This window comes from Dysgonomonas sp. GY75 (assembly GCF_015234155.1).
Lineage (GTDB): Bacteria > Bacteroidota > Bacteroidia > Bacteroidales > Dysgonomonadaceae > Dysgonomonas > Dysgonomonas gadei.
On sequence record NZ_JADCLQ010000010.1, the window covers coordinates 1 to 57,671 of the forward strand.

Sequence of the window (57,671 nt, forward strand, 5' to 3'; positions counted from 1 at the left end):
TTTTAGTTTTTATGGTTATAGTTTTTGCTAAACCACATTGTCTAAATCTAAACTCTTAAGCGGGATTACCTTTGAAAAGTATCACCAATTATTTTACCTTCTGTGGTTTAAGCCATGCTGTTCATGGGGTTCGAAACACCATTGTAAACTTCGGCCTGGGCTGCAAAAACTCACGCAAGGTAAGCATCCAGGACGTTTCTTCATTATTTTAATCCGGAGCGCCGGATTGGTATGCTGTTCACTGAAACAAGTGTTACCTTTGTTACCTTTTAACGAGTAATCAGTCCTAAGCTGTGGTAAAAAATGTTTGTAAATCTGCTAATATCGAAGTTTGCTGATCGAATTGACACATTAAAATAAAGGTATATGTTTTTTCTTTTCGAAAAAGGTCGTACTTTTGCACACTAACTAAAAAAGTTACAATTAATAAACTAATTCGATGAATTTTGTTGAAGAACTAAGATGGAGAGGTATGATACAAGAGATCATGCCGGGTACGGAAGAACAACTGCAAAAGGAACTGACTTCGGGCTATGTGGGTATTGACCCTACTGCCGATTCGTTGCATATCGGACACCTTGTGAGTGTGATGATATTGAAGCACTTCCAGCGTGCAGGACACCGTCCCATCGCTCTTGTAGGCGGAGCAACAGGTATGATCGGAGACCCCTCTATGAAGTCTGCCGAACGTAATCTGCTGGACGAAGCTACTCTTCGCCACAATCAGGAATCGATTAAGAAACAGTTAGCTAAGTTTCTCGATTTCGAGTCTGACAAGCCGAATGCGGCATTGTTGGTAAACAACTATGACTGGATGAAAGACTTCTCATTTTTGAATTTTATCCGCGACATAGGAAAACACATTACTGTAAACTATATGATGGCCAAGGATTCTGTAAAGAAACGTCTGAGCGGGGAAGCTTCGGAAGGCATGTCGTTTACAGAGTTTTCATATCAACTGATGCAGGCATACGATTATCTCCACTTATATGAAACATTAGGCTGTCGCATTCAGATGGGAGGTTCCGACCAATGGGGAAACATCACCACCGGAACAGAACTTATACGCCGCAAGGCTTCAGGCGAGGCTTTTGCCCTTGTTTGCCCGTTGATAACAAAAGCAGACGGAACTAAGTTCGGCAAAACCGAATCGGGTAACGTATGGCTGGAAAGAAAATACACTTCTCCTTACAAATTCTACCAGTTCTGGCTGAATGTAAGTGATGATGATGCAGAAAAATATATCAAAATATTCACGGCTCTCAGCAAAGAGGAGATAGAAGCATTGGTTATGGAACAAAGATCAGCACCACATCTTCGTCCGTTACAGAAACGTCTGGCAAAGGAAGTTACTGTTATGGTTCACTCCGATGAAGATTATGATCAGGCTGTTGAAGCGTCTAATATTCTGTTTGGCAACGCGACTGCTGATGCTCTGAAAAAGCTGGACGAAGAAACATTCCTACAGGTATTTGAGGGTGTACCCACATTCGACATATCCAAAGATGAGTTGGCTGCCGGAATCAAAGCTGTAGATTTACTGACCGAAAGTGCAACTGTATTTCCATCGAAAGGAGAAATGCGTAAGACAGTACAGGCAGGGGGAGTAATGGTAAATAAAGTGAAAGTAGAGAACTTCGATGATATGATAGATTCATCATTTCTTATCGCCGGAAAATATATTATTGCACAAAAAGGAAAGAAAAACTACTTCCTATTGGTAGCTAAATAAAATTATTATTACTTTTGTACTCGCAAAAGTAATATTGTCTCATGGTGTAATGGTAGCACTGCAGATTCTGGTTCTGCCTGTCTAGGTTCGAGTCCTGGTGAGACAACGATCAATTCGACTAATCAGCTGATTATCAATAATGATTTTCAGCTTTTTTTATTTTAGGTCATGAATATAGGCATAAAAAAAGTATATCCATTTTATTGACGTTTGATTTAAAACAATAAACTGCATTTCATGCAGGGGTATATCCTATCGATGCCACTGCACAAATAACTGCATGGACAATCATCATTCCTATAGTCGTGGGTAAAATTCCCCATCATTTTATGTGCAAAGGGAGGATAAAGGTATTAAGAGACAAACATTGTCTATTTCATTGTTTAATTAGTCATTTCATATTTAGCATTACTCGCAACTATTATTCTCTATTTTTTAAGCATAAAAGAAAAGCCTCCCCGTTAGAAAAGAGAAAAGAAAGTGAACCGCCTTTCTTAGAATATAGGTGGTTCAACTATTGGAAGCTATTCTTCACTATTTTATTCTCATCACTTTCTCACGCGTCACATTACCTTCTTCGTCAGTTTTTCCAGAATATAGATACCTGCATTAAGGGTTGTATTCTGAATGTCGAAATTGATCGCTTTATTCTCTTTGTAAACAAGCGACCCTGTAGGGAAAGGGTAGATGCGGATGGCGGCAATCAAGGCTGTTATGACTCAAAACGAGCTTTTGCATCGAATGACATCCATAATCAGATCAAATAAGAACTTGACTTGAATAGTGATCGAAAGCATATCCTGGCATTTGTTCCGTCGATAGATGAAGCGATCCAATTTGCGCAAGAATATCCGAATTCGGCAGCCATCTACTCAGGCATGCACGATTCGGAACGTGAACGGGTGATCTCCGAATTCAGGAAAGGAAATATCCGTGTCATATTCAATGTGCGTGTTCTCTCTACAGGGTTTGACTACACTAAGATAGATTGTATTATTCTAGGTATCTCAACAGCTTCTATCGCTCTGTATTATCAGATATTAGGACGTGGTACTCGTATCGATGATGAGAAAGAGAACTGCTAAATCACAGACCTTGCCGGCAACGTAGATCGCTTCGGAAAAGTTGAAGATATAACATTCGAGAAAGAGAGAATATGGAAAATGTACGGTACTGACGGAAGGCTTCTCTCCGACATTCCTATACACGAGATCAGAACAGTTAAGAAAGGTGACGCTGAAAAAGAAGTACCGAAAAGTAATTCAAATGTCGGTAAACCTCTTGAAACAATGCCTTTCGGAAAGCATAAGGGGCAAAGCTTTAAGGATATCCCTAAAGAGTATAGAGTATGGATGCTCAAATCATTCGATTGGCATGCTGCGAATATGAATTTGAAACAGGCTATTGAGGGGAGCTTGTAAGAGAAAGAGGCTTTTGTTGAACGTTATTATATTTTAAATATAAAATGGTACGCATCGATATTAAGCCTCTGTCTGTTAACGAAGCATGGAAAGGTAAACGATTCAAAACAGAAAAATATAAGCAGTACGAAAATACCTTGCTCTGGCTATTGCCTAAAATAAAAATACCCGAACCACCCTATGAGATTCACTTCAAATTCGGTTTTAGCAACTCCCTTTCGGATTGGGATAATCCGGTAAAACCAACTCAAGATATCTTAAGCAAGAAATATGGTTTCAACGACAAACTTATAAGAAAGGCTATCGTTGAAACCGAAATTGTAAAGAAAGGAAAAGAGTATATTGAGTTTGAAATAAGAAGAATTGGGTAGGTATATTATAGATAAACAATCCTGCCGATGATGATACCGGCAGGATTTTAATTATTGCTGCGCAGGACACAGTTTATAAACCTACTTGAACAAGAGGGATTATTCATCATCTTTCTTATTCAAGCCTGAGCCTTTATTTTAGTCTGACAGAGGCAACGAGCCTATACCGAACAGGGAGTATTTATAACATCTTCATCAAGTTTACCAGCAATAATCCCTTTAATTAAGTCATTAATAGTGAGTGTTTTTTTTATAATTTTCTTTTTCAATTTTAGAAACTCTAATATAGGTGTTATAAAATCAAATCCTTCAGCTTTAAAATAATCTGCGGCCATAAAATTTGAAACATCTACATTAAAAGACTTTCCATATTCAATTAAAAACTCCCAAGCTTCATCCCCTGTTATTCCCAGATCTTCCTCAATTCGGCTATTCTCGTCTATGGTTTCGTTGGAGCCATATTTTTTAGTGATAAAATATGATATTTTTGTTAATAGTATTTTTTTTTCATTCATAAGATAAATTTTCAAATCGATTTACCATGCTAATCCCCAAGGACCGGAGGGGATTGAAATTAATACTAGGCGAAGCAGATAATCCTCTGTACAAGTAAAAGATATAATTATTTTACTTTTCTATATTCTACATCTTTCCATATTATACCTCCTTTTATTATACGGGCATAATCACCTTTTATATAGTATTTATCAAAAAAGGAATTATCTATTGCCGTTAATTTAATGATAACATGGTTCATTCCTTCAGTAATTTGATGTTCAGTAGAAGAATAAAATAGAATACCATAATATAAACCTTCTGGATTATGAGGGGTTAAATATTTGCCTGGAGAAATAGAAAACAGAATGGTTTTCGTATCTAATGGTAACATAATACTATTTCTATTACAATCATAATCCAAATTATAATTTTTAAAAGTATTTGTTAAAATAGATATTTCCAAATTCGTTTTGTTATATGGGATTAAAAATGATACATTTAGACTATCTATTAGTGATGAAATATTTTGCTGTGTTATTTTCAGTTCTTTGTTAACTGTAATATAAGGTGATACTGAATTTAATTCAATAAACTCAGAATCAATCCTTTTTACATTACATTCAGCTAATAACTTTCCAGGAACTCCTGGACTATCTGGAGTTGTTAGCTTTAACACCTCTCCCTTAATTTCCAATTGATTACCAAGCTCATCATTAAAGATTCCTGATATATTATTCTGCCCATAAATAGGCATAATAGAAATAAACGAAAATATAATAAATAGTGTTCTCATTTTAGCGATTAATTAATTTCTGTTGCTTCTTTAAAAAGTTAGAATACTCTTTAGCGAAAGGATATACTAACTTTCCATTATCACGTATATCCCCCACGGAATGAACATCAATACCTTGTAAACCATTATTAGTTTTTCCTGGATAAGATTTATCATAAGAATACTGCATTTGGTATGCTTCAACTTCCATACCACTCATTCGTGCATACCTACTACTAGCCGGAGACTTTATACCTGCATTTAATAGTTCTCCATTTGGTGAAAATTGTAATCCCCCTGTATCGAGAGATTGTCTTACATGGGTAACTTCATGAATAGATAGACCATCGGAGGAGGTCTCAATGTATACTTTATTGTCACTGCCTAATCTGACTTTATGTTGTCCACCTGATATTGAACTTAGAGCATAAGTATTATTCTGATCATTACCTAACAGATCTATATCATTTTTCGCTTGATCTAAATTCTTGAAACGATCTAAGCCTTCTTGAATATTTCCAGCTAATTTGGTTATACTTTTTTTATCTAATCCGCCCTTAAAGATTTTAGCTAAATCCTCTCCCACTCGTTTACTTATGCTATTTTGAACTTTACTAATATTATCTTTTAATTTTTGAGCCTCTTTAGGATCATCCCATATCATCCCTGTCGGATCTGTCCTTCTCAATGGATTATTACCACAATATACATACGGACTCCAACTATAATACTTCTCCGCCAACGGATCTACACTAATAAACCTTCCTAACGCACTCTCATAATACCTTGCACTATAATCATACAGGTTCAACCCATGCATCATATCCAGCTCTTTATTATTGTACTTGTACGGCTGCTTTCCCTGCTCGGCCAGAGGCGTATCGGCAAAGGACATACCGAAAGGATAGTAGTGGTTCCTTTGTATAACAGTACCACCGGCATTGGCTACAACCCTGTTGTTTCCCAAATGGTCGGTCAGGTAGTAGTAATATACTCCACCCTCAATGTATCCTCCGTCAACCAGTATCCGGGTTTTATTCGTTATTGTAGAACCGCTCTTTACCGTTTCATAGATGATATTACCAACATAATCCGTATTCTTATAGTCAGCCAATCCATCGTTGGTCGGATTGGTCGCATTAGACGGCGTTACCGTATAATTAGGATCGTATCGCTGCTCTGTCCTCAGCTTCACGCCTGAAGCCGAATAGGTGTAATAGTTCTTGGCCTTTACCGAAGAACTATTGATTATCATTTGCCTTGGTAAATTTAACGAATTATATTGAATTTCGGTTATCCCCTTATTCAAATCTTTATTCATCGCTCCATTGGCATTGTAGGTGTATTCGTTGGCTACATTACTGCCATTCTTAAAGTCCATCGATTCGGCAATGCTGATGGCTGCTGCCGCCTCATCTACTCTTGTCATCTGATTGCCGGCATAAGTCATTGTCAGGTTATCAATCAATCCGTATTTCGCGGCATCGATATTACCGTAACGTTGCAGGGTTTTCATATTCCCATGCTTATCATAGCTGTAGGCTGTCTGATAGATCGGTTTGGTTGGGGTGCTTGCATTATAAGTCTGTACGGTACCGTTGATCAGGTAAGTGGCTTTTGTCAGCCGCGACAGGTTGTCATAAACAAAGGCGTAACCGCGTGGATTGGTCTCGGTATTATGTTTCCAGCTCATTGCCGAGATATTACCATTGTACTGCTTGGCGCTGCCTCCGTAGGATTCATTATAATACAGCGTTTCGGTAAACAGCGGACTGGTGATTGATTTCGTCCACGACCTGATATTATAGGCATAAGTTGAATTCAGGTTCGCCTGTCCTCCTTTCTTATTTGTCTTTAGTCTTCCCAGTTCGTCATATGTATTTTCCGCGAGTGTTACCTGTGGTTTTACCGTTGTGCCGTCCGTTAACTGGTGAGTGGTGGTCAGCAACCTGCCTGCATGGTCGTAGGTGTAAGTATAGACTTCGGTCTGGGTGGTCTTGCCTGTGGCCGAGTGTATATACATCCTCTTGGTTGGTTGCCCGGTGAAGTTGTAAGCGATATGCTCTTCGTCAATACCGCCCAGATGGTTCGTCGAATTAATCTGAATGATGCGTCCGCGATTATCATAATACATTTTGGAAGCTATTTCCCCCAGGCTACCATCTGCCTTAAAGGTCTTGATACGGGTGCCGATAAGCAACCCTTTGGGGGTTCCTTCTCCCAGAGAAGGATGGATATACCGGTCTGAAAAACCGTCCTTCTTTACAAATTTCAACTTTTCCCTTAATGTTGCATTAAAATAATCATAATAGTTATCATAGTAATTCAGGGAGAGTGTCCCGGTATATGAAATCTCCGGAAGTGAGTTCCAGGTATATTCAAAGTTGCCGCCGGGCTTTTCTGTTACTACAATATTTTGACATTTGGCGATCAGCGCCTCGTGCGATTCTGTAGTTTTGTGTATTCCGGAGATTATTACCCTGCCAAATGCATCGTATTTATTAAACGTCCATTCATTAGGCAATTTTTTACGCTGTTCCCCATCCTGCGAGAAGATCAGACGGTCGGCCTTGTCATAGACATAGCGGACCCAATCGCAGCCGGGGAGCTTCTTTGATGTACAGCGGTTGCGGTTGTCATACATATAAAGATAGGCCAGGTTGCTCCGCATATAGCTGTTGTTGTTCAACTGGGCACTATTGGCTTTGACTGTGTCGGATGCCAGAGGTGGCAGGACGGCTTTCAGATTACCGTAATCGTCATAAATATAATAGGTGTCGTATTGTTTGGCGGATTCTATCTGTCGGGTAAGGATTACCTGTCCCAGTTTATCTTTAAACTCATAGCTGATATTCTGGTCTTCATCTGTTATTTTTGTAACATATAGCTGGCCTACACCATAATTGCCAGTCTGGGTCAGTGTGAGGGAAGCATCCGTGTCGGCTCGAAATAAAGCACATGACAATTCTCCGCCGGCTGTATTGGTCTGGTATTCTGTCTTGACTGCTCTTTTACCGGCATACCACTCTTTCCCCGGGCTGTATTGTTCAAGTACACGGTTCAGGGGAGAAGCTTCATAGACAGGCCTGCTGTAGGCGGAATCATTAGTGTAGGTAGTCATAGCTTTTGCTTTGTAAGTAGCAAAAGGCATATAGGATCCGTTATTACCTGATGCTACAGCCGGAAGCCAACTGTTTGATTCACGTCCGAAAGCATCGTATTCCTGGTAGGTGACAAGGTCGGCAGCATTGGGGGTAATGCCTCGCTGTACGGTTTGCATGGGACGTCCCAGGCCGTCGAAATATTGTATCTCGTCGAGATATGTAGTTCCGGCATCATTGGTATAAGTACGTGTCTGGAGGTAGTTCTGAGTAGAACTTTGAGAGTGTATGCCGCCTGATAAAAGCAGAACTATTATTATAGTAAGATAACATTTTATTTTCATAATCTTTTCTTATTTGTTTACATAGTTGTAATCATAATTCTGAATCGTTTTTTCAACTTCCACTCCGCTTGCATTTTTCTCCTTGATATATATGCGTTTTAGCCTGTTGAAAGTATCGTACTCATAATAGGTAGTAATGCCTGACGGATCTGTAGATTCCAGCATCCCTACTAAAGGTTCGTATATATAGGTAGTAACAAGAGAACTCATTAAATTCGAATGACCTCTCAGACTGTTTAATTTTGTTTTATCTATTTTTGTTAATGCAGATAAGGAATCTATTCCTGCTATTCCAAATACAGATGCAACAGCTGTGTTAACAGTCTCATAGCTGAAAGCGTTTTCAATTTTAGCAACAGGATATTGTCCTCCATATGACCAAAGATATACAACTTGAGCTCCTTCATTCTGAACTATATGTGTAGGATTTCCAAAAGAATCATACTCATCGTAAACTAAATTCTGATAAGGATAAATATTTTTGTTAATATTCGGGCAATTAAATGTTATAGGGTCTGCCTGATCTCCTTTATATTCTGATAAATATATTCTAAAGGGGAGAATTTTTTTATCTGTTTTGAAATAGTTATATTCAGTAAACCTACCTCCCAAGTACTTATTATCTATGAATACTTTCTCTTCTATAACATTAGAAATCATATTTTTATTTGACATATTTGAATATATATCACAATTAAAATCATTCGTATACATATATTTATGGAGTAAATTTCTTCCTGTAGACTCTATTATCCTTTTTTCTTTTAACTGGTACTTATCGCTATAGTTATATTCTTCTTTTGTTGTCAGGCCATCAATTGTTATGGTTTTATCTTTTAAGTAAACAAAATATGAATTTATTGGATATTTAACCATTTGAAGCCGATCATATCTCATAAACCAGTATTCTTGTATTGAGTCGTTTACTGTCATATCACAAGGGGTATGTATTAGATTTTCAGTCATCTGTTTCACGGTCTATCCGGAATTTTTATAAATTAAAGGTAAAGTGTTTATTCTATCATAAAAATCGAGACCAAAATGATAATGTTCTATTTTCTTTAAATAATTATAAGACTCTTTACGCAACAATTCTTCCTTGGAGTTATAATATTGTATCTCGGATTCTTTTCCGTTAAGAGGACTATCTAATCTTATAGAATATTCAGTGTATTCAGGTTCTTGGTTATTGAACCTATGAAGAATCTGCCCTATGGACGTATCTTTATTTATTTCTTTGACAAATGTATATCCAACATTAGGCATCGAACCATAAGGATTGGACAATAGATTATCTCCGGATATTTCAATTTTATCAGATTGGATACTAAATGATTCTGTCGCAGGAGGGCTATAATTTGGGTAGCATTTCCCAAGAAAATCATATGTGTCTCGATAATGTTTTATAAACTGAAGTTTGTTGTGTAAAATTCCACTACTTTTTCCTGTTAATGGGTCAGCATAAGTATAATGAGTATATTTTAACCTTTCGGTTTTACTCGGGGAGTTATAAAAGTTAATCTCTTTTATCCTTAAGCCTGCTCCAGGAGATTCTACTTTATCTTTCATCGGATAAGCATATTCTGCTCCAAGTTGGATCTTAGCCTCTCCTCCATGCTGTTCTCCAAATCGATCTGGCAAATCAACAATAATGTATCCTCCTTTATTTAAGGTTATTCTCTTTTCAAATTTCAGTTCGTCTTTTTTTATTGCACCATAATTTGTTTCTTGTATATGTTGTGAATAACATAGATTTTTTAGCTCCTCAGATAAATCAATTTTAGAAGGACCCTGATTAATATAAGCTTTGAATTCGGCCATGTCAGCCCATGTCAGCTTAGATCTATTGGGATATCCTCTGGTTAATAATAAACTGATAGTCATAGTTACTTCTTTATCCAGAGTGAAAAATTTATTTTTATTGGATGGGTATAGATCATCTGGAGCAAAAAAAGAATTATCATCATATATCGACATCTTAGTTGAAGGAAAACCGTTCTTCACTTCTTCTAAAGTTGGTATTTTGTAGTCTATAAACGTATTTGGTTCATAAATGAACTCTGTATATCCACCTGTCGGATATTGAATACCTTCCAGAATTCCAGATTTACTACTTTCAAAATCAGTTGCTCTTAATGCATAATTAAAGGTTCCACTATAAATAGCCGGTTTCTGTATTTTTTTATAGCGATTATGATTATCAAGGCCATATTCATGCCACATAAGGTTTTCCATATCTGGTATTAATGTGGCATTTTGATTCTGATTATTACTATATCCCCAATAATCTTTCGCATATGAATCTTTCCTGGGTAATTTATTGTTATTATAAAAAAAACGATAAGTCTGCACAGGTTGGGAATTTTTATCTAGAAAAGAAAAGGATAATAGCCGTAATCTCTTAAGAAAAATATCTGATGTATGATGATTAGGTATTTGATTCGAAAAATCTTTGGCCCAATAATAGCTATCCGTGCCTCCTGCATCAGCCTGAAGATAATCATAGTTGAATTTATATTCAAAAACCGGAGTTGCAGGAGCATTTTTTGATAGTATTTTTATTTTATCGAGCTTTTTCCCATTGAGTTGATCTAACCTCTGACTCGTCTCAAAAGTTACCAAGTTATTGGTTGTTTCTATTTTTGTTAAATAAAACTCTTCGTTAGATGATATGCTTAATGTCTTCGATAACTCAGACTTACTCGGATTCATTTCTTCATTAATGTGTTTTGTGGTTTCTGGTTCAGTTGTCTGAATAACATGACTTGCATTATAGCGATTACATACAATCGAATCATAGTAATAATTTACTTTCTGTCCATTTGGATATATACTTTTGGTCAAGGTATATGTCTCGGATGTTACACCCCGGTATACGACAGGGTCATGCAACAAAGTTGAACTGAAAAAATCAAAATAATGAATGATTCCATTAGGAGTAGTGATTTTAAATTGATATAATCTATTACTCGCATCTGTATAAATCTCAATCTTGGTATTATCATTTCGATCAAGTATATATGCATTATTATCTCTATAATCTATAATAAATTTACCTGCACCTCCCGGATAAGAATAATAGAATATATCAGGTTTATATCTACCTTCATCAATGACTTTTCTAAATTGAGGTTCACGAAGATACCAGCTAAATGCTTTTCTGGTATCTAAAGACCAAGGCCCTTCTACTATGTAGTCCACTTTATAAAGATCATCATTAAAAACATTCATTACATTGGTATAATATTTTTCTAAATCGGGACTTTTTTCTTTGTCAAATAATCCAATAGAATTACGTGTTATAACTCCTCCTACATTTAAATTCCAACCTAAACCTATCCAGCTGGCTTCTTCGTCAACCTTAATACCCGAAGAGTTGTATCTGATATTAATAGGAATTTCGATCATTCCCTCATGTAATGTATATATTGGAATATTAATGTCCGGAGTTCCGCTATATATGCTTACTGGATTATCAATAAATTTATTGAAAGATGCTTCGTTGGGGGTTTCTATCTTCAACAAGTCGATAGATCTATTAACAATGGCTGTTTCTGCATCTTGACTATAGTTTTCTAAAACAAACAGCATTAATATAAAGGACAGAATTATTTTTCTCATGGTTTGCTATTTTACTTTTTAATCACGACTTCATTAACACTCACTCCATTTACCATAATCCTCAATACATAATTCCTCGAATACAACCCCGAACAATCAATTGTTTCATAATAACTACCTACAGACTTTTTTTGTGTCTTTATCTTCTTTACCGGCATACCATCGATCGAGTATAGCTCGAAAGACACATTAGCGTCCGTCTTTAACTCATACTCCAGGTTCAGAATGGAGATTACCGGATTCGGATATATCCTGCAACTCATAATATCTTCCAGGGAAACTGTTTTCGAATCTGCTTGCAGTTCCTCCTGTTTCTTATCCATATCCCATACCTCTTCCTGCAAAGCAAGATTTTCAGGATCAGTATCCAGATAAAGATGATCTTGTGGCGGATAGAAAAATGCAGTAGAAAAGATTTCCGTACTGTCATTCAGGTTAATATTCCTCACTGTCTCAAATACCGGATAGCGATAGCCTTTGCTGTACCAGCGGCAGGCCTCGAGCTGTTTGCCCTGATCGCCCGCCTCTATGCCAGATGAACCTTTTACAGGGCTATCAAGGATGGTCTGTATTGTCTTTACCCGGAGTACCGGACTTAAGGTATCTCCGGATGGCAGTATCATCTTACCATAAGCATCGGCCGCGGTAACCATTGTCCCATGGGTATGGATAGCCACTGTGCCAGAATACAAACCTTTAGAGGTATAATCCGAGCTAATCGACTGACTGTAATTCAGCGGATATTGCATCAGTACCATCGGGTTGGTATATTTCAGTTCGACAACGGGGTTTTCATGCCCGGTCTGTAACAGGGAATCATGTATCATCCGGTAATAATACATTGTATTATGTTCTGTACCCACAATCAGCTCATTGTCCGAAATATCCTTTTTAGGATAGCGGGTATCTCCCAGTATATAGACACTATCCCCTTCCAGAGGTGGTAACGAATATGTCAGGGTATAGGCGTCATTCAGAGTCTTGAGATTACTGAAATCCCACAGCTGATCTTTGCCAGCATTGCCGGGATCTCTATATTCTACCTGTTGTTTTATTAACACATCGCCGGGACGAAGATGGTTGTGAGAACTGTTCAATTGACTAAAACCGGGTAATGCCATCCACAGGGACAGCAAAAAGAGAATTTGGGCAAGATTCATAGTTAAGATATTAATTATTAGTCTTTAAATTACGATTTCAGGTACTTTATATAAAGAGAAATGTTTCTCTTTTTATCATATAGATAAATGTCTCCTTCATATTTCACAAACAAAATATAAAAATAACATAACATAATTTAATTAATATTTAATATTTGATAACAGGTTTTAAAACATAAAAATTGTGTAAAGAAATGATCCGATCCGGTTATGCATGCAATTACAAATACTCAAAAGGTAAATATTACATCAAGCTTCAGGAGAAAGCCAAAGCTGATAAAAGAGGTCTTTGGAAAGATAATAATGCTGTCGATCCGTGGCAGTGGAGAAAGGAGAAAAGAATTTTAGATTTAAAAATATACTCAAAACTCAGGTTGAAAGAATTTCTAAATATATTAATGATTATCAATCACTCTTAGCTTCGTGTTAATGCACCATCATTTTACATAAAAAAAAGAGAAGTGAAAACTTCTCTTTTTTATTTCTATAAAGCTGCTCCATCTACCTAGATAACCGTTCTAAAATTATCCATAATTATAATACCATGAAAAACTTAAAACTTATATTTTAATCCGAACAGATGTCCGTTATTTTGATTTCCTAAACTCTTTTGACATTGATACATTCCTGCTGTTTCACTGATAGTTATAGCTCCTTCGTCTTCATTTATCACAAAGCTGCTGCTTGAATATGACTCACCATCGAGGGTAACTTTGAATATTTCAAAACCAGAAGGCTTACCTCCAATATATGAAGGGGTACTAATTACTCCAGTCATGGATGGACCTATATCCGTCATGCCTGTGTAGTAAAGGGCGAAATCTGTTTCATCGGTAGTTTCCGTATCATCACATGCCGCAAAAAAGATAAGTGATAATACTATCGACAAGATGAGTAATAGTTTGGATTTAGAAATAATTATGTTCATAGTATACATATTTAAATTAACATGTTATAGTTCGCATTTATATCATTTTTTCATTAATTGTGACTTTGGTTAACATCCGTCTTGTATAATTAGGAGTGAAAACTAATATAGGGAAGAAAAATTACGGCCGTTATGATAAAGCTCGAAAGCATTATTGTCGGACTGAATGTGGCTCCATCTATATGAAGAATCATCATTGAACAAACAAAAAGAAAATTACAAATAGAGTAGATATAATACCGCATATTTTCTTAGCTTAGACTTTAAGTATTGTATTATCAAAGATACATCCCTAATCTGCAGGTGTGAGTTAAAATCATCCAGACTTATATTGATTTTACTTATTTGATATCATTTTTATTGAATGTAATATCACTTTTATCCAAAACCCCACTTGGAGTGATGAAAAGACATCGTATTAAGTGGTTGAAAAGGGTATAGTTCCTTTTTACTAATAGAGAAAGAACTAAAGTGCATTCAGGACAATTTATAAAATCCGTAAAGTTTTTTTAGTACAAGTCAAACCATAGCACCATTTAACCATTCAATCACTCAACCGTACAACCCGTGCATGCAAAAAAAGCTGTATTTTAAGAAAAAATACAGCTTTTTTGTTTTGTGAGTTATGATCCGGTCTGTTATTTATCAGTTTTTTTATCCATTAGTCTCATAACCCATTTCTCAGCCTCCACTATAATGAAGATAATAAACCCAAAAACGAATGGATATATCCAGAAATGTAATGGTAGTTTAACCGTTCCGAAAACTTGATTCATAAACGGGATATATGTTATCACTAGTTGTAACAAGATAAGCAATCCCGAAACAACAAATACGGCCTTGTTGCCGAAAAAGTCTCCAGAGAAGGCAGATTTGCGGATGCTGCGGCTATTATACAAGTGAAACATCTGGGTGATTACAATAGTCTGTATTGTTACGGTTCTGACAATATCTTCACTTACACCATTACTCAACAAGTATAGGTTCAATAACAAAGTTCCTCCTCCTATAAGAACAGAAACGAACAAAATACGCCATATAAAGTATCCGTCTAATAATGGTGTTTGTGGAGAACGCGGCGGTTGCTTCATTGTATCCGGTTCTAGTTTCTCGAACGCGAGAGCCAGAGAGATAGTTACTGATGTTACCATATTAACCCAAAGTATTTGTATAGGAGTAAGCGGCATAAGCGTTCCGAACAATATACTGGCTATGATCAGAAAACTTTCAGCCCCATTAGTAGGCAATATGAACAAGATAGTTTTCTTAAGATTATCATACACTCTTCTTCCTTCTTCTACCGCAGCAGCAATAGTAGAGAAGTTGTCATCTGCCAATACCATCTCCGCTGCATCTTTAGTTACCTCAGTACCTTTTATGCCCATTGCTATACCTACATCCGCTTTTTTTAGCGCCGGGGCATCATTTACTCCGTCCCCTGTCATAGCACATATTATATTACGGGCCTGTAAAGCTTTCACCAAACGGAGTTTGTGTTCGGGGCTGGTACGTGCGAAAATGTTATACTCGACTGCTGCCGATTCTAATTCTTCATCTGTCATCTGTTCAATGGCTTTCCCTTCCAAAGCCTTGATTCCATCGCCAATTCCCATTTCCAGTCCTATCGATTTTGCTGTCTCGATATGATCTCCGGTTATCATTTTTACGGTTATACCCGCTTCAGAACACTGTTTTATTGCTTCAATAGCCTCTTCTCTTGGAGGATCAATGATCCCTGCCAGACCGAGAAACGTAACGTCCTCGTGTAAATCTTCATGCGAGAGGTTTTTTTTGTCTTTGGTTACTATTTTATATGCCCCCCCGATTACACGTTGGCCTTTGCCGGCCAATCCGGTAATTGCATTCTCCCAGTTCTGTCGATCGAATGGTTTCTCTCCGCTCAGTGATAGTTCTTTGCCTGCCATATCCAGCAGACGGTCGGGCGCACCTTTTATATATATAATATTTTTATCTTCTGCTTCAACCAGGGTAGCCATGTACTTATATTCCGAATCGAATGGAATGGTTGCAATTCTATCTGTTTCGTGATGATCTACAGAAGCCTTCTCATATAAAGTTATGAGTGCACCTTCAGTGGGATCACCTTTTATGTACCAGTTATCCTCTTCATCTTTTCCAAGAGAGGCTTCGTTACATATGTAAAAACAGCCTATGAGGCTATCCAGCACCGATTCGGCATTGAAGTCAACAATCTCATTATCTTTAACAACATCTCCAACGGGAGAATATCCTGTACCTGTTATACTAAACTGATCGTCACTTGTAACAAGAGTCTTGACTGTCATTTCATTTTTAGTCAGAGTCCCGGTCTTATCAGAACAGATGACTGCTACCGAACCCAGCGTCTCTACCGATGGTAAAGTGCGGACTATAGCCTTTCGTTTTGCCATATTCTGTACGCCGATAGCCAATATTATTGATAGAATGGCAGGAAGCCCTTCGGGAATAGCAGCAATAGCAAGTCCGATTACGGACATTAATAACTCGCCTGTATCGTAGTGACGATAAAAATATCCGAAAATGAAAACCAATACAGCGATGGCAATTATTACGAAAGATACGGTTTTGCCAAACTTAGCTGTCTGTCGCAGCAAGGGTGTAGTAATAAGTTTTACTTCCGACATCATACGGTTTATCTTTCCGATTTCCGTATTTTGTCCCGTAGCAACAACTATGCCCATTCCTGTTCCTGCACTAACTGTGGTTGTAGAAAAGGCCATATTGTCCCTGTCTCCTAAAGGGGTATCCACGGCTATTGCTCCTACATTCTTTTGCGATGGGATGGATTCTCCGGTTAAAGCGGATTCTTCTATTCTCAGATTATCTGATTTTATCAGCCTGAGGTCGGCCGGAATCTTATCTCCGGGATGAAGGATAACCAAATCTCCCACAGCCAGATGCGAGGCCCCTATTTCCAGCCTTTTTCCGTCCCTTACGATTTGGGCTGTATGAGACAACATCTTCTTTATATCTTCCAATGCCTTTTCAGCCTTATTTTCCTGAAAGTATCCGATGCACGCGTTCACTACGGCTACAATTACAATTACGACAGTATCAGCCCAATGTCCCAGGAATGCCGTAACTATAGCAGCTATAAGCAGGATATAAATAAGAATATCGTTGAAGTGCTTGAAAAAACGTAACAATCGGCTTTCTTTTTTCTTTTCCGGAAGGATATTTTCTCCGAATTGAGCAAGCCGTTCATTAGCATCTTTTTCAGGTAAGCCTTTTGTCGCATTAGTTGTTAGTAACTCTATAACTTCACCGACTTCGAGAGAATGCCAGTTGTTATTACATAATGTTTTTTCTTTTCCCATATTATTTTTGATTTTATTTATCAGGATTGATAATCTATCATTTCATCCTAAAAAATGGACGTTAGCTTTGTGCAATTCTTTATTTTAACAATTGAACAAGTGAAAAAGTTTCATTTTTTTAGCAATAGAATCCCAGAATGCTTTCTGATAAATAAATACGGGATTATGGGATTTCTTTGTGAAATATCAAATTATAAAGTATAACCTCGGATTCGAAGATGCTTTTTGAAGGTTAAAGTTCTTAGTCTATAATAAGAAAAAGCCACCTATCCAGTGACTTTTTCAATGCTTCATTTTTATGAATTTCGTTGTCTCACCAGGACTCGAACCTAGACAGGCAGTACCAAAAACTGCAGTGCTACCATTACACCATGAGACAAACATTTGCTTTTCTTAAAGCGATACAAAAGTATATGTTTTTTTGTAAAAAACAAAAAAAATATCTCATTTTTCAACTTTCACATGTTAATCGACCGATTCAAAAGGAGTTGTGACCTGATATTTATATTTTTTGAACAATAAGTTTCACCTATTTCGGGTACATCAGAGTACATTTGTAATATCCGGCAAAATAAAAAACACATAAAACTTAAGGAGTAGTAAATGCCTGCATATATGAGAAAACATGAGAAATATCGCAAGTATAAAAAATTTGAAATTCAAAAATAAAATTATATTGTATAATACCTAAAAATAAACACTTTATTTAAATGAAGAAGATTCTTATTTTAGCTTTGGTCTTATCGAGCACCAGTTTATTCGCTCAATGGAAGCCCGTAGGGGATAAACTCAAAACCAGGTGGGCGGAAACCCTTAATCCAAACAATGTATTACCTGAATATCCGCGTCCGATTATGGAACGTTCGGACTGGACAAACCTGAACGGACTCTGGGAATACGCTATTTTGCCTGTAGGAAAACAAGAACCTCAGAAATTTGACGGACAAATATTGGTCCCTTTTGCAGTGGAGTCAAGTTTGTCCGGAGTACAAAAAGAACTGGGTAAAGAAAAAGAACTATGGTATAAACGAACTTTTACGGTTCCTTCAAATTGGAAGGGCAAGAAAATTCTATTGCATTTTGGAGCCGTAGACTGGAAAACCGAGGTGTTTATAAATGACATTAAGATTGGTTCCCATACCGGAGGATATACTCCGTTCAGTTTCGATATCACACCCTATCTGACTTCCGGAAATCAAAAGCTGGTAGTCAAAGTCTGGGACCCTACAGATGATGGCGACCAGGCCAGGGGAAAACAAATCAAGAATCCGCATGGAATCTGGTATACTCCTGTATCGGGCATCTGGCAGACTGTATGGATGGAACCTGTGGCAGAAAAGCATATTGCAGCCATCAAAACAATTCCCAATATAGACAAAAACCAGTTATCTATTGATATCTGTACAGAAGGTACTACTCCCGGAGATATAATAGAAGTGACAGTAAAAGACGGAGTGAAAACTGTAGCAACAAGCAAATTTGCCGCAGGACAATCTTCCGACATAAACATTCCGGACCTAAAACTCTGGTCTCCTGAAACTCCATTCCTATACGACCTGGAAGTTACCCTATACAATAATGGCAAGGCAGCCGATAAAGTGAAAAGCTATGCTGCCATGCGCAAAATCTCCTCGAAAAGAGATGCCAACGGCATCTACCGTTTTCAGTTGAATAACAAGGATTATTTCCAGTTCGGCCCGTTAGATCAGGGTTGGTGGCCTGACGGGCTATATACTGCCCCTACCGATGAAGCGCTGGCGTATGATATTCAGAAAACAAAGGATTTCGGGTTCAATATGATCCGCAAACATGTAAAGGTTGAGCCTGCTCGCTGGTACACACATTGCGACCGTCTTGGAATCCTCGTTTGGCAGGATATGCCCAATGGCGGGCCATCGCCTCAGTGGCAAATGCATAATCATTTCAACGGTGTGGAAGTGCAACGTTCTATCGAATCTGAAAATGTATACCGCAAAGAATGGAGAGAAATTATGGATTATCTGATTTCATATCCTTCAATTGTAGTATGGGTTCCGTTCAATGAAGCATGGGGACAATTCAAAACACCTGAAATTGTAGCGTGGACCAAGAATCACGACCCTTCCCGCCTGGTAAATCCGGCCAGTGGCGGCAATCATTACCATGTAGGGGATATGATAGACTTGCACAACTATCCGGGACCGGATATGTTCCTTTTCGATGCCAAAAGAGCGAATGTACTGGGAGAATATGGCGGCATTGGCTTACCTCTCGAAAATCACCTTTGGCAGACCGACAAAAACTGGGGATATGTTCAATTTAAAAATGCAAAAGAAGTTACAGATGAATATATCAAATACGCAGAAATATTAAAAGGTTTTATCAAAAGAGGATTCACAGCTGCAGTTTATACCCAGACAACTGACGTAGAAGGCGAAATAAACGGATTGATGACATATGACCGCAAAGTTATCAAACTGGAAGAACCCCGACTAAGACAAATTAACCTGGAAATATGTAATTCTTTGAAATAAATATATTAAATGAAAAATTTACTTTATCTCTTATGCCTCACCGGGCTATTCAGTTGCGGCGGCACAAAAGAACCGGCACAGATTATTAAGAACGATTTACGGGCGCCCGCTTACCCATTGGTAACAATTGACCCTTACACCTCAGCGTGGTCGGCAACCGATAATTTGTATGATGAACCGGTGAAACACTGGACAGGCAAGGAATTTCCTCTATTAGGGGTGATACGTGTCGATGGAGAACCATATCGTTTTATGGGCGTAGAACAAACTCCTATAAAAGCTGTAGCGGGCATGTCTGTAACAACAGCCTGGGCAGGCAAATATACATTCAATACTCCGGCTAAAGGCTGGGAAAAAGCCGAATTTAACGATAATGCATGGAAAGAAGGACAAGCCGCATTCGGAACGCCGGAGGAAACCAATGTAAACACACTATGGGAAACCAAAGACATATGGGTACGCCGGAATATAAATCTGGATAAAGACCTGTCGGATAAAAAGGTATTCCTTATATATTCACATGACGACATCTTCGAGCTGTACATCAACGGCATACAGGTGGTAAAGACAGGATATGAATGGAAAAAAGATGTACAGATCACGCTCAGTGATGAAGTAAAAAGTACACTGAAAGCAGGCAAAAATGTCATTGCAGCACATTGTCACAACAAAATGGGAGGAGCTCTCGTGGATTTTGGCATCTATGTGGAAGATGATATCGAAACATTCCTGAGTACAACAGCAGTACAGAAATCCGCTGATGTACAGGCAACCCAGACCCATTATACTTTCGAGTGTGGAAATGTGGAACTGAAACTCTCTTTCCTTGCACCACTACTCATGGACGACCTGAATCTCGTGTCACGTCCGGTGAACTATATTTCGTATGACATCAACTCATTGGATGGCAAGGAACATGATGTTCAGATCTATTTCGAAGCCGCGCCAAACTGGGCATTGAATATTCCATCCCAGGAAAGTAAAGCCGAAGGATTTGAAAAAGACGGGCTGCTGTTCCTTAAAACAGGAAGCACCAACCAGAAAATCCTGGGAAAAAGAGGTGACGATATCCGTATCGACTGGGGTTATTTCTATCTGAGTGGAGAGAAAAACAACTCTACATATAATGTAGGTGACCCTTATCAGATGAGAAACGATTTTGTAAAGAACGGAAAACTTGCAGGGGATGTAAGTTCTAAAGACAATGCCAGCCTGGCTATATCGCAAACTCTGGGTAGCGGTAAATCCGCCTCGGGAAAAGTGCTTATCGGATATGATGATATCTATTCCATCCAGTATTTTGAAGAGAATCTTCGCCCATACTGGAATAAGAAAGGCGACAAATCAATAGAACAGACTTTTGTTGAAGCCAATAAAGAGTTTATCAGTCTAAGCAACAAATGTAGCGACTTCGACTTCAAACTGATGAATGAAGCAGCTCAGGCCGGGGGAAAAGAATATGCCGAATTGTGTGCGCTGGCTTATCGTCAGGCCATATCCGCACACAAGCTTGTAGAAGCGCCGAACGGAGACCTGTTATTCTTATCCAAAGAAAACAATAGTAACGGATCTATCGGGACAGTAGACGTAACCTATCCTTCCGCTCCATTATTCTTGTACTACAATCCGGAACTGGCGAAAGGCTTGCTCAATCATATCTTCTACTACAGCGAGAGTGGCAAATGGGTAAAACCGTTTCCTGCGCACGATGTCGGTACATATCCTTGGGCTAACGGACAAACATACGGTGGCGACATGCCTGTGGAAGAAGGCGGAAACATGCTGGCTCTGACCGCCGCTATAGCCGCTGTGGAAGGAAATGCAAAATACGCGGAAAAACATTGGGATGTACTGACCACATGGACAGATTACCTTGTAGAAAAAGGACTCGATCCGGAAAATCAGCTTTGTACCGACGACTTTGCAGGTCACTTCGCCCACAATGTAAACCTTTCGGTGAAAGCAATTATGGGTATCGCATCTTACGGATATCTGGCAGATATGCTCGAAAAAAAAGACATCGCTGAAAAATATACAGCCAAAGCTAAGGAGATGGCGCAGGAATGGATGAAGATGGCTGATGATGGCGACCACTACCGCCTGACATTCGACCAGCCAGGAACATGGAGCCAGAAATACAATTTGATATGGAACAAGATTCTTAAATTGAATATATTCCCTGAATCTGTGGCTCAGAAAGAGCTCCCTTATTATCTGACCAAACAGAATGAGTACGGATTACCACTCGATAGCAGGAAGAACTATACGAAAGCCGACTGGATTATCTGGACAGCGACACTGGCTGATGATAATGCCACATTCCTGAAATTCATTACTCCGGTGCATAAGTTCATGAATGAAACGACTGACCGTGTACCTATGAGCGATTGGTACAATACGGACAGTAAAACGCATGTCGGATTCAAGGCCCGTTCGGTAGTAGGCGGATATTATATCAAGATGCTGAACGACAGAATGATGAAATGATTTTCTATAGTAATTAAATAAATACTTTTACATTGTACTGGGCTGTGATAGTCCGGTACAATTATTTTTCTTACTCAGAATATCACCGGTTATACGTTCAGAAAACAGAATAAATTTTAAATAATACATATGAAAAAAGGTCTTTTAAACAGCTTAATCGCAGTCACACTCTTTTTATGCAGCAATAGTATTTCTGCATCGGGAGGCGACATTGATGTTACAATCGTGAACCGACCGTCAGTAAAGGCCCTCAACAATCACTATACAAGTAACAAGGCTCCTTTATTGCCCAATAATTTTATAAAATTGCCAGTAGGTAAAGTGCAGCCTAAAGGCTGGACAAAACGGATGCTCGAGCTTCAGCGGGACGGACTGGCCGGACAACTGGGCGAAATCAGCGCATGGCTCAACAAAAAGAACAATGCGTGGCTTAATGCCGGAGGAGAGTACGGGTGGGAAGAAGTTCCCTACTGGCTGAAAGGGTATGGCAATATGGCCTACATACTTAATGATCCGAAAATGCTTGCCGAAACAAAAATATGGATAGAAGCAGCCATAAAAAGCCAGCAGGCTGACGGATACTTCGGCCCCGTCAATGAAAGAGACGGAAAAAGAGAACTCTGGGCTAACATGATCATGTTATGGTGTCTGCAATCCTATTACGAATATTCGAACGACAAGCGCGTTATTGATCTGATAACCAATTATTTCAAATGGCAACTGACCGTTCCTGATGAAAAATTTCTGAAAGACTATTGGGAGAATTCCAGAGGTGGGGATAATATTTACAGTGTATATTGGCTATACAATATCACCGGAGACTCTTTCCTACTGGAACTGGTTCATAAAATACACCGTAATACAGCCAACTGGATGCTGGATTCGACTCTTCCTAACTGGCATAACGTGAATATAGCCCAAGGCTTCCGGGAACCTGCTACCTACTATATGCTCACCAAAGACCCTGCGCATCTTCACGCCACCTATAACGTACATGATCTCATACGCCGCACATTCGGACAAGTATCGGGGGGAATGTTCGGCGCAGATGAAAATGCACGTATGGGGTATATAGATCCTCGCCAGGGTACAGAAACATGCGGTTTTGTAGAGCAAATGGCTTCGGATGAAATGATGTTGTGGTACACGGGAGACCCGTTGTGGGCAGAGCATTGCGAAAATATCGCGTTCAATTCCTATCCAGCTTCAATGATGCCCGACCTGAAATCGTTGCGGTATATCACTTGTCCGAACCATGTACAAAGCGATTCCGAAAATCACAAGCCGGGTATCGACAACGGAGGGCCTTTTCTGGCAATGAATCCGTTCAGCAGCCGTTGCTGCCAGCACAACCATGCGCAGGGCTGGCCTTATTTTATAGAGAACCTGATTCTTGCAACTCCTGACAATGGCGTTGCAGCAGCCATCTATGCGGCCTGCGAGGCAAAAGTGAAAGTGGGTGACGGCACTGAAGTCACTATCGGTGAAGATACGCAATATCCGTTTGACGGAGCAATCCGGTTTAGGGTAAACACACCGAAAAAGGTGAGATTTCCATTCTATCTCCGTATCCCGTCATGGACAAAAAATGCGCAACTGGAAATAAACGGGAAGAAAATCCCTGCGGATCTGGTGGCAGGCAAATATGCATGTATCAACCGTGAATGGGACAACGGAGATATAGTAAAAGTGACCTATCCGATGGAGTTCTCGCTGAAAACATGGCAAGTGAACAAAAATAGCGTAAGCGTTGATTACGGGCCATTGACTCTATCGCTCAATATCGATGAAGAATACAAGAAGGTAGATAGTAAAGAAAGCGCCATCTGGGACTCGAAATGGCAGGAAAGTGCCGATCCGTCCAAATGGCCGTCATACGAGATATATCCTAAGACAGCGTGGAATTACGCCTTGGTTTTAGATCCGGAGAAACCATTCAGCAATCTTGTTGTTGAAAAAAGGACATGGCCTGCGGATAATTATCCGTTTACCCAGCAGAACTCTCCTCTTGTAATAAAGGCAAAAGGGAGACAAATACCATCATGGAAATTAGATCAATATAAATTATGTGGTGTATTACCCGACGAAGACTGTGAAAAATCATCCCAAATAGATGACATCATACTTGTGCCTATGGGCACTGCCCGGTTAAGGATAACTTCTTTTCCGGCATCATACGAGTAACTTTGTATTTATTTGAGTTTTATTCGGAACGGGACTATTTCAAATAAGAGATAGTCCCGTTTTTATTTGATCTTATTAAAAAATATTTATCTATGTTATTAGCCGATAGCCTTTAGCTATTAGCTGACCGTTCTTTGAAATATTGATGGCCCCTCCAACCTCCCCGAGGGGAGGCTACAGAGAGGGTAAAAGCTAATTATTAATTATTCATTCTTAATTATTAATTATTAATTGCTCTTTGTGTTACCTTTGTTACCTTTTAACTATCATAGTTAACGGATGCAAAAATAACAAGATGAGAACAAAGGAAAAACTGTCAGATGTGTCAGGTTTTAACTAAATGTAGTCAATAAACGTAAATGCGATAATAAGTTATGAATTATGAGTTATAAATGATGAATTGGACTTTGCCACTTAGCATCTTCGCGTGAAAATACTATTTACCGTAAAGCCACTTATGCGATAGCTATCAGCTAAAAGCTGAAACATGTGTTACCTTTTTATATATAAGTTGGTAAGAACTAATTATTTTTCAGGATAAAAAGATTGCTAATTTTCATGGCAATTGTTAGTCATATTAGTGAAAATAAATAAAAGCTATTCATTAAGAGAAGAATTATAGCTAACTTGCAGCCGTTTTTGAAATAGCCTCTCTTGAGGCTATACTTTTTATCAACTAAACATCTTTTGATGAACGATTTTATTTCACTTATCAAGCGGTTTGTTCCGCCATACAAAAGACAAGTAATACTCAATATCTTTTTCAACATACTGAGTGCTTTCCTTAATGTATTCTCATTTGCGTTGATTGTTCCAATTCTTCAGATTTTATTTAAGGTGAACGACAAAGTCTATGAATACATGCCAATGGATTCTTCAAGTATATTCAACTTTAAGATTTTGGAGAACAATGTATATTATTACCTTTCACAAACTATGGATACTCATTCGGCGGCCGCTGTTCTGCTTATATTAGGCCTGATTCTGGTAGTAATGACCATATTGAAAACAGGAACTACCTACCTCAGCGCTTATTTCATTACGGATGTGCGCACCGGGGTTGTAAGAGATATACGCAAACAGATAAACGACAAAGTCTTGTCTCTTCCTCTTGGGTTCTTCTCCAATGAACGCAAAGGTGATATTATGGCTCGTATGACCGGAGATGTGGGTGAAGTAGAAAACTCTGTGATGAGTTCTCTGGATATGATCAGTAAAAACCCGATTATGATTATGATATATCTGGGTACATTGCTATTCATCAGCTGGAAACTCTCTATATTCGTATTCATTCTGCTGCCTATTTCCGGGTACATTATGGGTAAAGTCGGTAAGAGCCTGAAAAAACAATCCGTAGAGGCTCAATCCCAATGGGGCGGTATGATGTCGCAGATAGAAGAAACCCTTAGCGGACTGCGCATTATTAAAGCATTTAATGCTGAAGAAAAGATGATCGAACGTTTCGATAAAACAAGTAATATATTCCGTAACATGTCGAACCGTATCGCACGCAGACAACAATTGGCACATCCGATGAGTGAACTGTTAGGGACAATAACCATTGTTTTAGTGCTATGGTACGGAGGATCTCTCATTCTGGAAGGTAGCGGATATATGGATGCGTCGAGATTTATATATTACCTGACTATTTTCTACCTGATTATCAATCCGGCAAAAGATCTTTCTAAATCGGCTTATGCCATACAGAAAGGTATGGCTTCGGTAGAACGTATAGACAAAATATTAAAGGCTGAAAATAATATAAAGAGCCCTGCAAACCCGAAACCAATATCTTTCAACAGGGAAATAACTTACCGGAATGTATTGTTCAGATACGAGACAAACTGGGTAATAAAAGATGTCAGCATCACAATACCAAAAGGCAAGACCATTGCACTGGTAGGACAATCCGGTTCCGGAAAATCGACAATGGCCGATCTCCTGCCCCGCTTCTATGATGTAAATGAAGGAGGTATCTACATTGACGACACCAACATTAAGGATGCTGATGTACATGATTTACGGGCGCTGATGGGCAATGTGAATCAGGAAGCCATCCTGTTTAACGATACATTTTTCAATAATATATCGTTTGGGGTAGAAAATGCCACAATGGAACAGGTTATCGAGGCCGCCAAGGTAGCTAATGCACATGACTTCATTACCGCCACAGAGAAAGGATATGAAACCAGTATAGGAGACCGTGGCAGCAAACTGTCGGGCGGACAACGCCAGCGCGTCAGCATTGCCCGTGCAATACTGAAGAATCCTCAGATATTGATCCTGGATGAAGCAACATCTGCTTTGGACACCGAATCGGAACGCCTTGTGCAGGACGCTTTGGAAAAACTGATGAAAAACCGCACAACGCTGGTTATCGCTCACCGCTTATCCACTATCAAGAATGCGGATGAAATATGTGTGATGAGTGAAGGTATAATAGTAGAACGAGGACATCACGACGAACTGTATGAGATGAACGGATATTACCGGAAACTGTGCGATATGCAACAGTTCTAATTTAGAAAACGACAAAAGCAATTTGCGAATCTGCTAATTAAATAAATATGGGAAAGAATAAACTTGCCAAATTTGCCAACATGGAGGAATACCCGCACGTATTCCAGTATCCGTTTGCAGTTCTGCAAGAAAAGGGATTTGAAATGAAAGGCAAGTGGAATGCGATGTTTTTCAAAAATGATAATCCTATTGTTCTCGAACTGGGTTGCGGTAAAGGCGAATATACTGTAGGTCTGGCGAAACTGTTTCCTGACAAGAATTTTATCGGAATAGATATAAAAGGCGCCAGAATGTGGACAGGTGCAAAACAGTCATTCAACGAAAAATTGACAAATGTAGCTTTCCTGCGTACCCATATCGAACTGATAACCCACTTCTTTGCCAAAGGAGAAATTTCCGAGATATGGATAACGTTCCCCGATCCGCAAATGGGTAAGGTAAACAAGCGTATGACTTCAACCCGTTTTATGAAACTGTATCGTCAGATTCTGTCAGACAATGGTATCATACACCTGAAGACCGATAGTAATTTCATGTTTACATACACCTGTGAAATGGTAAAAGCCAATACGCTTCCTGTATTGTTCCAGTCAGATGACCTATATCATTCGGGACTAGTGGATGATATTCTTAAAATACAGACATTCTATGAACAACAATGGCTTTCGCGTGGTTTAAATATCAAGTATATAAAATTTGAGGGCGCCGCACGTGATAACTGGACTGAACCCGATATTGAAATCGAAAAAGACCCGTATCGCAGTTACGGACGCAGTAACGAATTAAATCAATCAACTAAAAATGGCTAATATATATCCTAAACTGATTATCGACGCACTACGCAATGTGCGTTATCCCGGTACAGGGAAAGATATTGTGGAAATGGGCTTCGTATCCGATGATATACATATCGATGGTATGAAGGTTAGTTTCTCCATGATGTTTGACAAACCGAACGATCCGTTTATTAAATCGGTTGTAAAAGCGGCCGAGACAGCTATACTTACATATGCAGATCCCGGCATTGAAATTAAAGGTAATATAGAAGTAAGAACCAAGCAGGCGAAGCAACCAAAACCGGCGACACTTCTTCCTCAGGTGAAAAATATCATTGCCATATCATCAGGAAAAGGTGGTGTAGGTAAAAGTACCGTATCGGTAAATCTGGCTGTAGCCCTAGCTAAAAAGGGCTATAAGGTGGGATTATTGGATGCCGATATATTCGGACCTTCATTACCCAAAATGTTTGGTGAAGAAGAAGCTCAGCCATATTTAGAACCGATAGATGGTAAAGAATATATTATCCCTGTTGAAAAATATGGCGTAAAAATGCTTTCCATAGGCTTCTTCGTGAACAAGAACGATGCTGTGGTATGGCGTGGCGCAATGGCAGGAAATGCTTTGAAACAACTTATAGCCGATGCCAATTGGGGAGACCTCGATTATTTTCTTATCGACTTTCCTCCCGGCACAAGTGACATACACCTTACATTGGTGCAAACGCTGGCTATCACAGGTGCAGTAGTGATAAGTACGCCTCAGGAGGTGGCTCTGGCCGATGCGCGCAAGGGAATCAATATGTTTACCAATGATAAGGTCAATGTGCCAATACTAGGGCTGGTAGAAAATATGGCATGGTTCACTCCTGCTGAACTGCCGGAAAACAAGTACTACATATTTGGTAAGGATGGAGCTAAAAACCTGGCTGAAGATATGAATGTACCTTTACTAGGACAAATCCCTATCGTACAGAGTATCTGTGAAGGAGGGGATAAAGGTACGCCGGTGGCCCTGAATGAGAATACGATAACAGGTATGGCATTCGCTCATCTGGCTGATAACTTTATAGCTTCGGTAGATAAACGGAATAGTCAATTTGCCCCTACCCAGAAAGTAGAGGTAAGTAACAAATAATAGGAATAGAGGGCACAGGGATGTCCTCTTTTCATTTGGATCATTAACTCTATTACATTCATATTTGTATATTTGCATTAAGAGAAGCACTATCATATATCACTAAACCCATATATATGCAACTAATCGACGGAAAAGCCATTTCGGCGCAGATGAAAAAAGAAATAGCAGCAGAAGTAGCGCAAATAAAGGCCGCAGGAGGAAAAACACCTCATCTGGCAGCTATACTTGTCGGACACGATGGTGGCAGCGAAACCTATGTAGCCAGTAAAGTGCGGACATGCGAGGAGGTCGGATTTAAATCATCCCTTATCCGCTTCGAAGACAATGTCAGTGAAGAGGATTTACTAGCCTGCGTCGATAAGTTGAACAATGATGCTGATGTGGATGGCTTTATAGTTCAACTCCCTCTGCCAAAGCATATTTCGGAGCAGAAAGTGATTGAGGCAATAGATTACCGGAAAGATGTGGATGGCTTTCACCCTATCAATGTAGGACGCATGTCCATCGGTTTGCCTTGCTTTCTTTCGGCTACTCCGGCAGGCATATTGGAACTGTTGAAAAGATACGAGATACCAACTCAGGGGAAACATTGCGTTGTTCTTGGCCGTAGCAATATAGTAGGTAAGCCTGTAGCCAATCTGATGATGCAGAAAGGCTATCCGGGCGATGCTACCGTAACGGTCTGTCACAGCCGTACTCCTAATATCAAAGAGGTATGCCAGAGTGCCGATATTATCATTGCCGCCCTTGGTGTCCCCGGGTTCCTGAAAGGCGATATGGTCAAAGAAGGTGTTGTTGTTATAGATGTAGGTACAACCCGCGTGCCATCTACCGAGACAAAATCGGGCTTCAGGCTGAAAGGTGATGTAGCTTTCGATGAAGTTGCGCATAAAGCATCTTATATCACCCCCGTTCCCGGAGGCGTAGGACCTATGACCATTATCTCATTGATGCGGAACACATTGCTGGCAGGAAAGAAAGAAATATATGGCTAAAAATAAAATATCACTGTAAATTACTTATTTACAGTGATATTTACACTCTGTGACCCTGGCGGGAATCGAACCCACAGCTAAGGAACCGGAATCCTTTATTTTATCCATTAAACTACAGGGCCATTCATTGGCGACACAAAAATATAAAAATATTCTCAGCTTTTATATTATAACCCATAAAACAATTCGGAAACGGGGCTGAAACTTCATCTCTCCCCTAAATCCATATACATATTCTGGAAAAATGCCTTTGCGCTCTTTTCCAGTTCAACATTCCCTGATTGGTGAATAATCTCCTGCCTGTCATTATCATAAGTAACTGTCCCTGTCGAATCTGTCATACAAAAACCATTTACATAAGAGTAAAAAGCAAACTTGCGACTATTCGGATTCAACATATCTGCACTAAATCTAAAGTCAGTGTGTCTTAAGTTTAACTGAGACAGTAAAGTAGCCGCCAGATCGTTCTGCGAACCAAAATCAGATACAACCCTTGGTTCTTTCACAGCCCCACCAAGCCAAATCATAGGAATATGAAATCGTCTGGGATCGCTATTGTTCAGACCACCGGGATATGACTGCATCGCATGGTCTGCAATAAATATAAGGAGTGTATTATCCCATAAGGCTGTTGATTTCAGCCGTTCAACAAAGCTACCTAAACATTCGTCCGTATATGATACTGCATTCAGGAAAGGCTCTCCAAACTTATGTACAGGAACATCAAATGGCTCATGGCTGCTAAGTGTCAATACTGTCTTCATAAACGGTGTTTCTTGCTTCTGAGTCGTTATATCTTTATACGCCCTGTCAATAAGAAATTTATCCGGCGCTCCCCATTTAGTCATTCGCTCATTTAGCGGAAAATCTTTATCCGAAACGACTTCTTTAATCGCACAGGCTCCAACAAAATACGACCGCATATTTGCAAAGTCGGCATCGCCCCCGTAATAAAATGAAAGGTTCTCATACCCTGCCTGTTTCAATGTTCTTGGAATAGTAGGCAGATTCTCCGTTTTTTGCGGATACTTCATAATGGCAACCGTTGGATGTGCGGGATAACCACTGAGAACGGAAACCAACCCTCTGTCGGTTCTGAAACTATTCGCATAAAAATTATCAAATAAGATACCCTCTTTTGCAAAACGGCTCATATTAGGCGCAATGACAGAGTCCAAGGCCGCTTCAGCAGAAAAACTCTCTAGTATAAATAATATTATGTTGGGCCGGTCGGTATTCAGTAATTGCGGAATACTGTCTGCAGGCGGTTGTATCATTAGTGTATCAAAAATAGCCGTAGCTTCGGTCTTATCATAAAACTGGTATTGCGAGCCGAAGTTATCCGATTTGAAGAAAGAATACATCAAATTGAACTGAGGATTGATCGCCGCATGATTAAGAAACATATTATCACTGAAATAGGCTTTCCCTACATTCATTGTTGAAACGGTCACCCCTCCTCGTATTGGTAAGAATAAGGCCGCAGTCAAAAGTATCATAACCAGACAAGCCTTCCATATAGATTTAGGTACGGTTAATTTTAATATCTGCTTACGGATTATAAACACATAACCAATGTATACAATCAGACTAAACACTATTGCAGCCAAAAATCCCATAATAATTTCCAGAGCGGAAGCGCTTGCAAAAGTTTCTTTCGGCTTTTGTAAATAAAGGAATACAGTAGAATCGAAATGGAAACCCCAATACGGATATACAACAAGGTCAACTACTGCTATAACTACTACCAGAGAAAGAATTATTCCAAAGTATACATTGAATACCTTAGCTATGACCTTAGGTTCGATCCAGATGGAAAAAATAAGTATAAGTGCCGGGATGGCTGCAAGGTATCCGCTCATAGACATATCGAGCGGTAAGCCGTGATACAACACCTGAAAGATTTCAGAAGATGTAATCCCTCCTCCGGCAGAAGAATGCATCAACATGAAAGCCAGCTTCTCTATACAAAATATAAATATAAAATAGACAAATATGGTGATGAGAAGTAATATCCTTTGTTTCATTAGCTTAAGTATATATTTATATTATGAATATAAGAAGGTATTTAATGCAAAATTATTTTATCGTAACTAATTATTGTTGTTTTAGATACGAAAGAATAAACAGGTCTACGACCTTAGTTAGAAAGATTGACAGGGCTGCTACTGACCGCTTACAAAACACAAAGATAAAATATATCGGAAAAAAGTACAGTCCTTTTATGGAATTTCAACACAATATTGCTCTATTAAGTAAAAATAGAAGTTTAATCCTTAAAAAATCAAATATTATGGCTAGTATAGATACCAACAGTGGAGGAAAGGACAAAAAAGGAAAACCTCAACGAAGAACTTTAAGAGTGGATTTCACCCCGATGGTGGATATGAATATGCTACTTATTACATTTTTCATGTTTTGCACCACCCTCAGTATACCACAAGTAATGGACATTGCAATGCCTGCACCAACAGGGGAGATAAAAATTCCCGGATCAAAATCTGTTACTGTTATCCTGGGAGAACAGGACAAAATCTACTATTATGCAGACGTAGCCAATTACGAAGATTATACATCGCTAAAGGAAACCAATTATATGGGACTACGGCAGATGCTTCTGGAACGGAACAGCTTTGTAGCGTCCAAGATACAAGATTTGAAAAAGAAATATTACAGGAAAGAAATAAATGAAAACCAGCTGAAAAGCCTGATCTCTGAAGTAAAGAAGTCTGATGAAGGACTTAATGTTGTTATTAAAGCGACTAAAGACTCCAATTATAAAAATCTGGTGGATGCTCTCGACGAAATGCAAATATGCGGGGTTGATAAATACACTATCGTCGATTTGCAAGAAGGGGATAAGTTCCTGATGGAGAATCTCAAAACAAAAGGCAGCTTAACCGCAATGGCAGAAAGGCCTAAATAAGTAACAATCTTCACACATTCATATAAATAGGGAAAAGCCGGCGACTAATATAGTTTCCGGCTTTTCCTCAAATTATATATGGATAGTTGATCTCTAAATCATAAAATGCAGGCGGTTCTGCAAATTCACTTCGGCTATACCTCCATCAATGTCCAGATATAGGATATTCATATTCGGATAAATTTCCTTGATTCGCTTTTCCACTCCTTTGGCTACAATATGGTTTGCAATACAGCCGAATGGCTGCAAACAAACCACCTTATTCACACCCTTACGGGCATAATGGGCAATCTCGCCCGGTATCAACCAGCCTTCTCCAAACTGATTGGAAAGGTTGAGAACTTCGGATGCTGCTTCTGCTTTGGCATATATGGATTCTGAGGCTTCATAGAATTTAAATTTGCTCAGAATCTTTTCCGATTTCTTTACCTTACCATTGATATACCACCAGATCAGAGGTTTCAAAGTTTTTGAGAAAATTGTTTCCTCAGCCAGTCCATTCTCTACATTCACCTTACTATTCACAAAGAACTGCATCAGGAAGTCGAGAAGCGGAGGCGTGGAAACCTCTACATTCTTAGAGCGAAGCCACTCCGAGATATTTGCCTGCGCATAATTATTATACTTTACAAAGATTTCCCCGATAAGGCCTACTTTAGAATACTCTTTGTCAAAAATCGGTATATTATTAAAATCCTCTACTGCTTCCTTCAATAGGCGGAACAATGTTTTCACATCTTTTGCCCTAACGGCGTCTATCCCTCGTTCGATATAGAAGTCAAACACTTCCTGCGAAGCACCTTCTTTCTTTTCCCTGACGGATATAGCCCCATGCATTTGCTGTAATCCATCACCATAGAGTACCAGTGGAATAGCCAGCTTCGCAATCTTTTTCCATTCCAGTGTAAACTCACTTTCTCCGTTTTGATAGGTATCTCCCGAACTTAATGCTATGACAGGGATATCGTTAAACCCGGCATTTTGCAGTCCTGTCTTGATTTGCGCAATATAATTAGTTGCCCGGCATTGCCCACCGGTTTGGGTTATTGCCAGAACAATATCTTTCACATCGTAATTTCCGGATTGCAAGGTGCTTATAATATCACCAAGAACAAGAGTCGACGGATAACAAACTTCATTATTGCCATACATCAAACCCAGATCGGCGGATAGTTTATTCGATTTCGGCAGGTTTTCCACCTTTAAACCTAGTATTTCACCCAATGCCGGAGCAAACGGAGATATAAAATCGCATAACCACGGTATAAGGATTGTTTTATTGCCGTCCTTCGCCTTTTTGTACGGGACAGAATAACCCTTGTATTCCTGAGCAGTAGTTACATCAAAAGACTTTACTGCTTTCAATGACTCTACTAAAGAACGAAGACGCAAACGGATAGAACCCGGACTGGCAATTTCGTCAATACGAAGCACTGTTATATTTTTACCAACGGCCTTCAGTATATCCCGTGTCTCATCCATAAAGAAAGAATCGGGACCACATCCGAATGAATTCAGCTGTATCAGTTGCACATTCTGAGGCAGTTTAGCTACTTCCATAGCAGCCTGTACCACGCGGTTAGGGTACGACCATTGGGATATGATATTCAGTTTCCCGAAGCCATGACTTTCGGGTTTGCGAAAGACATCATCCGTCAGTACAATAACCCCGAGGTCGGAGAGGATTTGCCCTACTTTCTGATGTATCAGAGGGTCGGTATGATATGGGCGGCCTGCAACAACAAATATCAGCTCTCCTGTTTCTATTGCCTTATCCAGCAATTCTTTCTGATAACCATATAACTCCTGCTTCAATCCGTTCTTTACCTCCAATGCCTTTGAAAAGGCTTTCTCGAAAGCAGACTTGGTTACGCCCAGTCCTGATAAATAATTGAAACAGCCTTTCGCCAAAGCTTTATCACTACTGAAAGTAATCACAGGCTCATCGAATGGGATACCATGACGGCCCGATGGGTCAATTGAACTTTGAATCACATCAGGATAACCACTGACAACAGGGCAGTTAAATGAGTTGGACGCCTGTCCGAATTCCTTTTCTTCCTTTGGTACTATCGGATAAAATATCCTGTCTACTTTTTGCTCTATCAAAGCAAGGATATGCCCGTGAACCAGTTTGGCAGGGAAACATATATTGTCGGACATCACGCCTCCTACCCCTTTCTGATAAAGAGGGAATGTAGATTCGGGCGATAAACGGACATTAAATCCGCACTCTGACAACAATGTATGCCAGAACGGATAATTATCGAACATGTTCAGTACACGAGGGATACCGATAGTTTTTCCTTTTTCTATATTGTCCGCATTAACCGGACGTGCGAAAAGTATCTCGTTTTTCTTGTCAAAAGCATTATATCCGGCTTTTCGGTCATTGCTTTTATTGTAAAATACCTTTTCGCATTTATTACCTGCATAGCTGATATTTCCATTGTTAAATTTGAACCGAAGTACCGAACAAAGATTTGTACAACCCTTACAGGTCAGTTCTTTCGAGTCTATCGTACTTACATCGAACAGAGCCTCCTCCCCTGCAAAAGCAGTTTCTTCCAGTCCCTTCTGCCAAAGGCGTTGCGAATATAGAGCAGCCCCCAATGCCCCCATCAGTTCGGGATGATCGGTAGAACTTACTGTTTTACCCGACAACAATTCCAAAGCTCGATAAACAGCATCGTTGCGGAACGTTCCCCCCTGCACCACAATATGGTCGCCTAACTGATTCAGATTGGATATTTTCAATACTTTAAACAAGCAATTCTTTACCACAGAATAAGCCAGTCCCGCGGCGATATCGTCATTGCCTGCATTCTCGCGAAGCGACTGCTTCACTTTCGAGTTCATAAAAACTGTACAGCGTGAACCTAAATCGCTCGGAAATCTTGCAAGACAGGCAGCACGGGTAAAGTCCGCCAGTTCCATATTCATAGTAGTTGCAAAATTCTGTAAAAAAGAACCACAACCGGCCGAACAAGCCTCGTTCAGTTCTATATTTGATATCAGCCCGTTACTGATAAATATCGACTTTATATCCTGCCCGCCGATGTCGAGCACGAAGGATACATCAGGGTCTACATATTGCGCCCCCGAAAGATGGGCAATAGTTTCCACTATACCATAATCGAGTCCGAGTGCAGACTTCATCAGGTCTTCGCCATACCCGGTAGCCGCCGAAGACAGGAATTTCACTGTAACACCTTTTTCTTCAGCTTCTTTATAGAACAACTCCAACCCCTCCATCACTTTCTTGAGAGGGTTACCTTCGTTATTTCCGTAGAATTTATAGATAATATTCGCATCGGTATCCATTATTACCACTTTTGAGGTTGTGGAACCCGAATCGATACCTAAGAAGCATTCTACATACTTTTCTTCACCCAATGCTCTAAACTGCAGAGTCTTTACATTGCGGTTGGCATCCCATTCTATATACTCCAGTTCGTCTTTGAACAGAGCCGGCAACGCTTCACTGTGGTTAGACGAAGTGGACTCATTGAGCTTCTCGATCAGACAATTTAATTCAAAAGATTTTGCGCCATCTTCTTCATATAAAGCAGCTCCCCAGGCAGGGAAAAATTCTCCATTCTCAGGTACAATAATATCCGAAGCCTCAATTTTCAATACATCGCGGAAAGAATTACGAAGGGCAGGGATAAATGTTAATGGGCCACCGATACATATCACTTTAGGCACTACATCACATCCACGGGCAAGTGTTGTGACCGACTGCAAGGCTACTGCATGCAAGATAGAAGCAGAAATATCCGAAACAGGGATATTACGGCTTATCAGGTTCTGCACATCTGTTTTGGCAAATACGCCACAACGTGACGCTATGGGGTATATCTTATCATAAGTCAAAGCCTTTTCGCCCAGTTCATTTACCGATATATTCATCAGGCTGGCCATCTGGTCGATAAATGCACCTGTCCCTCCGGCACAACTTCCATTCATACGGATATCGGGATGACGGCCTTCACTAAAGAACACCATCTTAGCATCTTCTCCACCCAGATCGATAAGTGTATGGGCGGCAGGATAAACATTCTTTACTACCTCAACGGCAGCAACTACTTCCTGTACAAAGGGCATCCCTACACGCTCTCCGATACCCATACCGGCCGAACCTGAAATATTAATATTAAATATAGTATCGGGATATAACTCTACAACTTTTTGCAGTTCTGTTACAAGAGTTTGTTGTATATTAGCCTGATGACGACAATAGGATTTGTGTATAATTTGTTGATTATTATCCAAAACGACAATCTTCACAGTTGTCGAACCTACGTCAACTCCCATTTTATATTGTTGTCTTTTATTCATATTATAATGTAGTTTAGTTTTTTTTGAACTCTTTATCGCACGGTTTCAATGCGTTTATCGTAAATTCTATTACATACTTCTCATGATTGGCAATCAGCTCATCATATATATTGCGGGGAATTTCCATCAATGTCATAGCCAGATTTCCAAACATAAAAGGGAACATACACAGCGATAATATATTCAGTAAAAAATCGGCGGCAGGAGTCTCTCTTATCGTACCTTTTTTGATCTCTTCCTCTATGCGTTCCTCAACCTTACTGAAAGATATATATGGATTACGAGCTTTAATCCTGTTAGTCAGGCCGGCAGGATTAAGGCTTACTTCATTCAGTATAAACGCCGCGATTTGCGGATATTCGAAAAGGATTTCATAGTAAGTATGTATCCAGGTTTCGATAAGTTCAAAAAATGGCAGGTCAGATGTTATCGTTTCAAATATCCTTTTTGTGAATACATCGAGGGCATCTTCAAATATGATCTCAAATAAATTATATTTCGATTGGAAATAATAATTTACCATGGCCACATTCGTGCCCGAGGCCTTTGCTATATCCCTGACACTGGTTCCCTTAAAACCATTTTTGATAAAAAGCACTTGTGCCTCTTTAAGAATTCGTTTCCTTACTTCCGAAGAATCTTCATTATTAAACATGTGTTCTAAACGATTGTTTAGTTACAAAAATAAAAAAGATTATCGGACTAAACAAGTGTTTAAGTATTCAATAGTATTTTAATACAATAATTTAGAACTTGAATAAATGCAACATTAAACATCTATGTTTATCATTCTTTCAGGAAAAATGACTTAATTGCGGCGAATAATTATATCTGTAAAAATTACCTGACATGATAAAAAATAAAATTCTTCTTTCCCTTTTTCTCATCCTATTCAGTTTTTCAACCTTCGCCCAAAAGCCGAAAAGCCTTGTAGCCCCAGGCGCAAAAATAGAGAAGTTAGCCGATGGTTTCAGCTTCACCGAAGGGCCTGCCGCAGATAAAAAAGGGAATGTATATTTTACAGACCAGCCAAACGACAAGATCCTAATATGGTCGACAGATGGCAAGCTATCGACATTCTTGGAAAATACCGGACGGGCAAACGGCCTCTATTTTGACCGGAACGGAGGCCTGCTCTCGTGCTCGGATATGGATAATGAATTATGGAGCATTGATAAGGAAGGCAATCATACTGTCCTAATCACAGATTTCAACGGGAAAAAGCTAAACGGCCCTAATGATTTGTGGATACATCCAAACAGTGGTATTTACTTCACAGACCCACTATACAAACGTGATTATTGGACCCGAAGTCCTGAAATGCAACAGGAAGGACAATATGTTTATTATCTTTACCCGGACAGGAAGACCGTAATAAAAGTCGCAACAGACCTTGTCCAACCAAATGGTATAATTGGCACTCCTGACGGGAAACAATTATATATTGCCGATATCGGGGCAAATAAAACATATGTTTATGACATACTTCCCGATGGCTCTCTTACAAATAGGAAACTCTTCACCTCGTTAGGTTCGGATGGAATGACTATTGATAATGAAGGGAATATTTATCTGACAGGACGGGGTGTCACAGTCTTCAATCCTGAAGGAGAGCAAATAGAGCATATTCCTGTTGAAGCAAACTGGACTAGCAACGTTTGCTTTGGAGGCAAAGACATGAAAACCCTCTTTATTACAGCCTCTCAGTATTTATATAGCTTGCGCATGAATGTAAAAGGAGTCAGATAGTTCACTTTCTGCTACCGAGAAAGGCCAATGCTTTTTCCATATCTTCCGGAGTATCTATACCGATAGTTTCTGCATCTGTATATCCCACACGGATGCGGTATCCGTTTTCTATCCAGCGAAGCTGCTCCAACGATTCCGCCTTTTCCAATAAGGATTGAGGTAATCTGGTTATTTCATTCAGAATATCGGAGCGGTAAGCGTACATACCAATATGCTTGAAAAAAGTATGCTTATCGAGCCATTCGGTATGGTGCGCATCCCGGATATAAGGTACAATGGAACGGCTGAAATAAATGGCCTCGTTCTTTTTATTCACAACTACTTTAGGCGAGTTCGGGTTGAACAGAACTTCAAAACCATCTTCTTTTTTAAATGGCTTTACCAATGTTGCCAGTTCAACATCTTTGTTGTCAAAACAGTTTTTAAGCGCTTCGATCTGTTCGGGTTGAATAAACGGCTCATCACCTTGCACATTAATTACCACATCGAATCCCCCTCCTACTCTAGCATATGCCTCTTGTATACGGTCCGTACCGCTCTTGTGATCCGGCGAAGTCATTACAGCCTTTCCTCCAAAAGATTCTACGACTTCGAATATCCGGGGATCGTCCGTTGCAACCCATACTTCGTCAATGGCTTTCTTTACCTGCTCATAAACACGTTGTATCATAGGCATTCCAGCCATATCAGCAAGAGGCTTTCCCGGAAAGCGCGTAGAAGCATAACGGGCTGGAATAATAACTACAAATTTCATACTGACTCTTATTAAATGATATACAAATTTAGAAAATAAACTTATTATTCTTTCTTTACTCTATGAATGCTTTGCAAAAATGAAGTCTTTATTTACTGTTTGCAAGTGGCTTTTACAGTAATTAAAACACCTCCTTTTTTTGCATCTGCATATATGTGCCTATCGGAGATATAGGTAGCTCATATACAATACATAGATAAAGTTATCCCTGAAAAATACATTTCATAGAATATTCTCTACAAAAAAAGACAGCCTCATCAACTGTCTTTTATATTTTAGATTCCGAAGAATAATGGCGGTTTATCCCACACTACCTTCCAGACTTATCTGTAATAGTTTTTGGGCTTCTACTGCAAATTCCATAGGCAGATTTTGCATCACTTCTTTTGCATATCCGTTTACAATCAGGCCGACAGCCTCTTCCGTACCAATACCACGCTGGTTACAGTACAGTATCTGGTCTTCACTGATTTTCGATGTTGTAGCCTCATGCTCAATGATTGCACTTGGATTGGCAATATCCGAGTATGGGAAAGTATGTGCACCGCATTTATCGCCCAACAATAAGCTGTCGCATTGTGAGTGGTTACGAGCGCCTTCTGCTTTCGGAGATACCTTTACCAGTCCACGATACGAGTTTTGGCTTTGTCCGGCAGAAATACCTTTCGATACGATGCGGCTCCGGGTATTCTTCCCTATATGAATCATTTTCGTTCCTGTATCAGCCTGTTGGAAATTGTTCGTTACGGCTACAGAATAAAACTCGCCGATAGAATCATCCCCCGCAAGGATACATGAAGGATATTTCCATGTTACAGCTGAACCGGTTTCCACTTGTGTCCACGATATCTTAGATCCGCGTCCTTTACAAACACCCCGTTTAGTCACGAAGTTGTAAATACCGCCTTTACCTTCTTTATCGCCCGGATACCAGTTCTGGACAGTCGAATATTTCACCTCGGCATGGTCGAGAGCAACAATCTCCACAATAGCCGCGTGCAACTGGTTTTCATCACGCATAGGCGCTGTGCAGCCTTCGAGGTAACTCACATACGAATTGTCGTCGGCAACGATCAGTGTACGTTCAAACTGTCCTGTATTAGCAGCATTGATACGGAAGTATGTAGATAATTCCATCGGGCAACGAACGCCTTTAGGAATATATACGAACGACCCGTCGCTGAATACTGCCGAGTTGAGTGTCGCAAAGAAATTATCACGATACGGCACTACCGACCCGAGGTATTTTTTCACCAACTCGGGATGCTCCTGCACAGCTTCACTGAACGAGCTGAATATAATCCCTTTTTCGGCCAGCACTTCTTTAAATGTCGTTTTCACCGAAACACTATCCACTACCGCATCTACAGCCATACCCGTCACACCTGCCAGTATTTCACGCTCGTGAAGAGGCACGCCCAACTTATCAAATGTCTTCAACAGTTCGGGATCTACCTCATCCAAACTTTTGGGACCGTCTTTCTTTTTAGGTGCAGCAAAGTAACTGATGCTTTGGTAATCTATCGGCGGAATCTTGAGCATTGCCCAATCCGGCATATCCATTGTCAGCCAGTGACGGTATGCTTTCAGACGGAATTCGAGCAGCCATTCGGGCTCGTTCTTCTTTGCCGAAATCAGACGGACAACATCTTCGTTGAGTCCTACCGGAATAACCTCTGTTTCTATGTCTGTTACAAATCCGTATTTGTAATCACCGGAGGTAACATCTTCTAAAATTTTATCTTGAGTTTCTTGCATGAGTAATTAATTGTTTAGCCGATAGCCTTGGCCATCGTGCTGTTAGCTCTTTCAGTTTGCAAAGATACGATATTCCACGCACTTAAAATACATATATAAATATTTTGCATCACTCATAGAACAGATAGAACAGGCTTTTGTTTGCTCTTTTTCGTTTTTATAAGGACTTACCCCCTTTTAGTATAATATTATTAAAGCAGGCCGCAAGCGGATGTATTTCTCTTTTTCGCCATTCTTAAAAACTTAATCCGTACTTTTGTTCCTCATAAGTAAAAGAAGGTATTTAATGCAACATTATTTAATCATAACTGACTATTGCTGTTTTTAAATACGAAAACGCGAAATAGGTCTGCGACCTTAATCCAAGACAAAGTGGGAAAAAGCAAATTTTATACAAAAGAGGAAGAATTGGCAAACAGCCTGTCACATGCCGTAGGTATTCTGCTGGGCATCAGCGGTGGATATATACTCCTCGCCACTGCTATTGAGAACGGTAGCGAGTGGGCTATTGGTTGTGTTATCATCTACCTTTTCGGTATGATGGCGTCGTATATCACATCTACATGGTATCATGGCTGCAAGCACGACCGGCGGAAAAGTATGCTCCGTAAATGCGATCATGCTGCCATCTACCTGCATATAGCAGGTACATATGTTCCATTTACACTGCTGGTACTGCGTAACGAAGGTGCATGGGGCTGGTCACTTTTCATCTTCATTTGGCTGGCTGCCATAGCAGGCCTGATACTTAGTTTTGCCAAACTAAAAGACCATAGTAATCTGGAAACAATTTGCTTTGTACTGATGGGTTGCGCCATACTTGTCGCTTTCAAACCCCTGGCCGATGCATTATCTGCCGACGGACGCATCCGAGCTCTTTACCTGCTTATAGCAGGAGGAGTTTCATATATAGTGGGAGCTCTCTTCTACTCGTGGACAAAGAAGAAATATATGCATACTGTTTTCCACTTCTTCGTACTGGGTGGAAGCGTCTGTCATATGATTGCGATCTATTTCCTTTTGTAAAAAGTAACACATATCAGTTAACAGTCAACAGTTAGCAGTTAGCAGTTAACAACTTGAACTCTAATCTACTCATAATTGCCCGCAGGACGGAGTAACTTGTATCTTTCTTCAAAAGGTAACAAAGGTTACACAAAGAGCAACTAATAATTAAGAATGAATAATTAATAATTGGTTTGTTATGCTAAGCTGAACGAAGCGTCTCTTTTATAAGAACTCCGTGCTACTCCTTTTTGGCTCTGCCGACCGTTGGTTCTCCGTGTTTAAAAATAAAAGGTAACACATTTTTGGCTTTCAGTTGATAGCTGTTAGCCAATATCTTATGTACAAAACCTGACAAACCTGACGACTTTTCACACAATTTTTTATTATCACTTTTTCTTCTAAAAACTCCGTAACTTCATCTTAATCAGGGTTGAGATATAACGCTCGCAAAGATGCAAAGGCGCAAAAAGGTAACACTTGTAACACCGAAAGCAATTAAGAATTAAGAATGAAAAATTAAGAACCACCGGTCAGCGGAGCTAATTCTTTCCCTCGTAACTGCCCAAAGGGCGAAGTAACTTGTAACTATAACAAAGGTAACAGATATATCAGTTAACAGTCATCAACTCATAAGTAGGGGAAGCGAATCATCCCGTAAATAAAAAGACTCCGTGCTACTCCGTTTACTCTGTGGTTAAAAATAAAAGGTAACAAAGGTTACACTATTTCATTCATTTGCTAATATGCTAATTTGTAAATCTGCCAATCAAAATTTCAAAGAACTATAAGCTAACAGCTAAAGGCTATTAGCTATTATTACATAGATAAATTATTCGAAAGTTTATATACAAATCAGTCCTGCTCTCCAAGATTAATTGTAACACCCCGTTTTTTCTTCCGTCATAATAATAAAATTGATGTTACATAAATTAAGCTTAATGATGAGAAGCGCGATCATTTTATTATTTATTTCCCTCTTTAGTATTTCTTTGCAAGCGATTGATGTGAAAGGACGTATAATAGACGTAAATACAAAGAAGCCGGTCGAGTTCGTAACGATGGTATTACTAAAGACCGACTCCACATATATTACCGGCTGCCAGACGGATACATTGGGTTTATTTGCTATGGCAGGACAATTCCAGAAACAGGATTATCTACTGAAAGCCTCCTTTCTGGGATACAGGACTGCATTTATAAAGATAAGTAACTTGTCGTCTCACCTCGACTTAGGCGATATAGAGATGATTGAAGAATCGAAAGCACTGGGAGAGGTAACAGTGACGGCTAACAGAATAATAAATAAAGTAGACAGGCAGATAATCCTTCCCGATTCGATGCAGATAAAAAGTTCTGTCAATGCCTTCGACCTGCTAAGCAATATGTCGCTTGCCCGCTTGAATATCGACCCTGTAAACCAGACAATAAAAGTAGGCAATGAAGAAGTACAACTTCGGATCAATGGTGTACGTGCTACCGTACAGGAAGTTGCCGCTCTCCGCTCGAAAGATATCCTGCGAGTGGAATATTTTGAAGACCCCAGCGTGCGTTTCGGCAACGAAAATGTAGGCGCGGTCGTAAACCTGATCGTGGACAGGCAGAAGAATTATGGCGGATATGTATCCGTAGACGGGCGCAATTCTCCTTATGTAGGATTCGGAGACGATAATATTACGTTCAAGATGAATAATAAAGCGTCGGAATTCGGGCTTAATTATTATATAAATTACAGGTCTTACGATAAACGATGGACAGAACAAAGCGAATTACTGAATTTCCCGGCAAATCCGGTCTCCCGGGAACAAAGGGGAATCGAAGCCCCTATGGAATACCAGTATCATCGCTTCAACCTGACATATAACCTGACATCCGTAGATAAATATGTGTTTAATGTGGCTCTTAAGAATCAGCTTTATAATTACGATAATACAACAGACTTCAATAACTTCTACTCCGACAAGGTTACCCCGGCTTATTCCAGCGCGAGGCGGAATGGCTTCGAGTACACTCCGGCTCTGGATATATATTATAAGCAGGAATTGAAAAATAAGCAATCGCTGGCTGTTAATATAGTAGGTACATATATCAATTCGGACAGTGAAAGCAATTATCTGGAATCGGAGGAATCCGTGCCGCAGACAGAGATCTATAACAAGGTGGATGGTAATAAATATTCAGTTATCGGTGAAGCTGTTTATGAAAAACAGTTCGAAAACCTGACCTTTAGCGCCGGGGCGAAACATACGCAGGGTTTTGCAGATAATACATACAGAGGGAATACGGATACAAAAACGGAAATGAAAAACTCCGATTCGTATGCTTTTGCACAGATACAAGGCAAGATAGCAAAAAAATTGGGTTATACTTTAGGGCTCGGCGGCTCGCGCATCTGGTTTAAGGAGGGAGAGAATGATGCGGCATTTTATACAATCCGCCCTTCCGTGCAGTTAAATTATCCGTTCAATGATAATCTGTCGGTAAAGTATTCATTTGTAGTGAGCAACAGAACACCGTCGTTAGGCCAGCTCAGCAGTGTGGAACAACAGGTAGACGCTTATCAGCTCAGCAGGGGCAATCCTGATCTGAAACTTACCAATACATATAACAACAAGCTGATATTCAATGTAAACAAAGGGATTTTTGACATCAGCACTACACTAGGATATATGTATTTCGATAAAGTTATTGTCAATACATACAGCATAGAGGGAGATAAAATCGTGTCGTATTCAGACAATCATAAAGGGCAGCATTACTTCTACTGGTCGGGAGATATTACCGCTAAAATAATAAAGGACATCTGGACTCTGACCGGCTGGTTTGGCCTGCAACGGGATATCTTCAATGCAAACACCGGGATAAACCATACTTATAATGCTATTTATGGAGGATTCCGCTCAAATGTATTGTATAAAAATCTCAGCTTTGTTATAGGATTGAATTCCCGCTATAAGGAATTATGGGGAGAATCTATTTACTACGGGGAGGACTGGAACTATATAGAAGCCGGATATAAGCACAAAGAGGCTAAATTATCGCTGGGGATGTCATATCCGTTCAAGGATTACTGGAGTGCCGGCAGTAGAAATATCTCATCCGTAAAACCGGCAACATCGTGGTCGTACATAAAAGAGAACGGGCATATGCTTTACCTGCGCTTTTCATGGAACATGTCTTTCGGGCGTAAGCATGAGGCAGGGAAGAAGAGCCTGGATAATACCGATACGGATAAGGGGATATTATAGGGATTTCAAGATTTCAGGTTTCAAGATTATTCTCCTTAATTTTGAAATCTTGAAACCTGAAATCTTGAAACAACAATCATTCCCCTCCCACAGTCAGTTTACTCACCAATACCGATGGTAAACCCTGTCCGACCGGAACACCCTGCCCGTCTTTGCCGCAGGTCCATGCACCTTCGTCTATTTTCAGGTTGTTGCCTGTCATGGTGATGTCGGCCAACGCTTTCGGGCCGTTACCTATGATGTTTATATCTTTTATCGGCCGGGTCAGTTTTCCGTTCTCTATCAGGTAGCCTGTCTTTACAAAGAATGTGAAGTCCCCGGCGCCGATCTGTACCTGCCCGTTTGTGAAATTATCCACATACACACCTTCTTTTACGGATGCTATAATATCGGCTTCCGGCGTATTCCCTTCTTCCATATAGGTAACCCGCATACGTGGTAATGGCGCGTACCGGAACGATTGACGCCGCCCGTTTCCCGTCGGTTCCACACCGTAATGCTTTGCGCTGATGCGATCGTGCAGGTAACTTTCGAGAATGCCGTCCTTTACAATGTATATCTTTTGGCTCTCCACGCCTTCATCGTCGAAATTGATTGCGCCACGGGCATGTTCTATTGTGCCGTCATCCACAATGTTGATACCGGGCATACAGATCCGTTTGCCAAACCGGTCGGAAAATATAGATACATTTTTCCTGTTAAAGTCAGCCTCGAAGGTATGTCCGATAGCTTCGTGCAACAGAATACCCGAACTTCCGGCTCCCATAACCACAGGCATCTCGCCACCTTTAGGCTTTATGGCTTCGAACATGAGGGAGGTCTGTGCTACGGCTTCGCGGGCAATCGTTTCAATTAATTCCTCGTTCAGGAACTCGAATCCTTTCCGGTAGGCGCGTGAGCAATAGCCATTTTCTATTTTGCCGTCCTGCTCCATCGTACAAGAGCCTGACATGATCGACATCGGACGGTAATCCCAGGTCAGTATACCTTCCGAGTTGAAAAAAAGGATATATGATGTAGCATCATTCAGACTTACAGATGCTTTGATAACACGGGGATCGAGCTCGAATATCCTGTCATTCAATTTCTGGACAAATAGTTTTTTGTCGGCTACCGATACGTCTAGCCAGGGCTTTTCTATTTTATAATAGTTATGAAAATGGCTTTCTCTTATTTCAACCGCATTATTTGTCCTTACAAGCATTGACGCGATACTTGCCGCTGTGCGGGCCGCTTTCAGTAAATCCTTAATATCCGTATTCTCCACATAGGCATATCCGGTCTGATCTCCCGACACCACCCTTACTCCCGCACCGTAATCAATATTCGAAGCGGCGCGGTTTACTTCCCCGTCCCGAAGCGAGATATTATTGCTGAATGTATGCTCAAAATATATATCGGCGTAATCCCCTCCTTTGCTCAGGGCTTCGGAGATCACTTTCAGTAAGTCACTTTCCGTGACGGAGAAATGTTGCAGTATATTCTGTCTGTTTATATTATCTATCATAATAATTCTGAAGTCTCCATTTTCTTGAATTTGTTTATCTGCCATATAAACATCGCCGCGGTCAACAATGTTGACAAACTATCTGCCACCGGCAATGAGAACCAGACACCATTCAGTTGGAAAAAGTGCGGTAATATGATCAGAGCAGGGATAAGCAACAGAAACTGGCGAGTCAGACTAAGAAAGATTGATTTCGCCGCCATCCCTATACACTGAAAGAAATTGGTAACCACAATCTGAAAGCCCACCAATGGCAGCATCACGGTTATGATGCGCAGAGCTTTCGATGCTTCGGCAGCCAGCGGGGCAGAAGGGTTGAACGGCTGTACTATAACATTAGGTAACAGCAGTCCGATTGCGCATCCTACAATACCTATACATACCCCTACTTTAATCGTATAATTGAGTGTTTCTTTCACCCTACTTATCCTTCTGGCTCCATAGTTATACCCCACTATCGGCTGCATACCTTGTGTAAGTCCTACCAGTACCATGATAATGATCATTACCAGGGTATTGGCAATAGCATATGCTTCTATGGCCACATTGCCGCCATACACTTTCAGCTTGTTGTTGAGCATGAATACCACGACCGACGCAGCTACCTGAATAAAGAAAGGGGACAAACCGATGCTGGCGATCGCCCATACTATCTTCGGATTCAGCCCTATGTTTTTCCTGCGTAAACGGAGCATACTGTTTTGGTTCATAAAGTGATGCATAACGAAGCATAACCCGATGAACATGGATATAATAGTTGCAATAGCAGCTCCCTTAATCCCCCATTCCAGTACAAATATGAATATGGGAGCAATAATGATATTCGCTATCACACCGATCAGCATAGTATACATTGCCTTGGTCGGATAACCTGATGCGCGCATCATACTGTTGAAATTGAAGCACATGGTGAGGAAGATATTTCCCGGCAAATAATATAAGAGGAATTCTTTTGCATAAGGGAACGTTTCTTCAGTTGCACCTATTTGCATCAGTATAGGATCGAGGAACATAAATAATACGGTGACTAATGTTCCGGTCAGTATAAGGGTCATCAGAAAAGAGTTGCCTATTATTTTCTCGGCGGTTTCCTTATCACCCCTACCCAGGCAGATAGATATGCGGCTTGCCGAACCAGCCCCTACCAGCATACCCACAGCTGCAGTCAGGTTCATAATAGGCAGTACGATTCCCAGTCCTCCGATAGCATGGTCTCCCAGATTAGGGCCATGTCCGATATAAATACGGTCGATAATATTGTATAGCGCGTTGACCATTGTTCCCACGATAGCCGGGAGCGCATATTGCCAGAGTAGTTTACTTATCTTTTTATTCTCTAATTCATCTATGTTTGCGGTTTTCAACATTTTTAATCTGTTCTAATACGGTTAAGGAGTGTAGCCCTCCCATCTTTGAGGGTGCAAAGGTACAATTTATATTACTTATTTCACATGTAAAGGTCTCCGATTTTACCTATATCAATTTTCGTTTTTTTGTTAAAAAAAGAACTGCTTTCACGTGTGGTGTCTATTAAACCGAATACAAAACGTGTATTTGTGATTATATTTTTTAACTTTGCGTGGTTATTCGCATACGAACCAATTTTTATTTTTGAAATAAAAAAATCTGAAGATAGATTGATAATGAATATACTAGAATTAAGCGAACAGGAAATCTTTCGTAGACAAAGTTTAGAAGAGTTGAGAGCGTTAGGGATAGAACCGTATCCGGCAGCGCTGTATGATGTAAATGCATATTCAAAAGAGATAAAAGAAAGCTTCAAAGACGAAGCAGGACGTCGTCAGGTAACCATTGCCGGCCGTATCATGGGTCGCCGTATCATGGGTAAAGCTTCATTTGTGGAGTTGCAGGATGCGGAAGGACGTATACAAGTATATATATCACGTGACGATTTATGTCCGAGCGAAGATAAAGAACTTTATAATACAGTTTTCAAGAAGTTACTGGACATAGGAGACTTTATCGGCGTTAAAGGATTTGTGTTTCGTACACAAATGGGTGAAATCTCTGTTCATGCCGAAGAATTGACGGTGTTAGGAAAATCGCTTCGTCCGCTTCCTGTAGTGAAGGTGAAAGACGGGGTTACCTACGACGGATTTACCGATCCGGAACAGCGTTATCGCCAGCGTTATGTCGATCTGATCGTCAACGAAGGCGTAAAAGATACCTTTATCAAGCGTACAAAAGTCTTCAATTCGATGCGTGAATTCCTGAACGGACACGGATATATAGAGGTGGATACTCCCGTACTGCAAAGCATACCGGGAGGGGCTACGGCACGCCCGTTTATTACTCATCACAATGCACTGGATATCCCATTGTATCTGCGTATCGCAAATGAACTTTACCTGAAACGCCTGATAGTCGGAGGATTCGACGGAGTGTATGAGTTTTCCCGTAACTTCCGCAACGAAGGTATGGACAGGACACACAACCCGGAATTTACAGTAATGGAATTCTATGCCGCATATAAGGATTACAACTGGATGATGGATTTCACCGAGCGTATGCTGGAGAAAATCTGTATGGATGTGCATGGAACTACCAAAGTGAAGATGGGTAAAAATGAGATTGATTACAAAGCGCCTTACCCACGTGTGACCATGATAGATTCCATTAAGCATTTTACAGGTGTGGATATTAGCGGAATGAATGAGGTTCAGCTTCGCGATGTTTGTAAACAGCTTGGCGTGGAACAGGACGAGACGATGGGCAAAGGAAAGCTGATAGATGCCATCTTTGGAGACAAGTGTGAAGGAAATTATATACAACCCACATTTATCATCGACTATCCGGTGGAGATGTCGCCGTTGACAAAGAAACACCGTAACAACCCCGAACTTACCGAGCGTTTCGAATTGATGGTAAACGGTAAGGAACTTGCGAATGCCTATTCGGAGTTGAATGACCCGATAGATCAGCGCGCCCGTTTCGAAGACCAGCTAAAATTATCGGAAAAAGGAGATGACGAAGCGATGTTTATCGATCAGGATTTCTTGCGTGCACTGGAATACGGCATGCCGCCGACAAGCGGTATCGGTATCGGCATGGACCGTCTGGTAATGTTTATGACCGGACAGGAAAGTATTCAGGAAGTGATGTTCTTCCCTCAGATGCGCCCTGAAAAAGTGGCGAAGAAAGATCCTGTCGCAAAATATACAGAACTGGGTATTTCGGAAGAATTGGTTCCTGTTCTCCAAAAAGCCGGATACCTTACAGTGGAAGACTTGAAAGATGTCAATCCACAGAAGATAAGACAGGATTTAGGTGATATCAACAAAAAGCATAAGCTGGAACTGGCATTGCCTTCGGTTGAAGTGATTGAGAGTTGGGTGAAAAAATAAATTAGCGAATTAAGTAAATTAGCAAATTCGAAAATTGTATTTTCATTTGCTAATCTGCTAATCTGCTAATTTGCTAATTGAAAAAAATATGAGTTTTCCCGGTAAAATTGCAATTTTAGGTGGTGGAACATGGGCGACCGCATTAGCCAAGATTATGCTGAATCATGAAAAGCATATCAATTGGTACATGCGCCGTCCGGAACAGATACAGGACTTCAAAAAGACTGGGCATAACCCTTCTTATTTATCAACGGTTGAATTTAATCTGGACAGAATTTCATTCTATTCCGATATTACTCAGGTTGTTGAGGATTCCGATACGCTGATCCTGGCTGTTCCTTCTCCTTTTCTTAAAAGCCATCTGGATAAACTGAACACAAAAATAAGCGACAAGTTTATTATTTCGGCTATCAAGGGGATTATCCCTCCCGAAAACCTGTTGGTAACCGATTATCTGACGCAATTCTACGATATCCCTGTCGAGAATATGGCTATTGTCGGTGGGCCTTGCCATGCCGAGGAAATAGCCTTGGAACGTCTCACATATCCTACGATTGCTTGTCCTGATATTGAAAAGGCACACGCTATTGCCGGAATATTCAATAACAGGTTTGTGCGGGCATCCGTATCGAATGACGTGTCAGGTATCGAGCTGGCGGCTGTGTTGAAAAATGTATATGCCATTGCTTCGGGTATCTGCCACGGACTGAAATATGGAGATAACTTTCAGGCGGTACTGGTATCGAATGCAATATCCGAGATGGAACGTTTTGTAGATATTGTATCTCCGATAGAAAGACGGATTCAGGATTCGGCATATCTGGGAGATTTATTAGTTACTTGTTATTCCAGTTTCAGCCGTAACCGTACATTCGGTTCCATGATAGGAAAGGGTTATTCCGTAAAAGCCGCTCAGATAGAGATGGAGATGATTGCCGAAGGATATTATGGTACAAAATGTATCAGGGAAATGAACGAAAAATATAATGTGAATATTCCTATAGCTGATCTGGTGTATCGCGTATTATACGAAAATGCATCAGCGCGCGAGGGAGTTAAAGTATTGAGAGAACAAATATTAAAATAAATAAAGGTTATGGATAAGGTTATCAAATTAGACATTAGCAAGACTTTAGGTTTTATTAATCAGGCTGATATCAACAATCAGGCTGCTTTGGCAAAGAAATGCAATGAAGCATTGCACGATGGTTCGGGTAAAGGAAACGACTTTCTGGGTTGGTTGAATTTACCTTCCTCGATTACAGATGCTGAATTAAAAGATATAGAAGATACAGCGAAAGCGTTACAGGCAAAATGCGAAGTGATTGTACTTGTCGGTATCGGTGGTAGCTATCTGGGTTCAAGGGCTGTCATTGATTCCCTGTCGAATGCCTTCGACTGGTTGCAACGCGACCGTAAGACACCTGCAATCCTTTATGCAGGAAACAATATCGGCGAAGACTATCTTGTGGAATTACTGGCATACCTGAAAGGTAAATCTTTCGGTATCATCAATATATCCAAATCGGGAACAACAACAGAACCTGCTTTGGCTTTCCGCATCCTTAAAGCCGAACTGGAAAAAACAGTAGGTAAGGGTGAAGCGAAACACCGTATCGTAGCTATTACAGATGCTGCGCGTGGAGCATTGTTTACACTGGCTACAAAAGAAGGATTAAAAAAATATGTGATTCCTGATAATGTAGGAGGACGCTATTCTGTGTTGACTCCGGTAGGCTTGCTTCCTATCGCACTAGCCGGAATTGATATCCGTCAGCTGGTTGCCGGTGCTGCATATATGGAAAAAGAAACCGCACCTGCTGTACCTTTCGAAAAAAACATTGCTGAAATATATGCCGTAACGCGTAATGAATTATACAAAAAAGGTAAGAAAATCGAAATCCTGGCCAACTTCAACCCTAAGTTGCACTACATCGCAGAATGGTGGAAACAACTTTACGGTGAAAGCGAAGGCAAGGAAAATAAAGGTATCTTCAATGCTGCGGTTGACTTTACCGCCGACCTTCACTCTATGGGACAATGGATACAGGAAGGTGAACGTTCTATCTTCGAAACTGTTATATCAGTAGCTCAACCGAATGAAACATTGACAGTGCCTACCGATGAAGAAAATCTTGACGGATTAAACTTCCTTGCAGGAAAACGTGTGGATTTTGTGAATAAGATGGCTGAACTGGGCACACAGTTGGCTCACGTTGACGGAGGTGTGCCGAACATCAAAGTGGAGGTACCTAAACTGGATGCATACTGTATCGGACAGTTGTTGTACTTCTTCGAGAAAGCATGTGGTATCAGCGGGTATATCTTAGGTGTGAATCCATTCGACCAACCGGGAGTGGAAGCATATAAGAAAAATATGTTCGCTTTGTTGGATAAACCGGGTTTTGAAAAGGATAGCGAAGCTATTAAGAAAAGATTATAATACAATAAAGCCATTAGTAAATAGCCGTTAGTTTATAGCGGCTATTAGCTGACGGCTATCAACTAAAAATATGATAGAAAAAAAACACTTACTGGGTATGACCATGGATGAATTCTATGGAGTGGCAGGTGAGTGCGGTCTACCCAGATTTGCAGCAAAGCAGATCGCCGATTGGGTATACAAGAAAAGGGTAACATCGATAGACCAGATGACAAATATCTCGGTCGCAAACAGGGCTTTGTTGTCGGAAAAATACGATGTGGGAAGATATATCCCGCTCGAATTCCAGCAATCTGTAGATGGTACTGTTAAGTATTTATTCAAAACGGAGAACGATAAACTTATCGAAGCCGTGATGATCCCCGAGGACGACAGGGCTACGCTTTGTGTGTCTTCACAAGTCGGTTGCAAGATGAACTGCCTGTTTTGCATGACAGGGAAACAGGGCTTCAACGGCAATCTTACTGCCAATGAAATATTGAATCAACTCTATTCGGTTCGTGAAGCCGAAGATCTGACAAATGTTGTCTTTATGGGAATGGGTGAGCCTCTGGACAACTATGAGCAATTGAAAAAGACACTCGAAATTATGACAGCCGATTATGGCATGGCCTGGAGTCCGAAAAGAATAACAGTATCTACAACCGGTGTTACGCCCAAGTTGAAACGTTTTCTGGATGAAAGCAATGCCCATCTGGCAATCAGCATCCATAGCCCGGAGAAAGAACAGCGGTTATCTATTATGCCTGCCGAGAAGGCTTTCCCTATAGCCGGGGTGATGGACTTATTAAAAGAATATGACTGGACAAAGCAACGGCGCTTGTCTTTTGAATATATAATGTTTGATAATTTCAACGATTCACTCGTTCATGCCAAAGAACTGGCGCAGATGCTCAGGGGAATCGAATGCAGGGTAAATCTTATACGTTTCCATGCGATACCGAATGTTAATCTGAAAACATCGACAAAGGAAAAGATGGAGGCATTCAGGAATTATCTGACAAGCAAAGGTGTCACTTCGACCATACGCGCGTCGCGCGGCGAAGATATATTCGCGGCTTGCGGTATGTTGTCGACAATGAAAGGGAAAAAGAATGAAGAATAATCAGGTTGTATTTAACGGGATCCATGATGGGAAGATGACTTTGCCGAAAGACTTTGCCGTTCTTTTCCCAAAAATGACCCGGTTATTGGATAAAGCATATAAAGTAGAATTTACGCTGAACGGCAATCAGCGGTTCCGGCAGTATATATGGACGCTCAACGGCGGAAGTACCATCGGGTGGCTTTGTAAACTGGAACATTGTGTGCCGCAGGGTCGCAATATTATACCCGAGCACATTCTGCTATCCCAAAATATGGGAGGGATTGTAGAATATTGGCTCGAAGACAATACTATGGAGGCGGAAAGTTTCATAGATGCCAATCAGTTTACGTTCTCGTTAGTAGATTCCACAGTCGGTATCGGAGGATGGGAGCAAAATTATGCGGATGAATGTAAATTGCAGGGTATAGAACCGATGGATACGTCCGACTTTCTGACTTTTGCCCTCGAAGCGAATGGAAATACGACCTTCTATAGTCATAAAACAAAAGAAGTTTTCGTTTATTTACATGACGACTATTCACCATTCGAAATCACACCGCACAAAGGTCATCCGTTATGTACAATTTATCAATACGATAAAGCCCCGACCTTTGTCGATTTTGTCGAAACCCTTGCCGGACAATGGCTGCAGGTAATAGAATCTAAAAACTAAATCAAACTATGATAAAAGTAGGTATAACACAAGGTGATATAAACGGGATAGGATATGAAGTTATTCTGAAAACATTTGCAGATATTCGTATGGCAGAGATGTGTATTCCTGTCATTTACGGCTCGGCAAAAGTGGCGTCCTATCATCGGAAAGCGATGGAACTGCAACCGGTTTCTTTCAATCAGGTCAATAATGTGAAGGATGCGGTGGTAAACAAAGTGAATATCATCAACTGTATTAATGAAGATACTAAAATTGAAATCGGACAATCGACTGCAATAGCAGGAGAAGCAGCATATAAATCGCTTGAAAAAGCAGTTGCAGACCTCAAAAACGGGTTGATTGACGTTCTGGTGACAGCCCCTATCAACAAACATAATATTCAGCGCGAAGATTTCCATTTTCCCGGGCATACCGAATATCTTGAAGAGCGCTTCGGTAAAGACGGAGACAAAAGCCTGATGATCCTGATCAAGGACTCGCTTCGTATTGCTCTTGTAACAGGGCATATTCCATTAGCCGATGTACCGAAATCATTGACAAAAGAAAAAATAATGGATGCTGCTATACGCTTCGAAACCAGTCTGAAACGAGATTTCAGAATTGGGAGGCCACGTATTGCAGTACTATCTCTTAATCCGCACGCAGGAGAAAACGGCTTACTGGGAACAGAAGAGAATGATATCATCACTCCTGCCATAAAGGAATTACAAGATAAAAAAGTACTGTGCTTTGGACCTTATCCTGCCGATGGTTTTTTCGGAGCAGGTGAATTCGCAAAGTTCGACGGTATACTGGCAATGTATCACGATCAGGGTTTAGCTCCTTTCAAGACTCTGGCTATGGAAGACGGTGTTAACTTTACAGCCGGATTACCTATTATCCGTACATCTCCGGCTCACGGGACAGCCTATGGTATTGCCGGAAAGAATGAAGCTTCGGAAGAGTCTTTCCGCCAGGCCGTCTATATGGCCATAGATACTTTCGGTAATAGGATCGAATTTGATAAAGCACATGCCAACCCATTGAAGAAACTCTATGTAGAAAGAGGTGGTGATAATGAAGTGCTTGACCTGACTACAGAAGAATAATTTTTCTGTTCAGATTAAACCTTTTTGATTGACTTTAGTCAAAAAATATTAATATTTATGAATTATGCTATAATAGCAGCGGGGGAAGGCTCCAGACTGGCTCAAGAAGGTGTTACTTTGCCGAAGCCTTTGGTAAAGCTGGATGGAAAAGAAATGATTCGTCGTTTGATCGATATTTTCCTCAAGAATGATGCTTCTTCGATAAGTATTATTATCAATGAGGAGATGATACAGGTTCAGGATTATATATCCAATCTGAAGCTTAATGTACCGTTTAATGTCGTGGTGAAATCTACCCCCAGTTCGATGCATAGTTTTTTTGAACTGCGAAATTTTCTACGGGATGGAAAATTCTGCCTGACTACAGTCGATACCATATTCAAAGAAGAGGAATTCGGCAATTTCATACAGGCTTTTGCCTCAGATGAAGATAATGACGGCATGATGGCTGTAACAGACTATATAGACGATGAAAAGCCATTGTATGTGGAAGTTGACAGTAAAATGAATATAAAGGGTTTTCTTGATAATTCAGATAATTGTAAGTATATATCGGGTGGAATATATGGACTCACCCCCAAAGCAATAGATACATTAGAATCCTGTCTCGAAGCAGGGCAGTCACGGATGCGTAATTTTCAACGGCAACTGGTAACTGATAACCTGAATCTGAAAGCATTTCCTTTTGTAAAGATTGTTGACGTAGACCATGCAGAAGATATAAAGAAGGCAGAGCAATTTGTAAAAAATAAAGATGTCAAAAATTAGAATAGCAGGAGTCAAAAGGAATACTAAATTTTCTCCCAACCATATTGGTAATGATGGTATGATATTCAACCTTACGGCTGAATGTCTGCGTAATATGGGATATGAAGTAAGAGAGTATACCGAATCCGAGTTTGTACTAAGCGAGGAGAACGAGAAGTATATTTTCAATATGGCCCGCGACAAAAGCACACTCAAACGGCTGAAACAATATGAGGCAGACGGTGCGATAATCATAAATCCAGGAACAGGTATCGAAAACTGTACCCGCACTACCATGACACGTTTGCTGATGGATAATAATATACCGCACCCTGAAAGTATAATCGTAGATGTGACCGACGATCCTACCAAAGAACTGGAGAGAATGAATACCGGTGCTTTCTGGATAAAAAGAGGCGATTCACATACGATTCACCGTGAGGATGTCACTTATGCCCGTAATATAGAAGAAGCTAAATCTATTTTACAGGAATTTGCATTGCGCGATATACCCAATGCTGTGATAAACGAGCATCTTGTCGGAGATCTGGTTAAGTTTTACGGAGTATACGGCACTGACTTTTTCTATTGGTTCTATCCTTTCGATCTAAGTCTTACCAAATTCGGTTTGGAAGCTGTAAACGGGAGCGCGAAAGAATTCCCATTCGATCTGGACGCTTTGAAGAAGACTTGCAGTAAAGCCGGAGAAGTACTGAATGTAGATATATACGGCGGGGATTGTATCATCGCAGCTGACGGTTCGTTCAAAATTATTGATTTTAATGACTGGCCCAGCTTTGCACCTTGCCGTGAAAAATCCGTTCCGTATATTGCTGAACGTATTTCGCAAAAGATATCTGTGAATACAAATACGGAACATTGATAAAATGTAAATAATGTCGTATTGACAAACATTTTCAGAAAATTAAATGTAGTCAGATTATATATTTTTAACCACTTTGATATCAATGCATTTTTTGATAACTTTGTGCCTTTATTGAAAAAATGAAACAAAAGAACCTCTTTCATATAATTATCGCATCAGGCTTTGGTACGGGTTTCTCCCCGTTTGCAC

Annotated in this window: 41 protein-coding genes and 1 tRNA gene (1 of these 42 running past the window's edge); 25 read left to right on the forward strand and 17 right to left on the reverse strand. The window is 40.2% G+C overall.

All coding sequences use genetic code 11. The annotated features are described in order from the left end of the window. Window positions 1–439: 439 nt before the first annotated feature. Window positions 440–1,732, forward strand: coding sequence for a tyrosine--tRNA ligase (gene tyrS, locus IR083_RS04725; protein ID WP_194223450.1), 1,293 nt, complete (start codon window positions 440–442; stop codon window positions 1,730–1,732). Between the two features lie 563 nt (window positions 1,733–2,295). On the opposite strand, the gene IR083_RS04730 is transcribed toward tyrS, so the two are convergent. Further along, complete coding sequence (locus IR083_RS04730; RefSeq protein WP_194223451.1) at window positions 2,296–2,439, reverse strand: hypothetical protein; 144 nt, start codon at window positions 2,437–2,439, stop codon at window positions 2,296–2,298. A gap of 69 nt (window positions 2,440–2,508) precedes the next feature. Between IR083_RS04730 and IR083_RS04735 the strand changes: the two genes are divergently transcribed. The 3 genes from IR083_RS04735 (at window position 2,509) to IR083_RS04745 (ending at window position 3,524) form a co-directional block, all read left to right on the forward strand. Further along, window positions 2,509–2,817 carry a DEAD/DEAH box helicase gene (locus tag IR083_RS04735; protein ID WP_194223452.1) on the forward strand — a complete coding sequence of 103 codons (309 nt, stop codon included), beginning with the start codon at window positions 2,509–2,511 and terminating at the stop codon, window positions 2,815–2,817. Window positions 2,818–2,895: 78 nt separating this feature from the next. Further along, window positions 2,896–3,153, forward strand: coding sequence for a putative quorum-sensing-regulated virulence factor (locus IR083_RS04740; RefSeq protein WP_194223453.1), 258 nt, complete (start codon window positions 2,896–2,898; stop codon window positions 3,151–3,153). Window positions 3,154–3,197: 44 nt separating this feature from the next. Beyond that, window positions 3,198–3,524 carry a hypothetical protein gene (locus tag IR083_RS04745; RefSeq protein WP_194223454.1) on the forward strand — a complete coding sequence of 109 codons (327 nt, stop codon included), beginning with the start codon at window positions 3,198–3,200 and terminating at the stop codon, window positions 3,522–3,524. 161 nt (window positions 3,525–3,685) lie between these two features. Here the strand turns inward: IR083_RS04745 and IR083_RS04750 are convergent, their stop codons facing one another. The 6 genes from IR083_RS04750 to IR083_RS04775 all read right to left on the reverse strand — a co-directional run bounded on the left by IR083_RS04750 (window position 3,686) and on the right by IR083_RS04775 (window position 13,020). Continuing rightward, entirely contained in the window at window positions 3,686–4,039 is a 354-nt protein-coding gene (locus IR083_RS04750; protein WP_006801382.1) for a DUF1493 family protein, read from the reverse strand. A gap of 107 nt (window positions 4,040–4,146) precedes the next feature. Next, complete coding sequence (locus IR083_RS04755; protein WP_006801383.1) at window positions 4,147–4,815, reverse strand: hypothetical protein; 669 nt, start codon at window positions 4,813–4,815, stop codon at window positions 4,147–4,149. Between the two features lies 1 nt (window position 4,816). Continuing rightward, a complete protein-coding gene (locus tag IR083_RS04760) occupies window positions 4,817–8,239 on the reverse strand; it encodes a DUF6443 domain-containing protein (RefSeq protein WP_006801384.1) in 3,423 nt (1,140 codons plus the stop codon). A gap of 9 nt (window positions 8,240–8,248) precedes the next feature. After that, entirely contained in the window at window positions 8,249–9,205 is a 957-nt protein-coding gene (locus tag IR083_RS04765) for a hypothetical protein (protein ID WP_206759848.1), read from the reverse strand. 12 nt (window positions 9,206–9,217) lie between these two features. Next, entirely contained in the window at window positions 9,218–11,860 is a 2,643-nt protein-coding gene (locus IR083_RS04770; protein WP_194223456.1) for a hypothetical protein, read from the reverse strand. 11 nt (window positions 11,861–11,871) lie between these two features. Continuing rightward, complete coding sequence (locus IR083_RS04775) at window positions 11,872–13,020, reverse strand: T9SS type A sorting domain-containing protein (protein WP_199343188.1); 1,149 nt, start codon at window positions 13,018–13,020, stop codon at window positions 11,872–11,874. A gap of 194 nt (window positions 13,021–13,214) precedes the next feature. Between IR083_RS04775 and IR083_RS04780 the strand changes: the two genes are divergently transcribed. Then, window positions 13,215–13,439, forward strand: coding sequence for a thermonuclease family protein (locus tag IR083_RS04780; protein ID WP_194223457.1), 225 nt, complete (start codon window positions 13,215–13,217; stop codon window positions 13,437–13,439). A 134-nt stretch (window positions 13,440–13,573) separates the two neighbouring features. Here IR083_RS04780 and IR083_RS04785 read toward each other — a convergent pair whose 3' ends face one another. Then, window positions 13,574–13,948 carry a surface glycan-binding family protein gene (locus tag IR083_RS04785; RefSeq protein ID WP_194223458.1) on the reverse strand — a complete coding sequence of 125 codons (375 nt, stop codon included), beginning with the start codon at window positions 13,946–13,948 and terminating at the stop codon, window positions 13,574–13,576. A gap of 638 nt (window positions 13,949–14,586) precedes the next feature. Continuing rightward, complete coding sequence (locus IR083_RS04790) at window positions 14,587–17,286, reverse strand: cation-transporting P-type ATPase (RefSeq protein ID WP_194223459.1); 2,700 nt, start codon at window positions 17,284–17,286, stop codon at window positions 14,587–14,589. A gap of 710 nt (window positions 17,287–17,996) precedes the next feature. On the opposite strand from IR083_RS04790, the gene IR083_RS04795 reads away from it, so the two are divergent. The 7 genes from IR083_RS04795 to folD all read left to right on the forward strand — a co-directional run bounded on the left by IR083_RS04795 (window position 17,997) and on the right by folD (window position 29,902). Continuing rightward, on the forward strand, window positions 17,997–19,799 hold the full coding sequence (locus IR083_RS04795; RefSeq protein WP_006801391.1) for a glycoside hydrolase family 2 protein: 1,803 nt from the start codon (window positions 17,997–17,999) through the stop codon (window positions 19,797–19,799). A 9-nt stretch (window positions 19,800–19,808) separates the two neighbouring features. Further along, window positions 19,809–22,286: a glutaminase family protein gene (locus IR083_RS04800; RefSeq protein WP_194223460.1), complete on the forward strand. Its 2,478-nt coding sequence runs from the start codon at window positions 19,809–19,811 to the stop codon at window positions 22,284–22,286. A 129-nt stretch (window positions 22,287–22,415) separates the two neighbouring features. Further along, entirely contained in the window at window positions 22,416–24,470 is a 2,055-nt protein-coding gene (locus IR083_RS04805; protein ID WP_194223461.1) for a beta-L-arabinofuranosidase domain-containing protein, read from the forward strand. 690 nt (window positions 24,471–25,160) lie between these two features. Continuing rightward, window positions 25,161–26,990: an ABC transporter ATP-binding protein gene (locus IR083_RS04810; RefSeq protein WP_006801394.1), complete on the forward strand. Its 1,830-nt coding sequence runs from the start codon at window positions 25,161–25,163 to the stop codon at window positions 26,988–26,990. A gap of 47 nt (window positions 26,991–27,037) precedes the next feature. Further along, on the forward strand, window positions 27,038–27,799 hold the full coding sequence (gene trmB, locus IR083_RS04815; RefSeq protein ID WP_194223462.1) for a tRNA (guanosine(46)-N7)-methyltransferase TrmB: 762 nt from the start codon (window positions 27,038–27,040) through the stop codon (window positions 27,797–27,799). Beyond that, a complete protein-coding gene (locus IR083_RS04820) occupies window positions 27,792–28,904 on the forward strand; it encodes an Mrp/NBP35 family ATP-binding protein (RefSeq protein WP_194223463.1) in 1,113 nt (370 codons plus the stop codon). The genes trmB and IR083_RS04820 overlap by 8 nt, the downstream gene beginning before the upstream one ends. A 116-nt stretch (window positions 28,905–29,020) precedes the next feature. Further along, window positions 29,021–29,902, forward strand: a complete 882-nt coding sequence (gene folD, locus IR083_RS04825) for a bifunctional methylenetetrahydrofolate dehydrogenase/methenyltetrahydrofolate cyclohydrolase FolD (RefSeq protein ID WP_194223464.1) — start codon at window positions 29,021–29,023, stop codon at window positions 29,900–29,902. Window positions 29,903–29,952: 50 nt separating this feature from the next. On the opposite strand, the gene IR083_RS04830 is transcribed toward folD, so the two are convergent. Further along, a tRNA-Arg gene (locus tag IR083_RS04830) sits at window positions 29,953–30,024 on the reverse strand. Between the two features lie 84 nt (window positions 30,025–30,108). Continuing rightward, window positions 30,109–31,929 (reverse strand): LTA synthase family protein, encoded by a 1,821-nt coding sequence (locus tag IR083_RS04835; RefSeq protein ID WP_006801398.1) that lies wholly within the window; start codon window positions 31,927–31,929, stop codon window positions 30,109–30,111. 266 nt (window positions 31,930–32,195) lie between these two features. Here IR083_RS04835 and IR083_RS04840 point away from each other — a divergent pair, with 266 nt between their 5' ends. Then, on the forward strand, window positions 32,196–32,828 hold the full coding sequence (locus IR083_RS04840; RefSeq protein WP_044216822.1) for an ExbD/TolR family protein: 633 nt from the start codon (window positions 32,196–32,198) through the stop codon (window positions 32,826–32,828). A 93-nt stretch (window positions 32,829–32,921) separates the two neighbouring features. Here IR083_RS04840 and IR083_RS04845 read toward each other — a convergent pair whose 3' ends face one another. Together IR083_RS04845 and IR083_RS04850 are read right to left on the reverse strand one after the other, a co-directional pair. After that, window positions 32,922–37,169: an acyl-CoA dehydratase activase gene (locus IR083_RS04845; RefSeq protein WP_194223465.1), complete on the reverse strand. Its 4,248-nt coding sequence runs from the start codon at window positions 37,167–37,169 to the stop codon at window positions 32,922–32,924. Between the two features lie 13 nt (window positions 37,170–37,182). Further along, window positions 37,183–37,824 (reverse strand): TetR/AcrR family transcriptional regulator, encoded by a 642-nt coding sequence (locus IR083_RS04850; RefSeq protein ID WP_006801401.1) that lies wholly within the window; start codon window positions 37,822–37,824, stop codon window positions 37,183–37,185. 194 nt (window positions 37,825–38,018) lie between these two features. Here IR083_RS04850 and IR083_RS04855 point away from each other — a divergent pair, with 194 nt between their 5' ends. Further along, window positions 38,019–38,918 (forward strand): SMP-30/gluconolactonase/LRE family protein, encoded by a 900-nt coding sequence (locus IR083_RS04855; protein WP_194223466.1) that lies wholly within the window; start codon window positions 38,019–38,021, stop codon window positions 38,916–38,918. A gap of 1 nt (window position 38,919) precedes the next feature. Here IR083_RS04855 and kdsB read toward each other — a convergent pair whose 3' ends face one another. Both kdsB and sufB read right to left on the reverse strand, forming a co-directional pair. After that, the gene (gene kdsB / locus IR083_RS04860) at window positions 38,920–39,672 is read right to left on the reverse strand and encodes a 3-deoxy-manno-octulosonate cytidylyltransferase (RefSeq protein WP_194223467.1); all 753 of its coding nucleotides are present in this window, start codon (window positions 39,670–39,672) and stop codon (window positions 38,920–38,922) included. A gap of 300 nt (window positions 39,673–39,972) precedes the next feature. Next, window positions 39,973–41,430 (reverse strand): Fe-S cluster assembly protein SufB, encoded by a 1,458-nt coding sequence (gene sufB / locus IR083_RS04865; RefSeq protein WP_194223468.1) that lies wholly within the window; start codon window positions 41,428–41,430, stop codon window positions 39,973–39,975. A 372-nt stretch (window positions 41,431–41,802) separates the two neighbouring features. On the opposite strand from sufB, the gene trhA reads away from it, so the two are divergent. Both trhA and IR083_RS04875 read left to right on the forward strand, forming a co-directional pair. Further along, on the forward strand, window positions 41,803–42,456 hold the full coding sequence (trhA, locus tag IR083_RS04870) for a PAQR family membrane homeostasis protein TrhA (protein ID WP_194223469.1): 654 nt from the start codon (window positions 41,803–41,805) through the stop codon (window positions 42,454–42,456). A 920-nt stretch (window positions 42,457–43,376) separates the two neighbouring features. Beyond that, window positions 43,377–45,683: an outer membrane beta-barrel protein gene (locus tag IR083_RS04875; RefSeq protein WP_242052366.1), complete on the forward strand. Its 2,307-nt coding sequence runs from the start codon at window positions 43,377–43,379 to the stop codon at window positions 45,681–45,683. A gap of 76 nt (window positions 45,684–45,759) precedes the next feature. Here the strand turns inward: IR083_RS04875 and IR083_RS04880 are convergent, their stop codons facing one another. Further along, window positions 45,760–47,190 carry a TldD/PmbA family protein gene (locus IR083_RS04880; RefSeq protein ID WP_194223492.1) on the reverse strand — a complete coding sequence of 477 codons (1,431 nt, stop codon included), beginning with the start codon at window positions 47,188–47,190 and terminating at the stop codon, window positions 45,760–45,762. Beyond that, window positions 47,187–48,557: an MATE family efflux transporter gene (locus IR083_RS04885; protein WP_194223470.1), complete on the reverse strand. Its 1,371-nt coding sequence runs from the start codon at window positions 48,555–48,557 to the stop codon at window positions 47,187–47,189. Before IR083_RS04885 ends, IR083_RS04880 begins: the two co-directional genes overlap by 4 nt. A gap of 276 nt (window positions 48,558–48,833) precedes the next feature. On the opposite strand from IR083_RS04885, the gene lysS reads away from it, so the two are divergent. From lysS to IR083_RS04930, 9 genes are all read left to right on the forward strand, one after another. Continuing rightward, on the forward strand, window positions 48,834–50,555 hold the full coding sequence (lysS, locus tag IR083_RS04890) for a lysine--tRNA ligase (RefSeq protein WP_194223471.1): 1,722 nt from the start codon (window positions 48,834–48,836) through the stop codon (window positions 50,553–50,555). An 88-nt stretch (window positions 50,556–50,643) separates the two neighbouring features. Then, entirely contained in the window at window positions 50,644–51,642 is a 999-nt protein-coding gene (locus IR083_RS04895) for an NAD(P)H-dependent glycerol-3-phosphate dehydrogenase (RefSeq protein ID WP_194223472.1), read from the forward strand. 9 nt (window positions 51,643–51,651) lie between these two features. Further along, window positions 51,652–52,998, forward strand: a complete 1,347-nt coding sequence (locus tag IR083_RS04900; RefSeq protein WP_194223473.1) for a glucose-6-phosphate isomerase — start codon at window positions 51,652–51,654, stop codon at window positions 52,996–52,998. A 70-nt stretch (window positions 52,999–53,068) separates the two neighbouring features. After that, window positions 53,069–54,103, forward strand: coding sequence for a 23S rRNA (adenine(2503)-C(2))-methyltransferase RlmN (rlmN, locus tag IR083_RS04905; protein ID WP_194223474.1), 1,035 nt, complete (start codon window positions 53,069–53,071; stop codon window positions 54,101–54,103). Then, on the forward strand, window positions 54,093–54,758 hold the full coding sequence (locus IR083_RS04910; RefSeq protein ID WP_194223475.1) for a hypothetical protein: 666 nt from the start codon (window positions 54,093–54,095) through the stop codon (window positions 54,756–54,758). Before rlmN ends, IR083_RS04910 begins: the two co-directional genes overlap by 11 nt. 8 nt (window positions 54,759–54,766) lie before the next feature. Continuing rightward, window positions 54,767–55,849 carry a 4-hydroxythreonine-4-phosphate dehydrogenase PdxA gene (gene pdxA / locus IR083_RS04915; RefSeq protein ID WP_194223476.1) on the forward strand — a complete coding sequence of 361 codons (1,083 nt, stop codon included), beginning with the start codon at window positions 54,767–54,769 and terminating at the stop codon, window positions 55,847–55,849. Between the two features lie 57 nt (window positions 55,850–55,906). Continuing rightward, on the forward strand, window positions 55,907–56,617 hold the full coding sequence (locus IR083_RS04920) for a sugar phosphate nucleotidyltransferase (protein WP_006801415.1): 711 nt from the start codon (window positions 55,907–55,909) through the stop codon (window positions 56,615–56,617). After that, window positions 56,604–57,479 carry a hypothetical protein gene (locus IR083_RS04925; RefSeq protein WP_194223477.1) on the forward strand — a complete coding sequence of 292 codons (876 nt, stop codon included), beginning with the start codon at window positions 56,604–56,606 and terminating at the stop codon, window positions 57,477–57,479. Before IR083_RS04920 ends, IR083_RS04925 begins: the two co-directional genes overlap by 14 nt. A gap of 122 nt (window positions 57,480–57,601) precedes the next feature. Continuing rightward, window positions 57,602–57,671 carry the start of a phosphatidylglycerophosphatase A gene (locus IR083_RS04930; protein WP_194223478.1) on the forward strand. The gene runs 404 nt beyond the window's last position, so only the first 70 of its 474 coding nucleotides appear in the window; its start codon is at window positions 57,602–57,604; the stop codon falls past the right edge of the window.

Coding starts and splice junctions, on each gene's coding strand:
- IR083_RS04770 (WP_194223456.1), bottom strand. CDS start 11,860: ATGAGAAAAATAATTCTGTCCTTTATATTAATGCTGTTTGTTTTAGAA.
- IR083_RS04895 (WP_194223472.1), top strand. CDS start 50,644: ATGAGTTTTCCCGGTAAAATTGCAATTTTAGGTGGTGGAACATGGGCG.
- rlmN (WP_194223474.1), top strand. CDS start 53,069: ATGATAGAAAAAAAACACTTACTGGGTATGACCATGGATGAATTCTAT.
- IR083_RS04780 (WP_194223457.1), top strand. CDS start 13,215: ATGATCCGATCCGGTTATGCATGCAATTACAAATACTCAAAAGGTAAA.
- IR083_RS04775 (WP_199343188.1), bottom strand. CDS start 13,020: ATGAATCTTGCCCAAATTCTCTTTTTGCTGTCCCTGTGGATGGCATTA.
- IR083_RS04750 (WP_006801382.1), bottom strand. CDS start 4,039: ATGAATGAAAAAAAAATACTATTAACAAAAATATCATATTTTATCACT.
- IR083_RS04765 (WP_206759848.1), bottom strand. CDS start 9,205: ATGACTGAAAATCTAATACATACCCCTTGTGATATGACAGTAAACGAC.
- IR083_RS04855 (WP_194223466.1), top strand. CDS start 38,019: ATGATAAAAAATAAAATTCTTCTTTCCCTTTTTCTCATCCTATTCAGT.
- IR083_RS04760 (WP_006801384.1), bottom strand. CDS start 8,239: ATGAAAATAAAATGTTATCTTACTATAATAATAGTTCTGCTTTTATCA.
- IR083_RS04795 (WP_006801391.1), top strand. CDS start 17,997: ATGAAGAAGATTCTTATTTTAGCTTTGGTCTTATCGAGCACCAGTTTA.
- lysS (WP_194223471.1), top strand. CDS start 48,834: ATGAATATACTAGAATTAAGCGAACAGGAAATCTTTCGTAGACAAAGT.
- IR083_RS04790 (WP_194223459.1), bottom strand. CDS start 17,286: ATGGGAAAAGAAAAAACATTATGTAATAACAACTGGCATTCTCTCGAA.
- trmB (WP_194223462.1), top strand. CDS start 27,038: ATGGGAAAGAATAAACTTGCCAAATTTGCCAACATGGAGGAATACCCG.
- IR083_RS04740 (WP_194223453.1), top strand. CDS start 2,896: ATGTACGGTACTGACGGAAGGCTTCTCTCCGACATTCCTATACACGAG.
- kdsB (WP_194223467.1), bottom strand. CDS start 39,672: ATGAAATTTGTAGTTATTATTCCAGCCCGTTATGCTTCTACGCGCTTT.
- IR083_RS04755 (WP_006801383.1), bottom strand. CDS start 4,815: ATGAGAACACTATTTATTATATTTTCGTTTATTTCTATTATGCCTATT.
- IR083_RS04835 (WP_006801398.1), bottom strand. CDS start 31,929: ATGAAACAAAGGATATTACTTCTCATCACCATATTTGTCTATTTTATA.
- IR083_RS04885 (WP_194223470.1), bottom strand. CDS start 48,557: ATGTTGAAAACCGCAAACATAGATGAATTAGAGAATAAAAAGATAAGT.
- tyrS (WP_194223450.1), top strand. CDS start 440: ATGAATTTTGTTGAAGAACTAAGATGGAGAGGTATGATACAAGAGATC.
- IR083_RS04745 (WP_194223454.1), top strand. CDS start 3,198: ATGGTACGCATCGATATTAAGCCTCTGTCTGTTAACGAAGCATGGAAA.
- IR083_RS04875 (WP_242052366.1), top strand. CDS start 43,377: ATGATGAGAAGCGCGATCATTTTATTATTTATTTCCCTCTTTAGTATT.
- IR083_RS04900 (WP_194223473.1), top strand. CDS start 51,652: ATGGATAAGGTTATCAAATTAGACATTAGCAAGACTTTAGGTTTTATT.
- IR083_RS04925 (WP_194223477.1), top strand. CDS start 56,604: ATGTCAAAAATTAGAATAGCAGGAGTCAAAAGGAATACTAAATTTTCT.
- IR083_RS04810 (WP_006801394.1), top strand. CDS start 25,161: ATGAACGATTTTATTTCACTTATCAAGCGGTTTGTTCCGCCATACAAA.
- IR083_RS04910 (WP_194223475.1), top strand. CDS start 54,093: ATGAAGAATAATCAGGTTGTATTTAACGGGATCCATGATGGGAAGATG.
- IR083_RS04805 (WP_194223461.1), top strand. CDS start 22,416: ATGAAAAAAGGTCTTTTAAACAGCTTAATCGCAGTCACACTCTTTTTA.
- IR083_RS04820 (WP_194223463.1), top strand. CDS start 27,792: ATGGCTAATATATATCCTAAACTGATTATCGACGCACTACGCAATGTG.
- folD (WP_194223464.1), top strand. CDS start 29,021: ATGCAACTAATCGACGGAAAAGCCATTTCGGCGCAGATGAAAAAAGAA.
- pdxA (WP_194223476.1), top strand. CDS start 54,767: ATGATAAAAGTAGGTATAACACAAGGTGATATAAACGGGATAGGATAT.
- IR083_RS04785 (WP_194223458.1), bottom strand. CDS start 13,948: ATGAACATAATTATTTCTAAATCCAAACTATTACTCATCTTGTCGATA.
- IR083_RS04800 (WP_194223460.1), top strand. CDS start 19,809: ATGAAAAATTTACTTTATCTCTTATGCCTCACCGGGCTATTCAGTTGC.
- IR083_RS04920 (WP_006801415.1), top strand. CDS start 55,907: ATGAATTATGCTATAATAGCAGCGGGGGAAGGCTCCAGACTGGCTCAA.
- IR083_RS04880 (WP_194223492.1), bottom strand. CDS start 47,190: ATGATAGATAATATAAACAGACAGAATATACTGCAACATTTCTCCGTC.
- IR083_RS04845 (WP_194223465.1), bottom strand. CDS start 37,169: ATGAATAAAAGACAACAATATAAAATGGGAGTTGACGTAGGTTCGACA.
- IR083_RS04850 (WP_006801401.1), bottom strand. CDS start 37,824: ATGTTTAATAATGAAGATTCTTCGGAAGTAAGGAAACGAATTCTTAAA.
- IR083_RS04840 (WP_044216822.1), top strand. CDS start 32,196: ATGGCTAGTATAGATACCAACAGTGGAGGAAAGGACAAAAAAGGAAAA.
- sufB (WP_194223468.1), bottom strand. CDS start 41,430: ATGCAAGAAACTCAAGATAAAATTTTAGAAGATGTTACCTCCGGTGAT.